This window comes from Pelorhabdus sp. sgz311001 (genome assembly GCF_055901755.1).
On sequence record NZ_JBVXUT010000002.1, the window covers coordinates 576715 to 634385 of the forward strand.

The following is a 57671-nucleotide window of genomic DNA, read 5'->3' on the forward strand; positions in this document are numbered from 1 at the left end:
AAGCATGACAGCGCTATCAGCAGCCATCAGCGTGCGATACGTATCTTCACTGAAATCCTGATGGCCCGGTGTATCCAAAATATTAATACGGTAGCCTTGATAGTCAAATTGCAATACACTCGATGTAACCGAGATACCTCTTTGTTTCTCTATTTCCATCCAGTCCGATACAGCATGCTTCTGCGCTTTACGGGCCTTTACAGAACCAGCTAAGCGAATTGCACCACCATAGAGTAGCAGCTTTTCCGTCAAAGTTGTTTTCCCGGCATCTGGATGGGAAATGATGGCGAAGGTTCGCCGTTTATTCGTTTCTTCTACTAGGGACGACATGTACAGCCTCCTACATATTTACAGACTCAAATTACTCCCCATTAAGGGCAACTCTCTTTGTACTATAGAGATCTTCCCATGCTTTGTCAAGCGCCTTATAGTACATTTTTCAGTACTTCAATGACTTGATGGGGCACTGTCAAATTCGTTTGTAATTCCATCGCACCTGCCTGATTTTTCACTCCGGAGATCACTAAATAATCAAGCAGTCGATAGCCCATCACTTCGATATCAGCTAAAGGAGAATGTAAAATAGCCTGATGGAAATCCACCGTTATATCATTCCCGCGAAAGGTAATATTCATATCAGGGTTGACCGCGCTTACACCAGCTAGCTTTGCGACCATAGCCATACTCATGAAAGATGCCATGAAGGAAAGGATCGGCCGATCAGGCATGCTCTTGGAAAGTACCTCTATCTTGAGGATTGAATGGTCTTTATCATGTTCCAATTGATGAATTTTGCAAACTAACTCTACTGTGCCAGACTCTTCACTGACAAGGTGGAGTTTCATTTTATTATCGCCAAGCGAAGTCATTTGGAATTCTTTTATTTTAGGCGAGTCAGCAATCGCCTTACGTAAAATCTCATTGCTCCATTCATCGGCTACGACGATTTTCCCTGTTTCCAAGCCGTCCAAAGTCTGATGATCCCAAACTTCTCTGAGTTTCCCCATCATCTTTGCAATATCGGAAAATTTAGTACTCATATCCCAAGCCTTAGCCGGCTGAGCAACTTCTACCATCATCACAGGCATATCCATCGTAATTCCTCCTTTTCTGCTTAGCAATTCTGCCGCAGATAGGTTGTAAAAAACTCTATATTTTCTTTTGCCACTAAATGGCGGTCCGTATCAACTGTAATCATATGATAGGACTCTTCTAAAATCACTTTGCGAATTGATGTAGATCCAACATGCTGCTCGACATACTCGGCATTCTTTAGACTAGCCGTATCATCTTCACGAGCATGGAGCAGTAATATCGGGGCGGTAACAGCTTGCAAATGGCTTTTCACGTGGTTAATAAGTCGAAAATTTTGGTCCATTGCCAAACCAGGTACGCGATCATAAACCATTTCTGAAGCATTTTTCAGTACAATACTCCGCAGTCGATCATTTTTTATACCGTAAGGCGGCCGCTCTGTAAAAGAATAAAAATATTTTAAAGGCGTACAATAGACTAAAGGAATTAGAAAGGAATACCAAGGTATCGTCCAGCCATCATAAAAAAGCGTAGTCGACATCAACGAAACTGCTGGAATTTCGGGAAATTCCGCCGCAAGCTCCAAAGCTAGCACAGCTCCCATACAAAGGCCGGCAACGCCGACCTGTTCGTGCGTTTCTTTCAAATGCAAATAGGCTTCTCTCGCACCTCGGTACCACTCTTGCCAGGGAGTCTGTTTTAACACTTCAATCGTTTCATTATGACCAGGCAAACAAGGCGCATAAACAGAAAATCCCTTCTTGTGGAGTTTGTCTGCCAAAAATTTCATTTCAAACGGGTTACCCGTAAGCCCGTGAAGCAGCAATACCGCTTGATCGCCGCCAGTTAATTCAATTTCATATTTGCTCATGTTACTTCTTCCACCCTATTGATAAATTCCGTTTTTCCCTGTCCTTAAATATCAAGAAAACCGTTAGCTCCGAAGGTCGCTAACGGTATCCTGTGCCTCAGCCAAAAAGAGCACAAATTATAAATGCAAACGGTGCAAAATGGCTTCAAAGAGTTTAATAAAGAGATCAATTTCTTCAAAGGTAATCGTAAGCGACGGCGCCAGCGTGAATACATTCTTATAATGGCCGCCCACGTCAAGAACAAGACCATACTGCTTGCCGTCTACTTCAATATCGCCTTTCATTGCTTCGTCGACAATGCGATCTGCCAAAGCCTTGTCAGGCGTAAAGCCGTCAGATGTAGTCATTTCAATGCGCAATGCCAGTCCCAGACCGTCGACATCGCCAATAACACTATGACGCTCTTTCATTTTCTTCAGTTCTTTTAAGAGATAAGCGCCTTTTTCGGCCACTTGTTTTTCCATATCCTGATCTTTGCAGAATTGAAGCGTAGCTAAACCTGCCGCCGTTCCCAGTGGATTGCTGGCAAAAGTAGAATGCGTCGATCCAGGCGGGAAAAGCTGTGGTGAAATCAGTTCTTCTTTGGCCCACATACCGGAAATCGGATTTAAGCCATTAGTAAGTGCTTTCCCGAAAACAATGACATCAGGATCAACATTAAAGTGCTCTGTCGACCAGAGTTTTCCTGTACGATAGAAGCCCATTTGAATTTCATCACAAACAAGAAGAATGTTATGTTTCTTCAAGATTTTCTGTAGTTTATTAAAATAATCGCGCGGCGGAATAATATAGCCGCCTGTAGCTTGTACTGGTTCAATATAGAATGCAGCATATTCCGCTTCATTGACTTTCGGATCTAAAACACCATAATATTCTGTTTCAAAGAGTTTTTCAACCTGTTGAATACATTCATACCCGCAGCTTCCAGCCTGTTTGCCGTAGAAACAACGATAGCAGTAAGGATAGGGGATGAAGTTCGCTCTGTTACCAAAATGGCCATAGCGACGACGATAGCGGTAGCTGCTCGTAATCTCCGATACAGCCAGAGTCCGGCCATGATAACCGCCCATAAACGCAAACATCAAGGACTTGCCATGCTTATAATTGCGTACCAGCTTTAAGCTATCTTCTACAGCCTGAGCGCCGCCTACGTTGAAATGAACGCGGCCCTTGGAGCCGAAACGATCTTGCGTCGCTTTCGATAATTCATAAGAAAGCATAATCTTTTCTTTATGGAGATACTGGCAGGCTAACTGCGGCAATTTTTCCAACTGCGCCTGATGCTTTGCACCAATTTCTTCATTCTTATAGCCAAAGTTTACTGCCGAATACCACATTTGCATATCCAGATAGGGTTTGTCCTGTCTGTCAAACAGCCAGGAGCCTTCACAGTGATCGAAAATTTTGGCCGGATCAATATAGTGAACCGTATCGCCAAAGGAACAATACTCCGCTTCTACTGCGAGCAGTTCTTCATCCGTCATTTCTTCCCATTTCATACATATAGCCTCACTTTATATAAATTAAGCCTGGTTAGGCAATACCTGCCTGGCTCTTTTGCCGCACGCGTAAATCCTGCTGAATTTCCTGAAAAGATCGGTAAACGCAATAATCCAGGCCTTCTTCCTCACAAAAATCAACAAGCTTGGCCTTAGCATAGACAAAATCAGCTTGCTTAGCTAAACAAAAATCGCTGCGTCCATCGCCGATCAAATACACGGGCAATCCCCCGGAAATTACTTCGGCTGTCTGGCATTTACACGTCCCTGAGGGGCAGTGCGGACTGTTATGAGGATAGGACGTCATAAAAGCCCCCTCATGCTCTTTTAAAGTATTAGCATAAACAGCAAGACCTTGTAGCCCGTTCTGCTCTAAAATCCGCTGAATAAACACTTCAAAACCATCGCTAATAATAGCCATAGGAATTTTTTCTCTTTGGGCAAACTGAACAAACGCTCTAAAGGATGGGTCAATGGATATGGTAGAAACAAACTCTAAGAGTTCTGTAAGCGGTCGTTTCACTAAGGCCATCTGACGGCGCAAACATTCCTGCGAACCAAAGATGCCAGCTTCCCACTGCTTTTCGATAAACTCCCATTCCGGTTCGGCAAATTGCTCCAATACCGCATCTGTTACATCTCTATCGGCTATCGTACCATCAAAATCGATAGCTAAAAAATAATCCATAAGACAAAAACTCCATTCTTTCTCATCTATTGCGATCACCAAAGAGATAGTTCTTGCTTGGCTTACACGTTTATAACTATACCACAAAATGACCCAGCACGAAAGGAAATCATAGTCTTTTTACCTAAAAAAGCCCTTTTTTTGTCACAGTCTGGCGATTTTTTTCTTTTCCCATAGCCGCAACCACTGGGTTAAAATTTGGTAAGCAATCGCCGTATCAGTTATTTCTCGCAGAGCAGCTCGAAACGCTGGATTTTGTAAATCCGGCGAAAGCTTTAGTGCCTGTAGGGAAAGCTGCAACGCCTCACAGACTGCTACTGGTCCAATCGATAAAGCCGGACAATTCGCCCTGTCATTATCAAGAACCAGCAAAAGACGATTCTTGGCTGAATAAATCAGCGAACAATCTGCTTGTCCCACTTGGGCTGACTGCGCAAGAAAACCGGCAAATACAGTTTCCATAAATAGCTTCATTTCTCTAAGGCAAAGCGCGGCGTTGGCAGTCTCTACTGGCGGCAACTGCCAACGCCAGCCTAGACACAATATTTTTTCGCATAAGTGCAGCGGCGGCGCGAGAGCAATGACGCCAACTTCCCGCCCAGCTAAAGTCAAGCGACGGTAAGACTTTACCGTCGTAAGCTTCTCCCAAAGACCATAGACTAAATCCGCACTGCTTTGATCATATTGATAAGAGCTATCGATAGGATCCGCTAAGGGCCGTACAAACCGGACCTGACCATGGACAATGCCTGCCGTAATATAAGCGCGCTCAGCGAGCGGCGCTAGTAGCAACCGATCCACCAAAGCACTAGCGAAAGGATAACTGCCTGTTGCTCCTTCCGCCCTTTGCTGAAACGAAGCAGGCAGCACTTGCCAGAAATGACTGAGTTCATCAATATAGATAGCGCCAGCATGACCTCTGGCTAACAGACAATGCCGCGCCATGAAAGCAATTGGCTCTTTCGTGCCATTTGCAATCAATTCTACTTTACGCTCCTGTGGGCCGCGAAATCCATCGTATAACTGCCGACTCATCCTGGCAGCTTTTGCCTGGGCCTCACGTTCCGCAGGTTCGCAGCCATAAATTCTCTGACAAGCCGCCCGCCACCGCTGCGGCTTCACCCTAACAGTAAAAGCTGCACTTTGCAGGTCTTTTTCGCTACCAGCCAAAAGCAAGCTCCGCTCTTTTAAAGCAGGCAGCGCAAGCGGCAGAGGCAACGGCGTTTGCCGTGGTAAAAACAAAGCAGTGAGATGCTGTTTTAAAGCCGCTTCCCATGGCGAAACACCGAGACCTGCAATAACAAGCCCAGGCCGCGTCACAGCTCTTCCTACTCGCCCCAGCCGCTGCTGAAACGCCGCCTGGCCAAGTGTTAGATTAGGCAGCAAACAGATGTCAAGCCCGCCAATATCAACGCCCAGTTCCAGCGCATTTGTGGCAATAAGCAAAAGAGGCCGCTCTACGTGGTGACGGAAAGTCTGTTCTAACTCTCGTCGCTCCTCAGGCAACAGATCCGCGTCATAGAGTAAGACGGGCTGCGCCAAGTGCGGTTTTAGCAAAAACCGCAGCCGACGGCTCATGGCCTTGCTTTGACAAAAGTACAGTGCCCGGCTATGCCGAAGGGGTTTCGCTGTTAATAACGACGTCAATTCCGGTCGTCCTGGCTGCCGATCATAAAACAACACGATTCGTTTTAACGCGGCTTCACGTTGCTTCAAAAAGGATTTTGCCGCCGCCAGTGAAATAAACTCAACAGTTTCGGTGGCGCTCCCATCAATATGAAGGATCGCAGACTTCGGTACTGACAACAGACGAGAAGCAAAATCAATGGGCTGCGGCAGCGTCGCTGAAGCCAGAAAAAACCGTACTGGCGAAAGCGAAAAGACTTCCTTGAGCACAGCAATCCGTTTCATCAGATAGGCTGTTTGCGCCCCAAAAATCCCCTGATACTGGTGGGCCTCATCAAGCACCATCACAGCAAGCTGGCGAAAAAAAGCCCCTTCCCTGAGCAAGGAAAAATGGACTTTATCAATCGTAGCCAAACGCAGCCTGGCTCGGCCAAAGGCCGAAGTGCCTTGATGTCGCTGCATCTGGGCATCGTCTTGACTTCCCTTCCAAATGGTCCAGCAAATGGGCTGACCAGCAACGACAAGTTTTCCAGCCATAGCTTGCCCCGCGTGATTATAGGAACAGTCCGTTGAAAGTGCTGCCAGTCTTTCAGCCTGTCCCCACAACAGCGCCTGCGTCGGCAGGCAAATAAGCGCAGTTGTCTGAAGTGAGCGACTCAAAGCCTCCAGAACAAACGATAAAAAACACAGACTCTTGCCAGATCCAGTCCCGCTTGTCAAAATCAGATGAGCCGTCGTCTGGCAGGCAGCTACTAAAATCTGTGCCTGATGCTCATAAATTCCGCTTTTGGCTTTCGGTTCGTAGCGAAGAATGAAGTCGTTCATAGCTTGTGGCAAGGAAAGTTCCGTCAGGGGACGACTGTGCGGCAGCAAGGTCCGACAAGCGGCAGCTTGCGGCAGCCAAACTCCAGGAAACCGCTGCTCTAGATCCGCTAATATCCGCCAAGTCGACCAAATTTCGCTTTCGCTGTTTTCGTGCCGCTTTATCCAGGAAAACATGCTTGTCGCCTCTTTTTCTCTTTCTTAGTGTTTCGCGAAAAACAAGGCCCTTCCTGTCATAAAGTAAAAAAAAGCCCCCGACACAAGGCCGAAGGCAGATGGGGCAATTTATTGGGGATCGATGATGGCTGCGTCCCCTTCTTCGCCAGTTCGAATCCGAACGGCATTTTCTAAAGGATAGACGAAAATTTTCCCATCACCGACTTCACCGGTGTGACAAATCCGTTTCGCTGTTTCCACAACAAGCTCCACAGGCACTTCGCAAACAACTGTTTCCAGCTTTATTTTAGGAAGCAGACTAATATTATATTCTTTGCCGCGATAGACTTCTTTATGGCCTTTCGTCAGACCGCACCCAAATACTTGAGTAACAGTCATTCCGGCAACACCGATTTCATTTAAAGCATCTTTTAATTCTTCCAATTTAGCAGGACGAGTAATAATTTCCACTTTCGTAATCTTTCTCATAGGCAACCTCCTCAAATGATATAAACTGTCGGTCTTCTCTTATGAGTTTACGCTAAAGTTGTTTTGGTAACAACCTTTTCTGACGGGGACTCGCTTACCGCGAAGGAAATCTGTGAACCGATAGCAATATCCTGATGAGCATAGCCGCGTTCGCCATGTTCTGAAAGATCGAGACCTTGGCTTTCTTCGTCTTCACTAGAACGAAGGGTAAAGACTAACCCTACGGCTTTTAAGATAATGAAAGTCATTACAGCCGCAAAAGCCCAGCTTGTAGCTACGCCAATACATTGTGTTGTAAACTGCGCAGCATTGCCATAAAACAGGCCGTCAGCGCCAGCCGGATTCACTGAGGTTGTAGCAAAAAGGCCTGTAGCCAAGGCACCCCAGGTACCGCCTACGCCATGAACGCCAAAGGCGTCAAGCGAATCATCATAGCCTAATTTAGCTTTCGCTACACTAACCGAGAAGAAGCATATAACACCTGCCACTAAACCAATTACGATAGAGGCAAGAGGAGTTACAAAACCGGAAGCTGGTGTAATCGCTACAAGACCAGCCACGCAACCGCTTGCGGCGCCAAGAACAGTCGGTTTACCATGAACCAGCCATTCAGTAAATACCCAAGATAAAGCAGCAGCGCCAGCCGCTGTATTCGTAACAAGGAAAGCGAGACCAGCCAAACCGTTAGCGCTTAACGCGCTGCCAGCATTAAATCCAAACCAGCCAAACCAGAGAAGGGCTGCACCAAGTACTGTCATGGGTAGATGATGGGGCAACATAATTTCATGGCCATAGCCGCGCCGTTTGCCAAGTACGAGAGCAATGACTAACCCAGAGACACCAGACAAAATATGAACGACTGTACCACCAGCAAAATCAAGAACGCCTAGGTCCTTGAGCCAACCGCCAGTACCCCACACCCAATGAGCTACTGGATCATAAACAAAAGTGGCCCAAATCAAAGTAAAAGCTACAAAAGCCGGGAATTTCATCCGTTCCGCAAAAGAACCCGTAATAAGCGCCGGTGTAATGATCGCAAACATTGCTTGGAACATTACAAAAACATATTGGGGAATCGTTGCTGCATAATCGCTGTTGGGATCCATACCAACGCCATTTAAACCAAACCATTCCAAACTGCCGAATAAATGATTAATATCAGGTCCAAAGGCAATACTATAACCCCAAAGTACCCACTGTACCGAGATAAGCGCTACAATAAAAAAGCTCTGCATAATTGTGCTGAGTGCATTCTTAGTTCGCACCATACCGCCGTAGAAAAAGGCAAGACCTGGCGTCATAAGCATAACAAGCGCCGCGCTTACAAGCACAAAGGCTGTGTCGCCGCTATCAATTTTTGCCGCATCAGCCGCGTCAGCTGCCGCTGCCGTTGCTGTTCCATCATCGGCAAAAGCCACAGGTAAGATGACCATTGTAAAGAGTAAACATAAAAGTATAATAGCCCAACTTCTTTTCATCCCAAATCCCTTCCTTTGCCTAAAATTCCCTCAAAAAACTACAAAACGCCCAGGAAAATAAAATTCCTGAACGTCATTGTTCAAAAGAAACACAAAAAGCCTCCGCACGTATTGACTACGCTGCGAAGGCTTCATTGCCTGTAGGTTATGAGGTTATTTATAATAATAACAGCGAGCTTCTCGTCTGTCAAGAGGCTCCTTAAAACAATTTACAACTTTACATCTTTTTATTGTTTATTGCCTCAGTCAACTACAACAGTTACCTTATTCATTCTGTCGCCCTGTTCAATGAGATCGACAACATCCATATCGCTAATGACTTTACCGAAAACCGTATGCATGCCATCAAGATGGGGTTGCGGTTCATAGACGATAAAGAATTGGCTGCCACCTGTATTCGGCCCACGATGAGCCATCGATAACGAGCCGCGTTCATGTTTGTGAGGATTTCCTTTGGTTTCACAAGGAATCGTATAGCCAGGACCGCCAGTGCCGTCGCCGCGCGGGCAGCCGCCTTGTGCTACAAAGCCGGGAATCACGCGGTGGAAAGTCAATCCGTCATAAAAACCTTCCGTGATTAATTTTTCAAAATTAGCTACAGTGCCAGGTGCTTCCTGTTCGAAAAGTTCAATTTCAATAATACCTTTATCCATTTCAATTACAGCTTTTTTCATAGTGGAATTACCCCTCTTTTCTACTAGTACTTCTCTTATTATGCCATAATATTGCCATTTCTACTAGAGCTGCCTCTAAGCTTTACCTTGGCTTAAGAATTCACTCTTTCAGTCGATTCTCGACCTTGCTCATACTGATTCAGCAATTCATCGAGATATTGGCTCATATCCAGCACATCAGGGTGACGCAAGCCCTTTAGGCTGACTAGCTTATATAGGCCTGACCGCACTTCCTCTATACTTGCCACTACTTGCTCACCCCTCATCTTTAGTCATATTTTACATTATATGTTATTTATTACACAAATTTCAACTTATATTTTAAAAACAAATTTATGACTTTCTTGGTATACAAAAGGATATCTTCATTAAATAGCGAAAATTTACAATAGATTAAATCTTTCGCCATTACCAATTGTGTTTGAGCGATTTTAAAGGAGGATTTATATGACCACAGTTAAAATTCCTTATGCCAAAAAACATCTAGAGCTTTCAATTCCCGCTGATCGACTGCAGGGTATTCTTCAATCCAAAGCAGAAAGTTTTACCGCTGAAGCTGATGAAGCGACACTTGTAAAAACAGCTTTAGCCAATCCGATCGGTTCGCCGCGTCTCGCTGAACTGGCCAAAGGAAAAAAACACATTGTGATTATCACGAGCGATCACACCCGCCCCGTTCCCAGCCGCATTATTTCGCCGCTCTTAGTAGAAGAAATCCGCAGTACCAATCCTGACGGAAAAATTACATTCCTTGTTGCTACAGGCTTTCACAGAGCCACAACAGAAGCAGAACTAAATGCCAAGTTTGGCGAAGCCTTCCGTAAAACCATTGATATTGTAATTCATGACAGCCAAGATGACAGCGCCATGGTGAAAATTGGTGAACTTCCTTCCGGCGGCTCTACGATTGTTAATAAGCTCGCTATGGAAGCAGATTTACTCGTCGGCGAAGGCTTTATTGAACCGCATTTTTTTGCCGGTTTTTCTGGCGGTCGCAAGAGTGTTTTACCAGGAATCGCTAGCCAGGTCACCGTTCTTTACAATCACTGCTCACAGTTCATTGACAGTGAAAAAGCCCGCACTGGAAATTTAGCGGAAAACCCAATCCATAAAGATATGCTAGCCGCTGCCGAGCAGGCTAAGCTGGCCTTTATCCTCAATGTGGTCATTGATGCTGAGAAAAAAATCATTAAGGCTTTTGCCGGCCATTCGGTCAAAGCCCATGAAGAAGGCTGCCAATTTGTCGGCGAACTGGCTTCCGTCAAAGCTTGTCCTGCTGATATTGTCGTCACCTCCAACGGCGGCTATCCCCTTGATCAAAACCTCTATCAATCAGTAAAAGGCATGTCTGCAGCTGAAGCTACAGTGAAACCAGGCGGCGTTATTATCATCTGCAGCGCCTGCAACGACGGTCATGGCGGCAAAGCTTTTTACGATTGGTTTGCCAAAGCTCCCGGCGGTGCTTCGGAAGTCATGGAAAAAATCATGCAGATACCTGCTGAAAAAACGATTGCCGATCAGTGGGAGGCACAAATTTTAGCTCGTATCCAGCTAAAAGCCCATGTTATCGTAGTCACAGATTTGTGCGATCACCAAATGTTTAAAGATATGCAAGTTGCTGTGACTAGCACCCTCGAAGAAGCCATGGCCGAAGCAGAAAAGATTGTTGGCGCAAAGGCTTCCATAACCGTAATTCCTGATGGCGTCTCCGTCATTGTCCGTCCGTAAAGCGCAGTTGCTCTTACATAGAGAAAAACGATGCCAAGTGCCTCCGTGGCGCTTGCATCGTTTTTTTTGCCATTTTCCGCTGATAGACTCAGCTATTTTAAAAATTCCCCATATCAGTGATTCGCAGAAATATTTCAATGAAGTTTCTTGATTTCTTTGAGCTTGTTATAAAGTGTAGCTAGAGAAATTCCCATTTTGTCAGCAATTTGCCGCTTTGCCGCCAAACTCGTCCCATGAGTCGCTAGCAATCGTTGCAACGTACGCCGCTCAAAGTCTTTCACGAGTACAGCCAACGATTCGGTATAATTAAACTCGTCTAAATTTCCTGGCGCCAATCGCTTCGGCAGATGACTTAACGTTAGAGTCGTTTCATCGCACATATTGACAGCATATTCGGCCATATTTTTTAGTTCCCGCACATTGCCTGGCCAATCATAGTTGAGCAAGGCGCTGTACACGCTAGTATCAATCAGAACAGAGCGGCCTGCTTTTTTCATAGCAGCAGAAAAAAAGTATTTTGCTAATAAAGCAATATCTTCTTGCCGTTCTTTCAAGGACGGCACCGTAAAGTTCATAACATTTAACCGATAATACACATCAGAACGAAACTTATTTTCGGAAGTTAACTGATACAGATCTTGATGTGTCGCGGCAATAATCCGTAAATCCAGAGAGATTTCAGTCATTTCACCGATACGTCGAATCGTTCGTTCCTGAAGTACCCTTAGCAGCTTCGCCTGAGTTTCTAAAGGAAGTTCAGCAATCTCATCAAGAAATAAGGTACCGCCACTAGCCATTTCGAACAGGCCAATGCGTCCGCCCTTTTTTGCTCCCGTAAAAGAGCCCTCCTCATAGCCGAAGAGCTCGCTTTCTACTAAATTCGGCGCAATGGCGGCACAATTGATCGCCACAAAAGGACCGGACCGTCTAGCACTCGCATGATGAATCGCCTGTGCAAACAACTCTTTACCAGTACCGCTAGCGCCATAAATCAAGATATCGGCATCACACTGCGCCGCCTTTTGGGCAATGTGAATCGTTTCCTGTAACGCTTTACTCTGACCTAAAATATCGTCAAAAGTATACTTTACCTGATATAGTCGGTCCACTAAGTTTTTTAGCTGACGACTCCGCTTCGTTACTCGCTCCACTTCAGCAGTAAGACGCCGCACTTCCGTAATATCTTTAACAACTGACACCCCGCCGCAGATAGCGCCGTTTACACGAATCGGGGCCATATCAGCTACGTATTCGATGTCGCCTTCGCGACGATAGGCGCCATAAACAGCCTTACCTGTAGCAATCACTTTCGGCAACATCGCTCCTGGTCGAACATCCGATAAAATCCTGCCTAAAATCTGTTCCTTTTTTACACCAGTAATTCGCGTATATTCATCATTAATGTATTGGACAATCTGTTTATGATCAATAACTAAAATGCCGTTATTTAACGAATCAAGAATTTGACCGTACCACGTTTCCATAACGTCTCTCTGCCGCGGCTGCCCCATCGAAAAACCTCCTGCAACAGTGTCGCTTTAACTAGCTTCTGTCTTTGACGTATTATTTCCGCAAATTAAGCCCTTTTTCCTGTCACGTTGCATGAAAATTTGCAAAAAAACAACAGCTCTCATAAAATGAGCTGTTGTTTTTTATCAGTCGCTATCTTGTTCCTGAGTCGCTGTAATGTTGCTACGCTTCGGGAATCTCTAGATTCATCAGCGCTGAGCTAAGCGATTTTCCGTGAGCGTCAAGTGCTAAGGACCTTGTTACACCACCGCCAAGAGCATCATAGAGCACAAAATTCAAGGCGCCAATATTGGGCAAAGTATAACGGACTACTTTTCCTTTTACAATCTGAGAAAAATGCTTTTGAACCGCTTCTGCTGTAACATACTTTTCTAAACGAGAATAATCTTTTGAATCGTAGGCAATGAGCGATATGTTAGAAATATTGCCTTTATCGCCTGTTCTGGAATGAGCAATTTCTCTTAATTTCATCTTATATCACCTCATAATGCAAAGTAGCTTTCACAAGGTCCCGCGGCAATAGTACCGATAAAACAGCAACAACCTCTTTGGCGCTTTTTGTGGCACCGCCGCCGCCCGCCGGACCATTCGTGTACAAGCTTTCGACCTCATTGCCAATACGCGTCGCTTCCTTCAGCGTCTTTGTCCGTGCGGCAACGCGAAGGCGTACTTCATAGGGAGAATAAGAACCAGTGGAAAGAGCCTCGCCATGAAGCGAATTCATGCCAATAAGATCGAATTTAATCTCATCATAAGAAACGCCAGTCAGTATCAACCGTTCTTTAACAATTTCCAAGGCCAGTTGAGCCCGCTCAGCTGCCCCCGGTCCGGCATAGCTGATTTGCCCTTCCCCAATATAGCTATCGCGATACCCCACTGATACCTTGAAGGAATCCGTACGAGATCGTCCCGTCGCACCACTGACAGAAACTGCATCAGGTCGCTGCTCTTTAAACGAAACCGCGGAAAAATCAGCCACTACATCAGGCGTCAAGTAGGTTTTCGGGTCGTGAATTTCATAAATAAGCTGTTCCTGGCAGGTCGCTGGTGTGACTCTGCCGCCTGCTTCTGCGACTTTCGTGATAATAAAGGAACCGTCTTCTGCCGCTTCCGCAATCGGGAAACCAAGACGAGCTAAATCAGCTACATCTTTGTAACCGGGATCAGCAAAATAACCGCCAGTTACCTGCCCAGCGCATTCCATAAGGTGACCAAGAACTGTGCCCTTACCTAAAAGATCCCAATTGTCTAAAGACCAATTAAATTCATAGACAAGCGGTGCTAAAAACAATGCCGGGTCGGCTACACGGCCAGTAATAATTACATCAGCCCCTTCACGAAGTGCCGCCACCATAGGAGCGCAGCCAAGATAGGCATTGGCAGAAACAATCTTATCTTTGATCGTTGCCAATGGCTGACCTGTTTCTAAAATTTCATAATCATGAGCCAATACATGCTCAAGGACATCATCGCCTAGCACTGCCGCAATTTTCAAATCCTTAAGACCAAGCTCCTGTGCAATTTCCTTGATTTTTTTAGCGCCTGCCGCCGGATTTGCCGCCCCCATATTTGTGATAATTTTGATACCTTTTTCTTTGCAAATCGCCAAAACGGCATGCATCCGATCAGCCAAAAGCGCGTCATAGCCGGCATTCGGATCGGCTAATTTTGCCTTTTGGGCCAAAGCGATTGTTCTTTCTGCTAAGCATTCAAAAATTAAATATTGAATGTTTCCCTTTTGGGCCACTTCAACAGCTGGCTCAATTCTGTCACCGGCATAACCAGCGCCAGAACCAATGCGAATTTTTTTCATTGCTTATCACCTCATCCAGTTTTTACATTTATTATTAGAAGGGGAAAACGCCGATACAGGCCGCGGCAACCGTCATAACAATCGAAGCGCCCCATAAATAAGGAATTGCAAATTTTTGGTGTTCCCCGAGTTCTACACCAGTCAAGCCAACAATCAAGAAAGTAGCTGGCGTCAAGGGACTCACAGGAAAACCTGTCGTCATTTGTCCCATAAGCGACGCCTGAGCAACTTGAATCGGCGCTACGCCAAGCATTTCAGCGACCCCGGCCGCTACTGGCATTACACCGAAATAGAAGGAGTCAGGGTCAAACAACAAGCTCAGCGGCATGGCCACTAGGCCCATCGCAAACGGAATATGGGAAGCCAATGCCGGCGGAACAAAGGAAACTGTCACCTTCGCCATTTCCTTGATCATACCGGTTCCGCCCATAATTCCCGTAAAGGAACCAGCCGCCAATAAAATCCCAGCCATCATCAAGGCTGCTTTCGCATGAGCGTCAACGCGTTTTTTCTGCATATCCACATTCGGATAATTGATCATTAATGCGATTACCGTACCAATCATAAACATAACGGCTGGATCGACTTTACCGCTAATCATAGTTGCCATGACACCGAGAGTTAAAACTACATTAACCCAGAAAACCTTAGGCCGTCTAAGTTCAATTTCCTCTGCCTTAAGTTCTCGCTTCAGAACTACATCGACAGACTGACTGCCGTCAATACCGAGCCGACGAGCTTCCTTTTTGCCAAGGATATAGGCGATAGTAAATACAAAGACAAGTCCGATGATCTGAACCCACACAAGGGGAGTAAAAATCTCTGATACCGGAATATTCAACGCCGCTGATGAACGAAGCGTCGGTCCGGTCCAAGGAAGAAAGTTCACACCGGCTGCCAAAGAAACCATAAGGCATAAAATCCGTTTATCCATCTTAAGTCGTTCATAAATTGGGAGCATCGCCGGAATCGTAATGAGAAAACAAACTGCCCCTGATCCGTCTAAGTGAATCAATAGCGCTAGTAGCGCTGTTCCTACAGTAATGCGCGCCGGATTACTGCCTACGGCCTTTAACACCGCATTAATAATTGGATCAAACAAGCCTGCATCGCTCATCACGCCAAAAAATAAGATCGCGAAAACGAACATTGTTGCTACAGGCGCAATCCCCTGAATTCCTTTAATCATAAATTTACCTGTGGCTAGGCCAAAACCGCCGATTAGCGAAGCGGCAATCGGCACAGCAATGAGTGCTACAAGGGGCGACATCCGTTTTGTAATAATAACGCCAAGCAGAGTGACTATGGTAACCAAACCCAGAAGTGCCAGCATATTCTTTCCTCCCATACGATAATTGTTTGTTAAATATATCACAAATAACAATTGCAAGTTACATGCCAATTTGCAATATAGCCAATAAACTGAAAAATCAAGGTTTTCGTCATTGATAATTATTTACAATTCCAGAAAATTAGAGGTCAAATATTTACTATAGCGCTGCTTCGCGCGATAACTGCATTTCTTGTTTCTATTATTTTAGAAATACCTTATAAAACTTTAGAACACTGCGTCATCTCGCTTTCATGAATCGACAAAAAATATATTTTTAGCGTATAATTTAAGAGAATAAGAATTTTTCGCTAATATCAACAGCATAATCAGATCGAATTGGCTTTAGATAAGGAGAAAGTACGATGAATCAAAAATTCTCATGGTGTCTCTTATTCGTACTGCTGTTTTTTTTCGCACTCCCTACAGGTATGGTACGTTCAGAAAAGGCGGCAAAAAAAGTTTTGATTCTCTACTCTTATGGCGCTGATCTTCCCGTGCAAACTTTGTTTACCCAGGGACTGCGGGAAACGTTGAAAGAAACAGGCGGCAATACAGAATATATTTACGAATATCTCGATATGGCGCGCTATACCTCCCAGGAAAATTATGAAACGCTGCTAGCCGAATTTCTTCAACAAAAATACAGTCAAAATCAGCCAGATCTTATTGTCACCCATTTCGTCCCAGCCTGCAATTTTATGATTCATTACGGCCCCAAAATATTTCCTAAAGTCCCGGCTATCCTCAGCTTTTACGAAGGCGAAGGGGAGCAACATGGCGCTTTGCCGCCGAACTACTATGATGTCATCGGCACTTACGGGATTGATACAGCTGTAAATCTTATTTTGAAGACACGGCCGCAAACAAAAAACATTTACGTCATTGCTGGCGACTCGCCGCGAGAACGTCAAGCCATAGCGGTAGTAAAGCGAGAAGTGGAAGAGTTTACGAACCAAGTTACTTTTACCTATTTAAATAGGCAGCCTTTTGCTCAGATGACGGAAACAGTCGCTACGGCTGAGCCAAATTCAGCCGTATTGTTTCTCTTTCTCTTCAAAGATGCGGCAGGGCAAGCCTTTATTCCTGGTACAGCCTTACAAAAACTCCATGCGGTGTCGCCTGTGCCAATCTACGGGTCTGTATCCATTTATTTAGGCCAAGGCACCGTTGGCGGCTACATGGAAAGTCAAGAAGTGTTAGGAGCCCGTTCCGGCAAAATTGCCGCCCAGCTTCTCAGCAAAACGGCTCCTGTTCCCGAAACGCTGCAACGAGGCTCTGCCGCTGAATATCTCTTTGACGCGCGCGAACTAAAACGTTGGCAAATTTCTGAAGACACACTACCAGTTGGCAGCAAGATCTTATTTAAAACGCCATCATTTTGGGAAACTTACCGCTGGTACGTCCTAGCGGCCTTGTTATTACTGCTAGTTGAATCTATCCTTATCATTGCCTTGCTATTAAATCGCCATTATCGTAAAAAGGCGGAAGCCAGGGCCCATGATGAAGCAGAAAAACAAGCAAAACTACAAGAACAAATGGAAAAGCAACTAAAACTGGCAGAAGAAGTACAACGTTCCCTACTGCCGCAAGATTGTATTAACAGGAAATTTCTCCTGAAAACTCTATTTCGTCCACTTTCCATTGTCAGCGGTGATTTCTACGGCTATCGCTTAAGTAACGACGAGCAGCACCTGCATGGCTTTTTACTTGACGTGACGGGCCACGGCGTCTCTGCTAGTCTTCATACCGCCGCGATTAACAATATGATCGGCTTTTATTTAAATCAAACAAATCCTTGGACGTTGGAAAATCTCGCTAAATTGAACGAACAACTCCTCAACTATTTTCAAGACAGCAGCCTTGCGGCGCTTCTCGTCTTTACAGCTGACTTTAACCAACACACCCTTACTTGTGTTTCCTGCGGCATCAATACCTTCCTTGTTTCTACCCAAAATAAAACGGGCCTTATTTCGCTTCCCGGCATGTATCTGGGAATCAGTCAAAAAGCCCAGTTTAATACACTTCACCTTCCCTTGCAATATGGCGACACTTTCTATTTTATGACTGACGGGATTTATGATAATTTACCAAGCAACATGAGTGAACAAGCTGGTAATTTTGAAAAATCCTTTACGAATTTAGCACAAATGCCGCTTGGTCAATTAAATCCTGATGACCGAACCGCTTTATGTCTTAAGATTCTTAATGGTAAAAAGCGACCGCTCTATTTCGATTATTCAAATAAGGCCGAGCGGCGGAACGTTCTTTATCGCATGAATCAATTCCTTTGCGAATGTACCGGTACTGAGTCATCACAGCCCTCTATTCTGTTAGGCGAAGCTCTGACAAATGCAGTAAAACAGGGGAGCCGAGTTCGCGTAAAAATCAATGTAATCGGCGCCCGTCTAATATTACGCGTCAGCGACAACGGCCCCGGCTTTGCCGGTAATGCGGCAATCAAGGAACTACAAAAGCTCCCCGCCGAAAATATCTTTATTCACTTGCTTGAAGCTGAACAAGGCCGCGGCTTGGCCATTATGCTGCTTTGGAGTGAAAAATTCCTGTATAACCGACAAGGAAATGAATTGCTACTTGTATATGCCTTACCGCCAAAAAACAGTTAAAAAGTAAAGGGCCTGCCCTCGTTACGAGAGCAGGCCCTTACTGATTCGATTTACATTGCAATAAACTCATAGTCCCTGTGAATTGCTGTTGGCGTGTTTTTTCGCAAACAAACCTTTGATTTTATTCCAGTAAAAAGAAACTGGGTGATCTTCTACATAGAGGAAGATAATCGGAATAATAATCAAAGTAAACACCGTCGAGGAAAGGAGCCCGCCAATGACAACCCAGGCCATGCTGACTCTTGTTTCCGAGCCTGCTGTCATCGCTAAAGCAGTTGGCAGCATCCCCACAATCATCGTAAGAGTCGTCATAAAAATCGGTTTGAGTCTGGCTTTACCTGATGCAACAATCGCTTCACGAGCTGACATGCCTTCGCCCATGAGCGTCAGAGTATAGTCAAGGAGTAGTGTCCCATTTTTAGCGACAACACCGTCCATAACGAGAATTCCGATCAGCGAATACAAGTTAATCGTATTGCCAGTCACTGCTAAAAAGATTAGGGAACCGATCATCCCCAATGGTAGCGAAAACATACGAATCACTGGTGTTGCCACTGATTCATAGAGAATCGCCAGCAGCATATATACGAGGATGAGCGATAATACAAGAGCCTGCGCCATTTCGCTGAAGGTACTCATCATATTATCAGCTTGCCCGGTAAAGCGATAGGAAACATTATTTCCTAAAAGCTCCGGCGTCATTTGCGCACTAATATCTTTGAGTACATCCTGCAGCGATCGATCCGTAATATTCGCCGCAATATTAACGGATTCTTGCTTATCGACCCGTCGCAGCATGACTGGCCCGACACCATCTTCTACTCGAGCGACATCGCCAAGTCGAACAAGATTATTGCCAGCTTGCAGTGGAATCGACCGCACATCTGAGGCTTTAAAGCCATCACTGCCTTTTAAACGGACATAAATTTTTGTATCTTGTCCGTCATTATTCGGATCGTTGGCAAAATAACCCGCCTGGGAGCCAGCAATAGCGCCACTAAAGACATCATTAATTTCATTGGCTGTCGTATTATAAAACTTTAATTTTTCCCGATCTACATTGAGTCGTAGCTCTGGTGTTCCTTCCGTATAAGAACTGCGAACATCTTTTACTCCCTTGACTTGCCCCAAGGCTTCTTGGACCCGATAGGAAGCTTTGACAATTGCATCAAGATTGGTACCACGCAATTCAATTTGTACCGGCGAATTATTGGGACCGCCACCGCCAGTACCTGTGCCGCCCGATACGCCGGCAATAGAAGACTGCGTCTCGCTAACCTGAGCCGTAGCGCCAGGCACTTCCTGGCGTAGATATTGTCTGACTTCATCAGTTACTTGCCAAACGCTGCGGCTGCGCTCGCGCCGATCTACAAGTTGCACGCTGATGCCGCCATAATTTCCCGCTGGGGACCCGACACTAGACAAATAGTTTGTCACTTCTGGTATCGTCGCAATAAAATCTTCCACTTTGCGAATTTCTCGGTTTGTCTTATCAATATTCTGTCCTACAGGCCATTGCAGCATAACACGGAAGCTGCCTTCATCGGTCTTCGGCATATATTCCGAGCCAATAACTCCTAACGGAATCAATGCGGCGGCGCCAAAAAAGACGAGTAAAATCATGGCAATCAGTTTGCGTTTATGTCCGAAGCTCCAAGTCAGAGCTTGTTCATAGCGGCGAATGGCCCCTGTTTCTAGACGATTCATGAAATCCCATACTTTCCCTTTGGGCTCATGATCAGCACTTTTAAAAAAGCGCGAGGCCAGCATTGGCGTCAGTGTAAATGAAACAAAGAGTGAGCAAAGCGTAGCAAAGACGATTGTCAAACCAAACTGGCGGAAAAACTGGCCAGTCATTCCATTCATAAAGGCAATAGGCAGAAAAACAACCACGTCGCAGAGCGTAATCGCAATGGCCGCCATGCCAATTTCATTTCGCCCCTCTTCAGCGGCAATCTCGGGATCTTTGCCTAGTCGCAAATGGCGATGAATATTTTCCAGTACAACAATCGAGTCGTCAACAAGAATCCCTATACATAGCGACATCCCCATCAGCGACATCATATTGAAGGTAAATCCCGCTATATACATGACAAAGAACGTAGAAATCAATGAAGTAGGTATGGCAATTAAGACGGCTGCTGTAGAACGCCAACCCCGCAAAAAGAGGAACAGCACCAGACCAGTCGTAAAGAGGCCTTCAATCAAAGCCTCTAAGGTGTTATGCAGCGAGTCCTCAACATACTGCGAAGAGTCTGTAATCGTAATAAACTGGAAATCAGGATACTCAGCCTTTAAAGTAGCAAGCTGTTCTTTGACGGCTTTGGCTGTATCAACAATATTGGCATTACTGTTTTTGTAGACCGTCATGGAAATAACGTCCTGCCCATTCGTTCGGGCATAGCGAGTCACGCGGGCGTCCTGTTCCTTTACGGTAGCTAAGCTAGTTAAAGGAATATTAATCCCTTTATTGTTGGTTACATGGATAGATGCTAGTTCTTCCGGCGATGCGAACTGAGCCGTAAGCCGCACATTCGTTTCCTTATTATTGGTGTAGACAGAACCTGCGGGAGTCAGCACATTTTCTTGGGTAATCCTGTTTACAATCTGGCTTAAGGACATATTATAATAAGACAACTTATCCTTATCTACCTCAACAGCCACTTCTTTGTCACGACCGCCATAAAGCTGCACATCAGAAACGCCGCTGGCGCGCTGCAGCCGTTCAATAAAAATATCATTGGCCAGACTGTAGACATCACTTAAGGGCTTATCGGCAATGACGGAGATCTCCATAATTGGCGAAGCATTTACATCACGCTTAATGACGGAAGGCGTCTGCACTCCTGTCGGCAGTCGCTTAGTCACTGAGTTCACATATTGAGTCGCATCAATCGCTGATGTATCCACATTGGCCCAAAACTCAAACTCTAAAGTAATCTGGGCTTTTTCCGGTCTGGCTACTGAAGTCATGTGCTTTAAATTGGATAAAGATGATAAAGCATTTTCTAGTGGCTTAATAACATCTTCCTCAACCTGCGTGGTACCAGCACCAGGATAATTGACCGTAACTGTCACATAAGGCACATTGATAGCAGGCAAAAGCTCCACGCCGATCCGGTAAAAGCTAAACAAACCGAGAACGACGAAAAACAGTACAATCATAGAAATGCCTACAGGCTTTTTAATGGCATAACGAGTGATATTCATGGCTGATCACCTGATTTTGTCGTATCAACAAGTTGAGGATTGATAACAAGCCCCGCCCGCAAACGAGCCAAGTTCGTCAAAGCGATTTTTTCACCTTCATTAAGACCTGTAAGAATTTCGATAGCATCATCGCCGCGAGCGCCTAACTGCACAGTTCGTTGTTCCAGCGTATTATTCGCGCCGACAACAAACACATAGGCTGAGCCGTTTTTCTCCACTATAGCGTCTTTCGGTACAGTCACTGCCTGGGGCCGCAGCACGGAATTAATAATCGTCCGCGTAAACATGCCGCTTCGCACTGAACTATCAGGATTATCTAAGGCAATCCTGAGCATAAAGGTCAGCGTCGTCGCATCACTAGCAGGACTAATATAAGTAATTTTTCCCGGATAGGTTTTACCAAGTGACTCTACGCCTACACTGACAGGCATTCCGAGCGATAGCGCTGGTAAATCCTGTTCCGAGACTTGACAGTCCACATAAATATGGCTGTTATCAAAAATACTGAGAAGTTTTTGCCCTGCTTGCGCAATGTCGCCTGCTTCAATCTGGCGATAACCAATCACGCCGCCGCGTGGCGCAGTAAGGACAAGATCATTGCGCTGTTTTTCCGCCGCACTGATACTATGTTGCGCTTTGAGGGCTGCTGACTGAGAGGATTGAATTGCCGCAGCCATGCCCTGATTCATCTGATTCTCTAACGTATCGACTGATGCTTTGGCGTCAGCCACTTGCTGCAAACTGGTATCAAGGGCCTCTTTGGAAATAGCGCCTGCTGCATATAAGGCTTTATTGCGCTGATAGCTTGCTAGATTTTTTTCATAGTCCGCTCTGGCGCGATCATAATTGGCATTAAAAGTGGCCTCAGTCGTTACAGCATCAGCAGCAGCCTGACTGTAGGCCGCCCGGTTCTGCGATATGGAAATATCAGCATCACCCGTATCTTGAACAATAAGCACCTGCCCCGGCTGAACAGCTTGACCAAGACTTACATTCACTGCTGTAACGCGCCCTTGATATTTCGCAGCAATATCCACTTGGGCTTCCGGCACGGTCTGCCCAGTTAGCGAAATCCGTTTGACTAAATCACGATGCGTAACCGTACCGACATCTACTGTCGTAGCAAGGCGACCGCCGGCTTTGTCTGCACTCGCTTTATGGGTGCTCCAGTAGCGAAAAGCAAATAAAAGTCCGAAACCAATACAAATTACAAGTCCCATATACAGCAACCGCTGCTTGCGGCTTGCCCCCCGCCAAAATATCTTTGTCATTGTCGCTCCCCTTTTCCTCGCTAGTGAATATCGGCTCATTCCGTTGCCTTGCAGCCAAGATTTTCTCTTACTGTACCATGAACCTATGACAATCCGATGACAAATGTCTTAAAAAGAACGGCTCGCGGCAAAGTCAATAAAAGCTTTTGCCGCTTTTGATAAATAGCGTCCTTCATACCAAGCTACGCCGGCCTCTATATAGAGAGGTTCAGACAACTTTCTCGTAACGATATTACCATGTTTAGCTGCGATGGCGTCAAGCACAAAAGAAATACCAACTCCCTGCTCCACCAGTCCTAACACCGTCTCAATCTGCCGCGACGCAAAAACGATTCTCGGTGTAAAATGATGTTTTGCCGCCTCTTCCATAATGACTTTACGAAAATAAGTATCTTCACGAAACAAGATAAAAGGATATTTCGCGAGTTCGCTAAAGGGAACCTGCTTGGCCTGAGATAAAGGATGATCGAGGGGCAGACAAAGCAGAATTTCGCCTGATGCGACAGGCACCGAGCTAAGCTCTGGCGGCGCATTTGATAGAATCATAATCCCAATATCCAGTTCCCCCTGCTCCAAGCGACGACGAATCGACAATGATCCCTCTTCCACAAAGTGCAATTCAAACTGCGGAAATTCCCTGGCAAATTCAGCAAATAATAACGGAAAAAAGAAGGCGCCCACAATGGGCGTTACGCCGATTTTAATCGAGCCTTTCTGCAATAAGCGATAGTCATGCATTTCCTTAATAGATTCAGCCAGCTTTCCTAAAATCTCATCGACTCGCCCCAGAAAAATCTTACCCTCCACCGTCAAATCAATCTGGCGCTGCCCCCGGTCAAGGAGCTGCACGCCTAGCTCCTCTTCCAGTTTTTGAATAGCCACAGAAACAGACGGTTGGGCGATATGAAATTGCTGCGCCGCCTTCGTAATGCTTTTGACCTTTCCCACAACCTGAAAATATTCTAACTGGCGTAAATCCATAGGCGCCTCCCTAGTTAAAACATAGTTTATAACTATTCTAACATAGTTAGTTAATATTTTTCATGTATAAAAAACGTGACTATACTTAGAGTATAGAACTCATTACGGTACTATATAAAGGAGGATTTCCCCATGCTTATTTTGTCTTATCTGGCTTTAGGCCTCTTTATTGGCGCATTCGGCACTTTAGTTGGCGTTGGCGGCGGCTTTCTGCTTGTCCCGCTGTTTATCATGGTTTTTCACTGGTCACCAGCCCATGCGGTCGGCACCTCTCTGGCCATCGTCTTTTTGAATGCCTTATCAGGTTCTATTGCCTATGTAAAGCAAAAAAAGGTTTACTATGATGCAGCCATCCGCTTTAGTCTTGCCACTTTACCTGGCGCCTTCCTTGGCAGCTATCTTGTTCAGTACTTTACCGGCGCAACTTTCCGCACCGCTTTTGGCGTACTCTTACTTATCATTGCCGTGCTTATGTTTTTCCGGCCATCAGCCAAGGGCCAGCAACCCGCTTTTGATGCGAAAACCTTTACCTACAACCGAGTTTTCGGTGTTTTGCTAAGCCTCGTAGTCGGCTTTCTTTCCAGTATTCTTGGCATTGGCGGCGGCGTTATTCATGTACCGGCCATGGTATATCTCTTGTCTTTCCCGCCCCATATTGCTACAGCCACATCGCACTTTGTCTTATGCATTTCTAGTTTTGTCGGCGTTATTTCCCACTTCCTGCTTGGCAATATCTTGCTCATGCCAGCTGCTACCATCGGCATCGGCGCCGTCATCGGCGCTCAGGCTGGCGCCAAACTCTCGACCAAAACAAAATCGCGGGTCATCATGATTTTATTGGCAGTGGCGCTCTTCAGTCTCGGTCTCAGGCTGATTTTTACAGCCCACGCGTTTGCTTAAGAAGTTTCCCTATTTCAAACCATCAAACACAGACTGATTCTGTTCTTGCTAGCACAAGGGGCTGCCGCATACTGCGTCAGCCCCTTTAACCTACTTATTGAACTGGATTTTTGAGCAAAGTCAATACTTCAGTTACAGCCGTTCCCACCATGCTCGATAAAGCCTCTACGGTAGATAAAGCGCCGTCCGTATCGGAGCGGGAAATGCTTTTATCAATCATAAACGCGCCAGAGGACGCCGAATACACTTTTAAATCCACAGCCGCATCAAGCGGATGCACCGCAAAAAGCACGACATAATTCACATGGCGTTGCGCACTATAGGCGGCAAGCGAATCAGGTGTAGCTTCTGTTACACTATGAATATTATAATCGGTCAAATCACGCAATACCTCGCTGCCTGACTGTACTTCACTGCCAAGCATTAGCAAATTGACTTTCAAGCGAATGACTTCATTCAGCGCCTTGTTCATCAAATCGGTTCCTGGCACATAATGACCTGATGTATCGATATACAAAGCAACAGCAGCCAAAGAATTATCACTCGCTGCCGCAAAAGCCCTAGATCCTAAAGTAGGCTGCAAAACAAGCAGTCCCAAACACAAAACAATCATAATTTTTAATCGCAAAAAGCTCACTCCTCTTTAAGAAAACTTAAAAAATCTTACCTTAGTATTATAACGCGTCCTTCTCGGAGCGGCAATTACAGTAAAAAAGAAAGTATCTAGCGCAGGAATTCTCCCGTCCCAAGCGAAAACATTGGTAACATTGTCTTGCGAAAGGGGTTTTGGTTATGTCTCTGTCTTACTCAAAAAAAACGATCCAATGGCACCTTCTGTTATTTCTTCTATTCTTTGGGCTGCTGACGGTTCTGTATCCGACGATCTCGCAAGCAGCTGAACTGGAAACAGATCTTGTCAAAATCCCGTTGAAATTGCCTGATGCCAATTACGATCTAGATGGGAAAATCTACAAACCAGAAGGAGATGGGCCTTTCCCCCTTATTGTTTTAACCCATGGCACGCCGCGTACCGCCACCGATCGATTACTTACTAATGTCAATACTTACTTTAGACATCAAGCAGCGTATTTTGTCAAACAAGGCTACGTCGTTTTATTTGTTGTAAGGCGCGGGTTTGGCGAATCAAGTGCGCCTTATGCCGAAGCAACGACTTTAACAGCAGGTAGGCGAAACTATACCCATGCAGGCCTCGAAGCGGCAAAAGACCTCTCGGCGGCCATTAGCTTCGGCAAAACGCTTCCTTATGTCAATCCCAGCAAGATTATTCTAGTAGGTCAATCGACTGGCGGACATTCTGTGATTGCTACTGGCTCGCTACAAATCCCCGGCGTGATTGGTATCGTTAATTTCGCTGGCGGTCGCGGCTCTTACGCTCCTGACCAAGTCTATAATAAAGATGATTTGATCGCCTCGATGGGGTTCTTCGGCAAAACCTCGCGAATCCCCACACTCTGGCTTTACGCTACGAATGACCATTACTTTAATCCTGATTTAGCGCAAGCCATGGTAAAAGCCTATCAAAGCGCCGGCGGCAACGCTGCTTTTGTCACCCTACCGGATTTTAGCGACGATGGTCATCGGTCTTTCGTGGGAAACCAAAAGGCCTGGTCCCCGGCCGTAACGGCTTTTCTCGCAACACTTTTACAACAAAAATAGAAGTAGCTACATTATAAGACAAAAGCTTCGGCGATGTAACGCCGAAGCTTTTGTCTTATTTTTCGTCTTCCTTTTCCTTCATACGGCATCCCTGACAACCTTTAGAGCAAGCGCAAGCGTCACTGCCCTTGACCTGCCGATAAGCAAGACGGCCAAGATAGAAGACCGCGCCCAAACCAATCAATCCTAAAAGAATATTTTCCATATTCCCTCCTCCTAACGCACTCCGAATAGCAGCCCGCCATGATATACGAGAAAAGCCATCACCCAGGCGACAGCCGTCGTATAGATCGAGGCAAACAGGGCCCATTTCGTCGAGTTTGTTTCGCGCCGGATGGCGGCGATTGTCGCCACACAGGGCGAATAAATTAAAATAAAGACCATCATAGTATAAGCGACTAGAGGATTCATCGCCGGATCAGCCGCTAAGGCTTTAGCCAGCTCACTACCTGTTTTCCCGCTATCACCTACGCTGTAAATTGTTGCCATAGTACTTACAATCACTTCTTTTGCTGAAAAACCAGCAAATAAGCTAACAGCTTGTTTCCAAGTAAACCCAAGCGGCGCCACAAACGGCTCTAAGGTCTTACCGATTTGCCCAGCGTAGCTTTGCGCCAGTTTTTCGCTGGCCTGCGCCTGCTTTAACTCTGCCATCTGGTCGTCCAGCTCTTGGGACAGTTCCTCAAGTTCGTCTGAATTATAAGAATGGCTGTTAACCTGCTTCTCATAAGTTTGCGCAAGCTGAGCTTGCAGGACATCATAGTCGGCACTATAAGAAACTTCCGTCGGATAATTCGTTAAGAACCAGATCAGAATGGATACTGCCAAAATAATCGTGCCAGCTTTGCGGACATAAAGAATCGTTCTTTCCCACATATGCAGCAAAATGCTTTTCAGCGAAGGGCAGCGATAAGGTGGCATTTCCATTACAAAAGGTTCGGTATCACCCTTTAATAAAAAAGTTCGCAGTAAGCGGGCCATAAACACAGCTAGGAAAATGCCTAAAATATAAATTGAAAACAGAACGGTTCCCGCCATATTCTCGGGAAAAAAGGCGGCGCAAAGCAGCGTATATACAGGCAACCTGGCACTGCAGCTCATAAAGGGCGTAACCAAGATCGTCACAAGACGGTCGCGGGGGTTTTCCAAGGTCCGCGTTCCCATAATTGCCGGAACACTGCAGCCAAATCCCAGTAATAATGGAATAAAGGATTTGCCATGAAGCCCCACTTTATGCATGATCCGGTCCATAATAAAAGCGGCTCGCGCCATATAACCGGAGTCTTCCAACACAGCAATCGCCGCAAAGAGGAGCAGAATAATCGGGACAAAAGACAAGACGCTGCCAACGCCGCCAATCACACCATCAATCAGCAGATCTTTCAGCCCGCTCTCTGGTAACATCTCACCAGCATATTGGGCCAACAACGAAAGACCTGCTTGAATCGCCTTCTGCGGACCCGATCCAATCGTAAAAACGAGATTAAAAACCAACCACATCATAGCTAAAAAAAGCGGTATCCCTAGCAGCCGATTCGTTAGCACCGAGTCAATCCGATCTGATAAAGTCTTTGCTGACGGCGCCTCGCATAAAACAATGCGGCGATACAATTCGCCAACATACTGATAACGTTTATCAGCTACAATGCTGGCCACATCATCATCAAATTGAGCAGCAAGATCTTTGCTTAAGACCGCAGCTCGCGCTAACAGTCGTTCACTGCCAGGTAAGTCTTTTATCTGACGAATCACATCGCGATCCTCTTCCAGCAACTTTAGCAAAAGCCAACGTTGCGGGTACTTCAGGGCTACCACGTTTTCCGGCATTAAGGAACTTAGCGCTTGAATCGCTGCCTCGATTTCCCGGCCATAATCTAGTAAAAAGCCGCTTTGCGGCTCCTTTGCAGCCGCTACAGCCCGTTGCAGCAGATCTTCCAACCCACGTTTTTTATTTCCCACAGTAGTCACAACAGGCACGGAAAGGATTTCGCCTAGCTTCTCCAGACTAAACTGGAGTCCTCTAGCTGCCGCCACATCAACCATATTTACCGCTAACACCAGTGGTCGATTGAGTTCCAATAACTGCACAGCTAAATAGAGATTCCGCTCCAAATTGGAACCGTCTAAAACATCAATAACAACATGAGGCTGTTCTAACACAATAAAATCTCTCGTAACAACTTCTTCAATAGAATAAGCAGTCAAACTATAGGTCCCTGGCAAATCAACAATTGTCAGTTCTGTGTCCTGAAACAGCTTGCGTCCGGCCTTTTTTTCCACCGTAACGCCTGAATAATTACCGACATGCTGATTCGAGCCTGTCAAATGGTTAAAAATCGTTGTTTTGCCGCAATTCGGATTCCCGGCAAGAGCAATCGTAAGGGATGACCTAGACATTCTATTCTCCTTAACTAAGCCTTGCTGTTAGGCAAGACAACATACTTCATCTGTTACAATTTCTACTTCAATATATTCAGCTTCCTGCTTACGCAGCGACAAATTAAAAGCTTTCACTTTAATTTCCATAGGATCGCCAAGGGGAGCAAATTTCTGCACTTCAATCAAGGCGCCCGGCACAATCCCAATATCAAAAATCCGCCGTTTAATCGGCCCCTTACCAACAATGCGCACTACGCGGGCTTTTTGTCCAGCTGTAAGTTCGCTAAGCGCTTGCGCCATGCCATCGCCTCCACTCACCATACCATAAAGGTATTGATTATCATTTTCATTGTAACGAAATTAGCGCTGCCTTGTCAATACCATCAGAACGTCCAAGGGTTCGCCGCAGTGTAATCTTTCTAACTATTTTTAAAGTGCAGCCATTTTTCACCTTGACAAAAAAAATGTTACCTTGTATACTTAATTTAAGTTTTACAAGATTACACTATTTAAAACAACTTCATTATGCTCCATAAAAGTAATGACGGAGACACCCCTTTATGATTCTTTTGTTTCAGAGAGCCGATGGTTGGTGCGAATCGGTAACAAGCTCTTAAAGGACATCACTCCTGAACTGCAACGCTGAATAATAGTAAGCCGCGCCGGAATCAACTCTATTATAGAGTGCAACCGTTACCTTGCTAGGGTTGTTAGACCTAATGAGAGGCAGTTCTTTTTTTATGATAAAAAGAACTGTGAAAAAGGGTGGTACCGCGAGATAGCCTCTTGCCCCTTGAATGACGATTCAAGGAGTCAAGCGGTTTTTTTATTTTCAGCGTTCGGTTCGATGTCGACGCGAAACGCCGCTGTTACTCAACAAATTTATCTATCAGGAGGATCGTGTTATGAATCTCTTAGAAAAAATAGCTACGTTTATCTGTAAAAAGTTCACCTTATGGGTCATTCTGTTTTCCTGCATCGCCTTTTGGCAGCCAACGCCATTCAAACCGATTGTTCCGGCCATTTCTTATCTGCTTGGCTTTATTATGCTCGGCATGGGCCTTACCATGTCGCTCGATGATTTCAAGCTTGTTTTAAAACATCCCCGCGAAGTCTTCTATGGCGTATCCTTCCGGTATCTGCTCATGCCCCTCATTGGCTATGGCGTTGCCAAAGTACTGGGATTGCCACCGGCCCTAGCTGCTGGCGTTGTGCTCATCGGCGCTTGCCCCAGCGGTACCGCTTCCAATGTTATGTCCTTTATCGCCAAAGGTGATACGGCGCTTTCCGTTACCGTATCCAGCGTAAATACCATTTTAGCGCCGCTGCTTACTCCCTATATTTTCTTAGTCTTAGCCGGATCGTTTATCCCCATCGATGTAACTGCACTCTTTATTGAAATCGTAAAAATTGTCCTACTACCTGTAGCGACAGGCGTAGCCTGCCGGATGGTCTTTAAAGAAAAATTAGATCAAATCGTTCACATTGTGCCTGCCTTTTCTGTCATCTGCATTATTACGATTCTGTCCTGCGTCGTTGCCGTAAACGCTGCTAAACTAGCTACAGTCGGCCTGATTATTGTGGCCGCCGTTTTTCTCCACAACAGTCTTGGTCTCCTGCTTGGCTATGGTTCCGCTCATGCTGTTAAAATGGGTGAAAAGAAAGCGCGGGCCATTACCTTTGAAATTGGCATGGAGAATTCTGGACTTGCTGTAGCCCTCGCCATGGCCCATCTTGATCCCATGGCCGCCCTCCCCGCCGCCGTATGCAGTATCTGGCAGAATATCAGTGGCAGTATTCTGGCCAGCTATTGGGGCTCCAAAACAGAAAAATCGGCGATGGTCTCTGACCTTGTGGATTCCAAAGCCTAACTTTCCCTAAGAACTCGCCCCACCAAAAAACAGCTTCTTGCAATCAATAAAAAAAGACTGCCTCCCAGCTCATATGCGAGCTTATGGGAGGCAGTCTTCTTTATATCATGCAGTAAAACTTACCGAATCACATCTGTCTTCATGTAAGGCCGCAAGACTTCCGGTACAATAACCGAACCATCTTCCTGCTGATAATTTTCTAAAATCGCCGCAACCGTACGGCCAATCGCTACGCCGGATCCATTCAAAGTATGAACGAATTCTGGTTTTGCTTTAGGCTGGCGTCTAAATTTGATATCAGCCCGTCTAGCTTGGAAATCTTCAAAGTTTGAACAAGAGGAAATTTCACGATATTTATTAAAGCTTGGCAGCCAGACTTCCAAATCGTAGGTCTTAGCTGACGAGAAGCCCACATCGCCAGTACACAATAGAATTACACGGTAAGGCAAACCTAAAAGCTGCAGCACTTTTTCCGCATCGAGCGTCAGTTTTTCTAATTCATCATAAGAATCTTCGGGGCGACAGAATTTTACCATTTCTACTTTATTAAACTGATGCTGACGAATGAGGCCTCGCGTATCACGGCCAGCGGCGCCAGCTTCCGCCCGGAAACAAGCGCTATAAGCGGTATACTTGAGTGGTAAGTCAGCGTCATCAAGAATCTCGCTGCGATGATAGTTGGTAATTGGCACTTCCGCTGTAGGAATTAAATAATAATCAAGACCTTCCAGCTTAAACATATCTTCAGCAAACTTGGGCAATTGGCCCGTACCCATCATACTATCTTTATTGACAATAAAGGGCGGGAAAAATTCGGTATAGCCATGGTCGCCAGTATGCAGATCAAGCATGAAATTAATCAACGCCCGTTCTAAACGAGAACCAAGACCTTTACAGAAGGTAAAGCGAGCTCCAGTAACCTTGCCGCCACGTTCAAAATCGAGAATTCCGAGTTTTTCGCCGACTTCCCAATGGGGCTTTGGCTCAAAAGAAAATTCGCGGGGCGCGCCCCATTTGCGGATTTCCGGATTATCATTCTCATCTTTCCCCACTGGAACCGATGCATGCGGCACATTGGGAATGCTTTTAATAATGTCGTCAAGTTTTGCTTCCACTTCTTTGACTTGGCTGTCAAGCGAACTAATGGCTTCACCAACACCGCGCATCTCGACGATGAGCGACTCAGCGTCTTCGCCGCTTTTCTTACGGCGACTGACTTCTGCTGATACGCTGTTACGTTTACTTTTCAAAGCTTCTACTTCAGCCAGCAGCGCACGGCGCTGCTTTTCGAGCGCTAAAAAATCTTCTAGACTCATTGCTGCGCCGCGATTTTTTAAAGCTTGTTCCACTACCTCAGGATTTTCCCGTACAAATTTAATATCTAACACGAAGAATACCTCCTTCATAAAATAAAAAACATACAAAAAACTCTCGCCCAAAAAACAGGGACGAGAGTTTTCCCGCGTTGCCACCCTTATTGACTCTATGAGTCCACTTTCATCAACGGATAACGGCCGCAAGCCGTGCAGTTTCCCACAAGCTCCAGGGGGGATAGATATGGACTGCTGCTGGCTCGCACCTACCGCCAGTTCTCTGAAAACTGCCTCATAATCGTAGTCCTGTCATCGCCAAATTCATCTATATTATAAGAGAAATTTTCTAGTATGTTCCTATTTTACTATATCTTACGCCTTGGCGCAAAGTTTTTTACCTATTTCCGTTCTTGCTTTTGTCCATCCAGGTAAGAAACCGCACTCAAGGCCGCGACTAACCCTTCCCCCACAGCTTTAGCAATTTGCCAAGGTTTACCCGTGCAATCACCGGCGGCAAAAACGCCAGGCACATTTGTAGCCATTTGCCTGTCCACAAGAACAACTTTATCGTCTAATTCTAATTCCGGTAACAGTGATTCCACCGGATCCGATTCACGCATAATAAATAAGCCGTCAATCGGCAAAGCAGCCTGATCGGTCATGAGCTCAGAGACTTGTTCTTCGCCGCAGACCTTTTGCGGCTTCGCGGCAAAAACCGCAATGGCCTTATCGAGTCTCTCGTAATTCCCTTTGTATTGCGGCAAATAAGTAACGCTTTGGCAAATTTCAGCTAAGAAGTTGCTCTCCTCTTCCGCTTCGGCGGTGTAAGATACTACCGCTACATTTTTCCCGCGATAAAACATGCCGTCGCAAGTGACGCAATAGCTTACGCCGCGCCCTAACAGCTCTTTCTCTCCATCAAAGAGGTTTGCCATCATCAGGCCTGTTGCTAAAATTACACTTTTAGCCTGATAAGTTTCTTTCCCTGTGACTAACATAAAATTAGGATTTGTTGCAAAAATATTAACAACCTTCTCTTTGACGAGAACAGGCTCGCGACTTAGGGCATGCTGCGAAAAAACATCCATCATCGCCGCCCCTGTAACATTAGGAAGACCTAGGTAGTTATCAATCTGATGGGCCTTCTGCAACTTGGGGCTAAAGGCCAAATGCTCAAATAGTAACACACTCTTATTACGATTTTTTGCTGTTAAAACAGCTGATAATCCGGCAGGACCGCCGCCAATCACGGCAATATCAAAGACATCGGCCATAATACGACCTCCTTTTCTTAAGGGTTTCCTCTTTTTTAAGAATTAACCGCTTAAGCAAAAAAGTCCTGCAAGATAATTTTTAAAGAAGTGGACTTATAATCCCTTTTGTTCAATCCCGCTAAACAAAAAGCCTAAGTGAGCTGTCGAATTCATCAATACCAACCGCCACTTGCCTTCGCTATATTCTACCACATTAATACAGGTATTATCCTGTTTCACCTGCCAAAAATGATCGAGGCCAATATCGAGCATATCGCACAAAACGGCTTTGTTTACAGCATCATGGGCCACAACTAAAATCGTCTTGCCGTCATGCTTTGCTGCATAATCACGGAAGGCGGCCATGGCTCGGTCACGAACCGTGGTAATGCTCTCGCCTTCTGGCATCGTTACACCGACGACTTTGGTGCGCCACTCTTGCAGCATTTCAGGGTACTCAGCACCGATTTCTACGGCCAGCTTTCCTTCCCATAGACCGTGATTAATCTCTAGCAACCGTTCGTCTTCATAAACAGGCCCGTCATGATAGGCCATACAGAAACCCGCCGTATCTTTGGCCCGTGATAAAGTGCTGACATAGCACAAATCAATGGGAATCTCTTTCAGCGCTTCAGCCACAGCCTTGCCTTGCGCCAAGCCGCGCTCACTGAGTGGCGTATCAATCTGCCCTTGATAGCGCCCTTCCTTATTCCAAGTCGTTTCGCCGTGACGCACTAAAATAATCCGTACCAAAATAATTCCTCCCTTAATCGTGGTGACAGTTAATGATCCATTACTAACAAGCCATCAGCAAGCAGCGACAGTTGCGCAGCCTTTACTCCTTCGCCAAGGCTGCAAGGTACTTTGAGCGCTGTCAGCGTCATCTCTAGTGCGGCGATTACAAGCAATACGTCCGTCGGCGCCACATAGCCTAAATGACCGATACGAAAAATTTTATTTTCCAACTGTTTTTGACCGCCAGCTAAGGTAATTCCGAAAAATTCGCGCATATGGCTTTGAATCGCCTTGCCGCCAATTCCCTCTGGCGCTTTTACTGCCGTAACTACATTAGATGCTCCGGCTCCTTGCGCAAACAGCTCTAATCCTAAGGCTGTGACGCCAGCGCGAACGGCCCGTGCGAGAATTTCATGACGCCGAAAAATAGCGTAAAGGCCTTCTTCCGCAATCATGGTAAGAGATTCTTGCAAGCCAAAGAGCAGGCTTACAGGCGGTGTATAAGGATTCTGCCATTTCGCTAAAGATTTTTTAAGCAAAGCCACATCCCAATAGTATTTTGGCAAAGTGCTCGTTTCATAAGCGGCCATAGCCTTACTACTTAGCGCCATAAAACCAAGCCCAGGCGGCAACATAAGCGCCTTCTGGGCGCCTGTAAATACAACATCAAGTCCCCATTCATCCATTTTTAGCTCAATAGCGCCCAGGGAGCTTACAGCATCAACAATCACCAGCGCTGGATGAAAAGCCGCCGCTGCCGCTGCCGCTAATTGCTGCAAAGGATTCGTTATCCCTGTAGATGTTTCATTATGGGTAATAAACACGGCTTTAATTTCGCGGTTCACATCTTGCTCTAACCGTTCTTTCAAGACCTGCGGCTCAGCGGCGCAGCCCCATTCTACGGCAAGCTTTTCCACCTTTAAGCCAAAGCGCGTAGCAATATCGGCAATGCGGTCGCCAAAAACGCCGATCGATACAACAAGCACCATATCGCCAGGCGATAAGACGTTGACGATCGCTGCTTCCATCATGCCAGTACCAGCCGCTGGATAAATCAATACAGGCTCTTGCGTTTGAAAGATCCCCTGCATCTCAGTACTGACTTTCCGAAACATCCCTTCATAAGCTGGGCCCCGATGATTAATTACAGGCCTATCCATAGCTTGCAGCACTCGTTCAGGCACATTCGTCGGGCCAGGCATAAATAAAGTGGGTTTTTTTAACATTTTGATCGTCTCCTTATCGCTAAATTCACCAAAAAGCTGCTCATAAAAAAATAAAAAGCCCTCATCCCTGATAGGGACGAGAGCTTTTCCCGCGTTGCCACCCTTGTTGCTATTACGCCAACTCACTTCGCGATAACGGGCGACTCCGTCTTGCTTTATCACTAGAAGCTCCCAGGCGGAACATCGGCACTATCCAACCGGCTTGCACCAACCGCCGGCTCTCTGTATGTCTACTGTCCAATGGGTCCTGCTCATTGCTAAGTCTTTATACTTTTATTATAACAATTCCGATTATAATGGATCTCTGTTATAGAGTCAAGTGTCTTTTCTATAAACGCAGCCTTTGCAATAAAGCGCTATTTTGCCAGACAAGCCCCTTTTGTTCCAGCGTGAACGGCCACGATTCCGCCTGTTAGTTCGTAACAACAGGCGTCAGCAAGCCCTGCAGCGATGAAGCTTTCCTTTACAATCTGCTGATGCGGATACAGTTTCAGCGACTCCGGTAACCAGCGATAAGGCCCTTCTTGACCGATGCCCAGTTTCCCCAGGAAAGGCAAAACCTGTTCAAAATAGAAATAGTAAAGCTGCTTAAAACCGGGCATACTTGGCTTAGCGAGCTCTAACGAAACGACTCTCCCGCCAGGCTTCACTACTCGAACCATTTCGGCAATCACCTGCTTATAATCAGGCATATTGCGTAAGCCAAAACCAATCGTAACTGCTTTAAAGGTATTGTCAGGAAACGGAAGTTCCATGGCGTTGCCCTGTAGCAACTTAATCATCGGGGCATAATCGGTTGCAGCAATATTTTCTGCTGCTTTGTCCAACATGTTCTGACAAAAATCAAAGCCAACAATCTGACCTGTCCCCATAGTCTTTGCCTGTTCTAGCGCCAACATTCCCGTACCGCAGGCCACATCCAAAGTCAAATCGCCTGGACAAAGATTAGCCTTTTCTACAGCAAAACGGCGCCAATACTTATCCTGATTAAAACTTAACGCCGAATTTAACAAATCATACTTTGATGCAATCGTTGTAAAAACTTCATGCACATATTCTTGTTTACTGACACCGTCAAACTGCTCCAAGGCAACTCGCTCCTTTTATTTAGACTGCATCGACAGCTTTCTTTATAATAAATAAAACTCTTTATTCTTATTTATTATACTCTCTTTGGAAAAGCTTTTTCAATCTTTCCTGGTGCAGACGACAGGGAAAATTTATCCGGTGGAGAATTTTATAGATGAACTTTCGTATAAAAGGAGTGTCGTAACATGTGCGATAAAGGTTATCAGCAAGAAACAGGCAAAGTACTTAAGCAATTAGAGAAAGGCGCTTTTCTAACGACAAGCGACGGCTCAAAGGTTAATACTATGACAATTGCCTGGGGTAATATTGGCTTTCTGTGGGGAAAACCGGTGTTTACCATTCTTGTCCGCCAGTCCCGCTATAGTAAAGAGCTACTCGATCAGCACGGCGAATTTACTGTAAGCTTTCCCTATGGCGATCTCAAAGAAGCGCTGGCGCTGTGCGGCAGTAAATCAGGCCGCGATCTTGATAAGATTGCTGCTGCTAAACTCACAGCTGTGCCAGGAAAAAAAGTTGCCGTCCCAGTAATTGGTGAATGTGACCGTTTTTATGAATGCAAAGTCTTATATAAACAAACCATGGACAGCGCCGCACTGGATGGCGCTGAGCAGGACCGCTGGTACAAAAATGGTGATTATCATACCATGTATTACGGTGAAATTGTAGCAAGCTACGATAAATAAGTCCGATTATGAATCGGCTAAAAAAACAGGCTGGCAAGCCGCAGCAAAAGCTGCGCTTGCCAGCCTGTTTTTATTAACTTCCCGAACGGGCTTTGAGCCAAGGTTCGCTCCAATGCCGTAAAAAAGTCTTAGCCGCTGCTTTTTCTAAATCAAAGCTTGCTGATTTAACAGCAGCTGTCAGTTGACCTGTTAGCTTTAGGAGTTGTTCATTTTCTTCTTTTCGTTCTTTTTCGAAGTCCGCCGCTTCGGCATGCTTTAAGTACAGCTGTAGCCGGAATTCTGTATAAAACCGTCGCACCTGCGCCGCATATTGACTCAGCTTTTGCCCTAAAAATACAGCCGTCGAATCAGGAATAATCTCATCTTCGACTGCACGGAAAAGCGATAAAAAGCGGCTGTCAATCATTTCTATCTCTTGGCGCCACCGCTCGCCCCACTGCTCAGCTAAAGCCACAGGCAACTCTTGTTCTTCGCACTGCGCCGTCAACAATGCCTGGTCTTGAGGCATCGTAACTGTATAGTATTCATGAAGCCGTATCTGGGCCTCAAACAGCGCTTCCATTAAAGAAAAATGAGTAATGCGCCAGCGTATTGTCTTAAGACCTTTTTCTAGGCGATCGCAAATAAAATCAAGCAAAAATATCAGGCTGGGACGATCCTGTTTCTCTAACGCCGCCAATCGCTCTAGCACGCCCTTTGACGCTAAAACACTTTGCAGCGACTCGCCAAGCTGCGCTACATCTTGTTGCAACAAAGCGACATCACTAAGCAAATCTTGCAATGTCACACTGCACAATTCATTCAGGCAAGCCTGACGCGCTAACGCCTGTTCTTTGCCAGAAGGGGGATACACGGAAAAGTCAAAAGTCTGCGTTTTCTGAAATAACTTATGTAAGACCTGCAGCAAAGGGCCATGCTCTGCTGCATAGGCGTCAATACCATCATGGAGCTTATCCAACCAAGTTTGCGCTAATTGATAAAATTGTAGAACTGACGTTTTTTCCGGCAACTCTACAAGATCTTGCCGACACAATCGAATCAAGTCGGGTAAAGCGTAGTCCTTTTCTAAGGGAGAACTCTCCTCTAAGAGTTTAGAATATTGTTTCATCAACTCGCGGCGCCGAACAAATTTATTAAAAATCTCTTGCTGGGCTTCGTTGTCAAAAAAAGGAAATAGACGTTGTTCCAGAAAAAAGCGTAGCAGACGTCGTTCACTCTCGAAACCATCGGGATAAAGTCGGTTATGACGGTCCACCTGGAACTCATCAGTCTCAAAATTGCGATTACAAGGATACAAGGCGCAATTAGGGTAGTCCCCCGTGTTATAACTAAAATCGACCGAGGAAATAAATCCTTCTTCCGTTTGAAACCGTGTCTCTTCCTGCCATTTTTTGCGGCACAGCACCTGAAAATTAGCCGTAAAGAAAGGAAAGGAGCGATCTTCCCAGGCTAGTTTAAAATCGCGGTAAGAAGGAACAGACCAGTCGCCAAGCTCATGCAGCGTAATCTGACTGACAACTTCATTTCTTTTGCCTGAAAACAGTTCAACATAATCAAGATTCGGCCATAACAGTCCTGTATGCCTGTCAAAGACCCAAAATGGATTATTTTTAAAAAAGTACCAACGCTTTTGCTTCATAACCGCGAAAAGCTCTTCTTTTTTCCCTTTTGAACGTTCCTTTAATACAGTCCTTAGTTCATCAAGCTGACTGTCAATAATTGCTACAGTCAGCCCCGCTTGCTGTCGTTCTAGCTCTTTCTTCTCGCGTTGCACAAGCAGCGTCCGTTCCTGTTCATATAAAGTACGCAAATTCTCCACTACATCCTGCTGTGACGCCCCATCGAGAAACTCGTTAAGCTGATAAAGCGCTTGTTCTAAGACACTTTTTCTGCCGATTAAATCGCCTGAAACCACAGGTTTCCCCTCCTTCCAGCCCGCTAGCCGCTATTTTGAAGCAGTTTCTTGTTCTTTTTTTTCTTCTTTGGCTTTATGCCAGCCTTCTCGCGCCATCTTAAGAATCCGCGGCTCCATTTTCGCCTGTCGGTCAGAAACAATCTTGCCGAAATAAGACAAAGCTTCATCCAAATGACCGGTACGCCGATAAAGCTCCCCAATTAAATATTCCACGGTAATACCGCTCATATTGCCAATGGGCGGTCGCTCTTTCAGTAAAGCTTGTTCATAAGAAAGTCGCGCCTGTTCTAATGCTGCCAGTTCATTCTCTTTTTCCTCTAACTCGCGGTACAGCCAAGCTAAACGCAAGTATAAAGCAGCCATCCGACTGGCGGAAAACATAGCTATTTTACCGAAAAACAAAGCCAATTTAAATGTCTCTATGGCACTTTCACAGGTTCTTTCCCCACTATAGTCCACATGTACTTCCCGCGTCTTCAAAAAAGCCGCAACTTTATCTTTGGAAGCCTGAGTCAGTTCAGAAAAGTGACTGTCATATGCAGCATAACCGCAATGAGGGCAAACCCAGATGCTGTAATAGTTAGGGTTTACTTCTTTATAGTACGTACAAAAATCACCATCTTGATGTGTCATCGTTAAACGAGAACGTGTCTTCGTTACCTGAAAGGACTTTTCGCAGATTGCACATTCCTTATCCGTCTCATAAATTGGAGCTACCATAATTCATCATCCCTACCTCTTTGAGCAAAGTGCCTCTTATTGTGACATGTATTCGACAGCGTTGAGAAAATTCCTGTCACAAAACGACTCTTGCTGTAGGCAGTAGAGCTGATAAAAGAGGCCACGCTTTGCTAAAAGTTCCGTTTGTGTTCCCTGCTCCGCAATATGATGTTGCTCAAGCAGATAAATCTGATCCATTTGCGATAGCTTAGTGAGATTATGCGTAATGGTCAGCACGGTTTTGTCGCGAAAGAGAACCGCCATTTCCTGTAAAATAGCATTTTCGGATAAAGCGTCAAGGTTACTTGTCGCCTCATCACAAATCACGAAAGCAGCATTTTTAAGTAGCGCCCGGGCAATGGCGACGCGTTGCCGTTCCCCGCCAGACAAGAGACACCGCTTTGCCTCACTGTCTCCTAGGGCAGCGTCTTGCTTGTCTTGCCAAAGCTCTGTCAGCTTGGCTGCTGCAATCGCTTCAGCGAGTTCTTTCTCTGTCGCCGCTGGCCTCGCCAGCAAAATATTATCTCGCAGACTCGTATTAAAAATATGGGTCTTTTGACTAATAACAGCGATCTTCTGCCGCCAATGCTCTGGCGCTATTGAACTTACGTCCTGTTCGCCATAAAGAATCCTGCCATTTTGCCACGGAAAAAATCCTAACAAGAGATTGGCGAGTGTCGTTTTGCCAGAACCACTGGCGCCAATCAGCGCCACCTTCTGCCCTGGCTTAATGGCTAGAGTAATATTTTCTAGTAAAGGCTTTGTCTGCCCCTCATAGAAAAAAGTAAGATTTTCTATTTTGATCGTGTCAAGTTTAGCCAAGCTTGAAGCTTTCGCTTCGTTCACTTGCCCTGGCAGCTCGCGCCTCGGCTCGCCCTGAACACCAGCACCGTCTATCGGCATTAGAGTGATCAAACGTTTGGCCGCAGCCTTACTTTCGAGAAAATGGAAGGGAAAGTGGGGTAAAACCGCTACTGCTTCAAAAGAACTTTGCAGTGTTAAAGCGATTACAGCAAGACTTACGCCAGACAAAGCTCCTGAAGTAACAAGCGGCGCAGCTACCATGACTCCCAAGAGCATTGTCAACTGGGTAACAAGATGTAGTAAGGCATCACCACTGCCTTTCGCCACAGCCGTTTTGACATGACTTTTGCTATAGGCATCACTCCATGCTCTCAACTGTCCTTCATAACGTTCTTGTTGGTCATACGCGGCAATCTCAGTGATTCCTTGCAGCGAATCAGCGAGCGCCGCTTCTAAGGCAGCTCGTTGCAAAGCTTCCTGCTGACGCTGCGCTTTGCTCAGCCAATACAGTAAAACCGGCACAAGCAGACCAGCTGCACTAAAACCAAAAAGGAGCACAAAAGACAGGGTAATATCATACGTTCCTAGCCACGCAGCCGTACTAACTGCCACAATAAAAGCTACGCAGGGCGGCGCTAACACTTTTAGATAAAAAAACTTTAGCGTCTCCACATCAAAAACAAGACGGCTTAATAGATCGCCACTACGCAACTGTAGCCACTTCGTCTCAGGCAACGCTTCAATGGCCTGATAAGCTAAAACACGCAAGTCCCCTAGCAGTTGAAAGGTCACATCATGAGACACATAGCGCTCGGCATAACGAAACAAGGCTCGGGAGATGCCAAAAAACCGTACACCAACAATGGCAATATTAAGTGTATACAGCTCAGGATGAAGCGCCGCCTGAGAAATCAAATAAGCGGAAGTAGCAATCAATCCAATATTGCTGCCCACAGTCACGGCCCCCAGCAGCACTGTCAAACAAACCAGTTTATAATGGGAGCGCAGCAGTCGCACAAGATAGACGAGTTCGCTCATAAAGACCTCCTATAGGCATGAAACAAATGAGCATAGAGCCCACCTTGCGCCACAAGTTCATCGTGCTTGCCTTGTTCGACAATTTGCCCTGCCTGCAATACCACAATTTGGTCAGCTGTCATGACGCTTGATAGGCGATGGGCAATAAACAAGACAGTACGATCAGCCATTAAATTCTGCAATACCTGCTGCAAATCAGCAGCAGCCTGTATGTCAAGACTGGCGGTAGCTTCGTCAAGAATCAAGCAAGGCGCATCTTTCAAAAACGCCCGAGCTATAGCCAGTCTTTGCGCCTGCCCGCCTGATAGAACGCGACCGCCTTCACCAATGACCGTCGCATAACCGTCAGGCAAGTCAGCAATGAAATCCGCAATTTGAGCCTGACGGCAAGCCGCTTCCACTTCATTACGACTTTTATTTAGACCAAAGCAAATATTTTCTTCAATCGTCCCATAGAAAATATGAGGGTTTTGCGGCACATAGGCAACATGAGCCAACCAATCAGAGCTTTTTAGTTCGGAAAGCGATTTCTCATTTACATATACAGAGCCAGAATCAGGTGCCAAAAAGCCTAAAAAGAGACGACTTAAGGTCGTTTTACCAGAACCGCTGGGCCCCACAAGAGCAACAGTCTGACCCCTGGCAATCGACAGCGAAATATTATGTAAGACCGTTGTAGTACCGTACTTTACTGTAACATGATCCAGTTTTAAAGCAACGGAGCGAGAAAAGGGCAGCGGCTCTCGTCCCGAAAAAGTGTGGGGCGGCGTCAGCGCTAAAAAATCAAAAACCTGATGGGCCGCTGTTGTACCCGCCATGGCAGCGTGAAAATACGCGCCAAGCTGACGTAACGGTAAGTAAAATTCCGGTGTTAACAATAACACAAAAAAGGCTTGTTCAAATTCCATGTGGCCATAGAGAAGCTTTAGACCGACAGAGACAGCGATGAGTGCCGTACTAATTGTCGCCACAAGTTCTAAGACGAAAGCCGACAAAAAAGCAATTCGCAATACTCTCAGTGTTTTATCGCGAAATTCGCTGCTTAGCCGCCTAATGACGGTAAACTGGTCTTTACTGCGACCAAAGAGTTTCAGCGTATCAAGCCCCTGCAGTACATCAAGCAAATGAGCGTTAAGACGGCTCAATACTTCCCATTGCGCTTCATTGAGTTTGCCAGCCTGTTTACCAATGAGAATCATAAATAAAGGAATCAAAGGGGCAGTTAGCGCCATAAGCACAAAGCTAGAAAAGTCCAGCGAAACCGTTAATGCCAACAAACTGACAGGAATCAAGCCCGCTAAACATAGACCTGGCAAAAACCGAGAAAAGTACTCTTCCATACCATCAATTGCTGCAGTAACCTGATGAATCACTTGTCCCGACGGCAGCGGTGCCAAGCCGACAGGGCCAAGGTGAAACATATGAGAAATCACTTTATGCCGCAATGTCTGTTGCACACGACTGGCAAATAAATGGGCTGCCGTTTCCTGTCCGCGCATCACTGCCGCTCTAAGCAGCGCTAGAACGACTAGCCCTGCAATTAACTCTTTGCTAGCGGCCAGCGGCTTTCCCGCTAAAAAACAGTTTTGCATAAGCAGCGTCAGTAAATAGGCTTGCCCCACGGCGCCGCAAGCACTAGCTAAACCAAGGGCAATGAGTCGCCAAAAGGTATTTTTTTCATTTTTTCCTGCCTGCAGCAACGTTCGGTCAATCAAAGAAATCCCTACTTTCTCTCCATCCTAAGCCAGTTTTACTGTTTGTAACGAAACTTCAAAGAAAAGCCGGCTCTAAGAGCCGGCTTAAATTATTGCTTGTTGTCTGTCACGAACTAGGAAGACTTAATATTCCAGATCGTGGGGATCTACCCGTTTGGCAAAACGATAATAGACCCAACTCTGATAAATGAGAATAATCGGCACAAAAACCAGAGCTACATAGGTCATGAGTGTTAAAGTCATCGGCGAAGCTGCCGCATTCGTAATCGTCAAACTCCAGCTTGGATTGAGGCTTGATACCATAATCCGCGGGAAAAGTCCGGCAAAGTAAGCGATCGTCGTAAAGGCAATCGCCAACCCGCTAAACAGAAAGGCCAACCCGCCTTTTTTACTGTAAAAAAAGAAGTAAGATGCTAAGAAGGCTACAATCGCTAAAACAAAAGCGACGAGCGATAGTGTGCTTTGAAACATATCGGTGCTTGTAAAGCTGAGACCGAAGAGGGCCAGACAGGCTAATGCCGTGCCAAGACCGATTTGCAGTGCTGCCGCTCTAGCTCGGTCAGCAAGTTCCTGACCGACCTTTAAATAGAGATAGGCCGCACCATGATAGAGAAAGACCAGCAGAAAAGCAATCCCACCTACAAGCGTATAAGGAGTCAAGAGATCAAAGAAAGTACCTACATACTGCATTTTAGCATCAATTGGCGTTCCGGCAATTAAATTACATACAGCAACGCCCCAGAGAAGTGCCGGAATAAAACTGCCAATGGCGAGAAGCCAGTCCCAAGCATTACGCCAGGCCGGACTGTCTTCTTTGCTGCGAAACTCAAAAGCGACGCCGCGAACAATCAAGCCAAAGAGCATAAGAAACAGCGCCAAGTAAAAGCCACTGAATAAAGTAGCATATACATGGGGAAAAGCTGCGAAAGTTGCACCGCCTGCCGTAATCAACCAAACCTGATTTCCTTCCCATACCGGTCCAATCGAATTAATAATCTGACGCCGTTCACTATCACTACGTCCCAAAAAGGGCGTCAGCATGCCTACGCCCCAATCAAAGCCCTCTAAGAAAAAGAGCCCGATAAAGAGTACTGCTACAAGGACAAACCACACTAGATTCAGTTCCATAATGTCGCCCCCTTGTTCGTCTTAACTGTAACAGCGGGTTTACTGTCAGGCCCAAGTTTAATAAACTTGATAAACAAGCGAAGTGCTACTGCAGCTAAGAGACCATAAATCAATGTAAAGCCAACAAGCGAAATCATAATACTACCTGCCGGAACTGCCGTAGAAACACCTTCAGCCGTTTTCTGCAGTCCTACTACAATCCAAGGCTGCCGTCCAGCTTCCGCTACAAACCAGCCTGTAGCATTCGCAATATAGGTAAGCGGCAACGTCCAAAAGAGAATTTTCAGTGCGGTTGTCGCTTCAGCAATTTTTTGTGTATAGACGAGATAAGCGCCCCAAGCAGCCAAAAGAATCATAAGCGAACCAACGCCGACCATAGCTCTAAAGGCCCAGAAAGTAGGAACAACAGCGGGAATATAGTCGCCAGGACCATATTTTGCCGTATATTCTGCTTGCAAGTCTTTCAAGCCTTTAACTTCACCCTGCGTCGAGTTATAAACAAGGAAGGAAAGCATGCCTGGAACAGACACTTCCATATCATTTTGCTGTTTTTCTTCATTAATCGAAGAAACCAGCGAGAACGGCGCCGATTGCTCGGTATGCCACAAGGCTTCCAAAGCGGCCAGCTTCATGGGCTGCGCCTCAGCCAAATACTGCCCTGATGCATGACCGGCCCCTGCTGTAAGCACCATACCTAACAGCGCTGCCGTAACACCGACTTTCATCGACTTGGTGAAAAATTCGACTTGATTTTTCCGCAGCAAATGCCAGGCACTAATCGCCATAACGAGGCTGCCTGCCGTAGCAATCCCGGCCAAAACGACATGAGGAAATTGATGTACTACATAGGGATTTGTTACTACAGCACCAAAATCGTTCAATTCGGCCCGGCCATTACGAACCACATAGCCAACAGGATGCTGCATAAAGGAGTTAGCTACGAGAATCCAAAAGGCTGATAAATTACTGCCAATCGCTACACACCAAGCTGTAGCGGCATGAGCTTTGGGCGAAAACCGCTCCCAGCCGAAAATCCAAACACCCACAAAGACAGATTCGAGAAAAAAGGCTGTTAAAGCTTCCAAGGCTAGAGGCGCCCCAAAAATATCACCCATAAATCTTGAATACTCTGACCAATTCATACCAAAGTGAAATTCCTGTACAATCCCGGTGACAACACCCATTGCAAAATTAATTAAGAATAATTTCCCCCAAAACTTGGTCATCTTCTTGTACATTTCATTTCCTGTGCGAACATACATGGTTTCCATAATGGCAATTAAAATCGTCATCCCCAGTGTAACGGGCACAAACAACCAATGATAGGTCGACGTAATCGCAAACTGCCATCGTGCTAAAATGAGCTCCATACTTTACCCTCCCATCTTTTATTCCTCTCGTGCTAACATCTCGAAAGAAATCTTACGTAAATCCTCAACTAGCGAATTCTGCACTCCTGCAAGTGCGTAGTGGACGCGGCACTGCCCGCCATTCAAGCGATTGCACCTTTCCGGACCGGCTAGACAACGATGAATATTAATGGGTCCTTCCAGCGCTTCAATAACATCATAAAGCGAAATGTCCGCTGGCAGCTTTGCTAAGGCGTAGCCGCCAACAACGCCGCGGTAAGAACGAATAATACCTCCCTGTGTGAGAGAACGCATAATTTTGAGCAGAAAGCGGGCGGGAATATTCTCCTTTTCAGCCAAAGTCTGACCTCTCACTACCGTATCCGCCGCAAGTTTTGAAAAATGCAAAACGACCCGGAAGGCATAATCAGTTGCTTGATTCAACTGCATCTGCAATCGCCTCCATTCAATACATTACCACTTTGGTATTAATTACATTTTAGCACTTTATTTTTTCTTTTGTCAACCTTTTCTCACAAAAAGATTCCTTGTAAACAAAAGCAATTCTCTCTTATTTCAATAGGATATTTCGCTTGTAGCGAGAAGTGAGCTTTGCCAGCTTTTGCTGCAATTCTTTGGTTAGATCGCCTTGTGTCAGTCTATATTTCCAGTTACCGCCCACAGTGCCCGGCTGATTCATGCGAAATTGACTGTCTAAATTGAGCAAATCCTGTGCTGGAATGACGGCACAGACCGCTTTACTGGCATAGGCAAATTCGATCAGCTTCATCGCCGCAGTTTCTTCGTTGACACTACCAAAGGGGCCTTGTAAACAGCTTTGTTCGTGCGAGGCTGCAAGCATTTCCTGAATCCAGCCGCGCGTCGTATTGTTATCATGCGTTCCCGTATAGACGAAAGAATGACGCGGAATCGCAATCGGTGCACAGCCCGCTTCGGTTTTATAAAAGGAAAAATGCAATACCTTCATGCCTGGCAGCTGGAAAGTCTGTTTCAGTTCCTCCACTGCTTCGGTAATATAACCGAGATCCTCAGCCACAAGCGGTAATATATCACGCCCCTGCTGCAACGCTTGCAGTAGCTTAGCATCAGGCCCCTTGCGCCACTGCCCCGCCTCAGCCGTAAGCGCTCCCGCGGGAATTGAGTAATAGGCTTCAATGCCTCTAAAATGATCAAGCCGCACTAAGTCTACACAGTCTAGCAGTACGCCAAGGCGGCGACGCCACCAGGCAAACCCCTCTGCTTCATGCTTTTCCCAACGATAAAGCGGATTCCCCCAAAGTTGTCCCGTCGCACTGAAATAATCAGGCGGCACGCCGGCCACAGCTACAGGTGTTAACGCTTCGTCAAGTTCAAATAAGTCGGGACGACTCCAGACATCGGCACTGTCGTAAGCCACATATAAGGGCATATCGCCGACAATCACAACGCCTTGCTGCTTGGCATAACGGCGTAAAGCCTGCCACTGCCGAAAAAAGTGATATTGTAGAAAACGTTCAAAACTAATCTCTTCCGCAAGTTCTGCTTTCGCTTTTGCTAAAGCAACTTTCTCGCGATACTTTAATTCTTGCGGCCAAAGACTCCAGGGAGACCCATACCGACGTGACAAGGCGGTAAATAAAACGTAATCTTCAAGCCACTCCCGATTGGTTTCGCTAAAACTAGCTACATCGCTGGAAAAAGCAGCCTTTTGTTTATCATAAATCTTTCGCAACGCCGAAAGCTTCCAAACTTTTGCCGCTTCTAATTCTTGCGGCTGCTGGCTATAGTCCCAAGGCTCACCAGCAAGCTCGCTTAAATCAAGTAATAGCGGATTTCCCGCAAAAGCGGAGGGACATTGATAGGGCGAGTCGCCAAACCCGACGGGATTTAAAGGAAGGATCTGCCACAGCGACTGATTGGCTCCTTGCAAAAAGTCAATAAAGTCATAGGCTTCTTTTCCCAAGGAACCGCAAAGATCTTCTGTTGGCAGCGATGTGGGATGCAATAAAACGCCAGCACGGCGCACGCCTTGTTCACCCTTTTGCTCCTTTGCTTGACTTTCGTCATAAAAAAGTACCTTGCCGCTATACGGGCGAAGCGTCAAAATCACTTGATCGGAATCACTGCGCAGAATCGGTTCTTCAAAGAGAATATCTTCAAAATCAGCTAGCTGCGTCCACTCGATCGGTAAAAGAACCGTTTCCCACTGACTACTGCGATTTAAGACAATAATGGCTTGCTGCACTCCGTCGCTGCGCCGATAGGCATAAACCTGCTCGCCTAAAGCTTTCGCTGTAAGATCTCCCTGACAAAATACCGGGTAGTTCTGACGCAAAGCAGTCAGTTTTTTATACCAAGAAAGCAGTTCCTCATCGGCTTGGCCCCACGGATAGGTCCGTCTGTTTAAGGGATCTTTATAGCCTTCTACGCCAGCCTCATCACCGTAATAAATACAAGGCACGCCGGGAAACGTCATCTGCCACAAAACCAGCAGCTTTAATCGGTTTTTGGCAAGACGGCGTTCTTCTGGCTCCAAAGCACGACGACTCAACTTAGCAATCGGCTCCTCGCCCGTATAAGAAGAGTCACCGAGTAAGGAAAGCGCTCGTGGTACATCATGACTATCAATGAGATTCATGGCGCTGTAAAAGTGTTCCTTGGGATAATTTTCATAAAGGCTCATAAGACGGCGATGCGCGGCGTCAGCGCTAATATGGCCTAACAGAAAGTCCAGCGTAATCCGGCGGAAGGGATAATTCATCGTAGAATCGAGTTCTTTCCCTAACAAATATTCGCGTTTTTCACCATAGCTTTCTTTGCGACTAGCATCTTCCCACACTTCCCCCAGAACAATCGCCTCTGGATCCGTTTCTTTGACGGCCTGACGCAGCTCCTGTAAAAATACCGGCGGCAATTCATCAACCACATCAAGACGCCAGCCTTTAGCTCCGGCCTTCAGCCAACTGCGAATGACACTATTTTGATCACGAATAATGAAGTCTCGGTAACTTTCATTCATTTCTTCTACATTGGGAAGCGTATCAATGCCCCACCAACTTTCATAGTCAGCAGGATACCCCTTAAACCGAAACCAGGAATAAAAAGGCGACGACGGCGACTGGTAGGCGCCAATACTATCATAACGGCCATAGCGATTAAAATAGCGGCTGTCACTGCCAGTATGGCTAAATACGCCATCTAAAATGATATGAATCCCCAGTTTTTCGGCTTCGCGGCAAAGCTGTGTAAACTCTTCCTTCGTACCAAACTGGGGATCCACTTGATGATAATCGCCTGTATCATATTTGTGATTGCTAATGGATTCAAAAATAGGATTGAGATAAAGAATGGTAATCCCGAGATCATAAAGATAAGTCAATTTTTCGCGGATACCGGCTAAGTTACCGCCAAAAAAATCATAAGCCATAATTTCCGTCGTCTGAACATCTTTCGTATACATAGGCGTATCATCCCAGTGGGCATGAACGAGCGCCCCCGGCGGATAGGGTCCCTCTTGTTTGCCGCCGCGGCAAAAACGATCCACAAAAATCTGGTACATAATACCTTGCTTATACCAGTCCGGCACAGTCTGCTGTTCATAGACGGTCAATTGGTATGCTGGCGGCGGCTCTGTCAACAGTTGGCCCTTACCGCCCAAAACTTCCCAATTATTCCCATAGTAATAACGGCAGTTATCAGCTTCCAAGATAAAATAGTACCAAATCAGCCCTGGTCGTTCTACCGTAAAAGAGACCTCATAAAAACCACTGGCATCCAAGGTAAGGGGGAGAATTGTCTCCCCCGTGCCATCTTGCCACAATCGAAGTTGTACCGATTGCCAAAGCGCCTTTTGATCCGTTTCAAGGCGCAAACATACGCGCGTCATAACAGCAACAGCGCCAAAGGGACTGCGATACTGAAGATCCTGTGAGTCGTGAACAACGATCCAACTGTCCATCTGCTTCACCTGCCTGTTTCCTAGCAATTAGTAAACGGGTTGTACTCGCCAAATGCCGATTGCATATTCATTAATCGTCCGATCACTGCTAAACTTACCAGAAAAAGCAATATTATTAATGCCCATCCGCGCCCACAGCGCCTTGTCACGGAAACGGTCAGAAATTTTCTGCTGCGCCTCACGATAGGCCGCAAAATCGCGCAACACAAAATATTCATCACCATGCATAATACCGTCTTGAATCGCTCTAAATTCATCGGGCCCAACTGGTAGGAAACCATTGGTCAATTGATCTAAAACAAGTTTAATCCCGCTGTCGTTTTCATAAATTTCCAGAGGTCGGTAGGAGCCATTCGCGTAGTAGGCTAAAACCTCATCGGCTGTTAAGCCAAAAATGACAATATTATCCTCGCCAACTTCTTCGTAAATCTCAATATTTGCTCCGTCTAAAGTTCCGCAGGTCACAGCTCCGTTCATCATAAACTTCATGTTCCCCGTACCTGACGCTTCTTTGCTTGCTGTGGAAATCTGCTCGCTCACATCGGCGGCGGCAAAAATCATTTCGCCAAGTGACACGCTGTAGTTGCCAATAAAAACAACCTTCAACTTATCATTCACTCGCGGATCATTATTAATTACCTGGGCCACTGTATTAATCAGCTTAATCGTCTGCTTTGCCAAATAATACCCGGGCGCCGCCTTACCAGCAAAGATATAGGTATGAGGCGTTATATCCATGTCAGGATTGGCTAATAAGCGATTATAAAGATCCATGACATGAAGGATATTGAGGCTTTGCCGTTTATAGGCATGAATCCGTTTCACCTGAATATCAAAAATAGAATCTACATCAAGGGTAATTCCATTGACTTTTTCAATATAGTTAGCTAGCCGAATTTTATTTTGTCGCTTAATCTCTCTAAATTTTTCCTGAAAAAGCGGGACCTCGGCAAACTGTGCTAAGCGGCGTAAGTCCGTAGGATGGTGAATCCAACTATCGCCAATGGTTTCAGAAATCAGTTTCGACAGCTTCGGATTGCTCTTAATAAGCCAGCGACGATGAGTAATCCCATTTGTTTTATTATTAAACTTATAGGGATAATGCAGATAAAAATCACGCATAACGTCTTTTTTCAAAATTTCTGTATGAATTTCGGCTACGCCATTGACACTATAGCTGCCAACAACAGACAAATTGGCCATCCGCACAAAACCATCGGCGATAACAGCCATATAATGAATCTTATCCCAATCACCAGGATAATGGTTCCAAAGCTCCCGACAGAACCGTTCATTAATCTCATTGACAATCATATACATCCGCGGCAGCAGCCCTTGGAAAATCTCGATGGGCCATTTTTCCAAAGCTTCTGGCATAATAGTATGATTGGTATAAGAAATTGTATTTGTCGTAATATGCCAAGCCTCATCCCAGTTCAAACCCTCTTCATCCATGAGAATACGCATAAGCTCAGGTACACAGAGCGCGGGATGAGTATCATTAATATGAATCGCAACATGATCCGCTAAATTCATGATGGTCCGATGATGCTTTTTAAAGCGACGAACAATACTTTGAAGTCCTGCAGATACAAAGAAATACTGCTGTTTTAGTCGCAGCACTCGACCTTCGTAAGAAGAATCTTCAGGGTAAAGAATTTCTGAAATGGCCTCGACGGCGTAACGGTATTCCATCGCTTTTTTGTAATCGCCTTTATTGAAAGCCGTATCAGCTGTTTCGGCGCTCCATAATCTAAGCGTATTGACTGTATCGTTTTTATAGCCGATCACGGGAATATCATAGGGCACAGCTAAGACCGTATCATAATCTTTATGGCTAAATTTCGGTTCGTCCGCTGATTCATCCACTTCAATCCGTCCATTAAAATGAACTTCCACTGCTTTATCGGCTTTTCTCAGTTCCCACATATAACCGTTCTTCAACCAGTTATCAGGACTCTCTACCTGAGCGCCATTGACCATTTTTTGTTCAAAAAGACCATACTTATAGCGAATTCCATTGCCGTGACCAGGTAGTTTCAAGGAAGCGAGTGAATCAAGAAAGCAGGCGGCAAGACGGCCTAGACCGCCATTGCCAAGGCCGGCGTCAGCTTCCTGTTCTTCTAGCTTCGTTAAATCGACACCTAACTCATCAAGCCCTTCCTGCCAGGCATCTAAGATTCCCAAATTGAGCATGTTAGAGCCTAAAAGACGGCCGATTAAAAATTCAATCGAAAAATAGTAGACCTGCTTTTCATCGTCGACTTTATAAACAGAGTTCGTATCGACCCATTTCTTTAAAATGAGATCTCGCACTAAAGCGCTCAGAGCTTGATATTCATCAAGCGGCGTCGCCTCTTCTAAGGTTTTTCCCTGAAGCGTCTTCAGCTTGTCCACAAACTGTATTTTAAATTCTTCTTTATCGGCCAACATCATCGTTTTCGCCCTCCCCGCTCATTCGGTTAACTGTTCATACAGGCTAATATACTGACGGGCTGACTGTTCCCAGCTAGAATCATACTTCATAGCGGCGCGAGCCAGTTTATACCAGGTTTTTGAATCCTCACGATACAAATTTAAGGCGCGATTCACTGTATAGAGAAAATCATGGGAACTATAGGGTCCAAAAGTAAAACCATTGCCTTCGCCTGTGGCTTCATTGTAAGAAAGAACCGTATCCTTGAGGCCGCCAGTTTCTCTGACAATAGGTAAACAACCATAGCGCATAGCAATCAGTTGTCCAATACCGCAAGGCTCATACAGCGATGGCATCAAAAAGATATCAGAACCAGCATAAATTTGCCGAGCCAAATGTTCGTCAAAAAAGATCTGCGCTGAGATTTTCTGGGGGTGACGATGATTGGCTATACGGAACATACTCTGATAGGCCTCATCGCCACTGCCCAGTACAATAAGCTGCACATCCTGCGTTAAAAGTTCATCAAGAATCTGAGCCACTAAATCAAGACCTTTAGAAAGATCCATTCTTGTTACCATGGCTAATACAGGGGTCTGCTCATTCACAGGCAGCCCGAGTTTTTCTTGCAGTTGCACCTTATTTTGCAGCTTACGCTTGACTGATTGGCGCGTATAATTCACAAAAAGCGCTGAATCCGTATGAGGATCAAACTCTTCCTGATCAATGCCATTGACAATGCCATAAAGCTCACGGTTTCTCGCTTGCAGTAAGCCATCAAGTTGTTCGCCCCGGCTTCGATGCTGAATTTCTTTCGAATAAGTCGGACTTACCGTTGTTAATAGATCAGAATAGACAAGCCCCGTCTTTAAATAATTTACGTTACCGAAAAACTCCATCTTATCGTCGGTAAGATATTCAGGCCCTAATTCCAAAAACTCCATAATTTCCGGCGGGAAAACCCCTTGGAATCGCAAGTTATGTATCGTAAATACGCTCTTCATATCTTTATAAAGCGGCTCTTGGCTATAGCGTTCCTTCAAATATAAGCTGACAAGACCTGTATGCCAGTCATGGCAATGAAGGATATCTGGCGTAAAATCAAGCAATGGAATACTTTCAAGCGCAGCACGGCAGAAAAAGGCAAACCGTTCCGCATCGTCAAAATAGCCATAGAGGTTTTTCCGTTTAAAATAATACTCATTGTCGACAAAGTAGTAGGTAATACCATGGTAAGTGACTTTTTCAATACCGAGATACTGTTGGCGCCAATTAAGATTCACTGTCGTTTCTGCGACTTTTTCCATAGAATCTTTAAACTGGGCGCCAATACAACCGTATTTGGGCATCATAACTCGTACGTCCAACCCATGTTTGACTAGTTCAACCGGCAAGGACCCCGCGACATCGGCTAATCCGCCGGTTTTCGCAAAAGGAGTTGCCTCCGAAGTTACAAACAGGATTTTTTTCATACTATATCACCGTCCCTTTTTTTATAACCAAAGGATATCGTTTTTCGCCAATTAAGCGTTTGCCCTTGGTAATCTTTACTTCCTTATCGCAAATGACATTTTCTAAAATAGCCCCTTCGCCGATCTCGCAGTTCTGCATGATCAGACTATCGCGAACAGATGCTTCTTTTTGCACTTTCACCCCCCGGAATAAAATCGAATCAGCCACCTGTCCGCCAATTTGGCAGCCATTGGCCACAAGCGATCCTGTTACTTGTGCTGCAGCACGATAAGCAGCAGGCGCTTCATCTTTCACTTTTGTATAAATCAAACCCTTATTGAAAAAGATTTCTTGCCATACATCGGGCCGTAGTAACGCCATATTATGATAATAGTAGCTAACAATGGAATGAATTCTACCAACATAACCGCTATGAGCAAAGCCATAAATATTCAGCTTTTCTAAATTTTTAATGATAAGACCTCTGACAAACTCTCTTTCGCCGCGAGCGATTGATCGGTCTACCAGATCAATCAGCAGTTCCCGGCTCATAAGATACATTCCCATTGCTACTTTGTTCGTCTTCACTTTCGAAGCATTCACTTCCATATCAATCACGCGATGCTCGGCATCAGTCGACAAGGTTGTGCAGTTTATAAAATCGTCATAACCGACAGGCGTCTGATGATAAATCACCGTAATGTCAGCGCCAACAGCTTCATGAAAATCACAGGCTTCGCGAAAATCAATATTGCAGATGCAGCCGCTGCCAGAAAGCAATACGTATTGATCGCGGCTGCGCTGTAAATAGTCAAGATGTTCATAAATACTATGTAAGTCACCAGTATTGCAGACATTTTCCGAGTAAACCGGCGGCAAAATAAACAGGCCGTCGCGTTTTCTAGCCAGATCCCATTCCTTGCCGGAACGCAAGTGATCCATAAGCGAACGATATTTGTCACGCAGCAAAATTCCTACATTGCTGATATCAGAATTGACCATATTCGATAAGGCAAAGTCAATGAGTCGATAGCGGCCACCAAAAGGCAAGGCCGCCAAAGGGCGGTCAATGGTAACCTCCTTGATAAATTCTTCGCTTTCTGTCAAATTAATTAATCCCATTATGCTCCGCATGGCAAACTCCTCTCCGCTATCAGCCAACCTGCTTATTTTTCCCGGCGCCTTTTTTATCGCGCACACGGGCATTTTCTACAACAACCGTTACATTCCGCTTATCATTTTCCACTTCCGTATCGCCCACTTGGCAACCCTCTTCAATCGTCGCTTTGCGGCAAACAATCGCCTTAGTTACTACTGCACCTGGTTCAATGACGGCATAAGGCATAATCACCGAATCAATAATCTTCGCGCCCTCGCCAACGACAACACCAGGAAAAATGACCGAATGCTCTACTTCGCCAAAAATTTGCGACCCTTCACTAATGAGCGCGTCTTTCACTTTGGCTGTTGGTGCAATATAATGCGGCGGTCGTGTTGGATTGACTGAATAAATCCGCCAATTGCGATCATACAAATCAAGCTGCGAATCCCCGCTAAGCAAGTCCATATTCGCTTCCCAAAAACTGTCTACCGTGCCTACATCTTTCCAATAGCCAGAAAACTTGTAGGCAAAGAGTTTATGTTTTTCTTTCAGCAGTTTGGGGATCACATTTTTGCCAAAGTCATGACTTGACTTCGCATCTTTAGCATCTTCCTGCAAGGCCTTTAATAGCGGTTTAACCGTGAAAATATAGACGCCCATGGAAGCGAGATTATTTTTGGGATGTTTCGGTTTTTCTTCAAATTCCTCAATGCGGCCATTATCGGCCGTGTTCATAATACCAAAGCGCGGGGCTTCTTCCCAGGGAACTTCAAACACGGCAATTGTCGCATCAGCCTTCTTCTGACGATGAAAATCCAGCATTTTGCTATAGTCCATTTTATAAATATGATCGCCTGATAAAACCAGGACGTACTCCGCTCCAAATAGTTCAATAAAGTTGATATTTTGATAAATGGCATCAGCTGTTCCTTTATACCATTCACCGCCCTCTTCACTAGCATAAGGTGGGAGTACATAAACACCGCCGTTCTGTCTATCTAAATCCCAAGCACTGCCAATGCCAATATAATTATGGAGAGCTAACGGACGATATTGCGTCAAAACGCCCACTGTATCAATGCCGGAATTATGGCAATTACTTAAAGGGAAATCAATAATTCTGTATTTACCGCCAAATGGTACGGCAGGCTTTGCAAGTTTTTTCGTTAAACTCCCGAGTCTGCTGCCCTGGCCGCCAGCCAAGATCATAGCAATGCATTCTTTTGCTTTCATAAACATCCTCCTTTGGATACTTTCGCCTCTGGCGTAAGCTTTACGGTAAAGTATACAGTAGCAAGGGGAGGCAAAGTAGCCACAATGGAATAAGGCTTGCCATGCCATGACACCTTCTCCGCCTGCAAGGGCTGATTTCTTTGACCTGATCCCCCAAATTCAGGCCAGTCACTATTGAGAGTTTCTTCATATAGACCATCAAAAGGTACGCCAAACCGATAGGCAGCTCTGACCACAGGGGTAAAATTACATGCTACAATGATAAGTTCGCTAGGTTTTGCTGTTTTTCGCATGAAGATAATAATGCTCTTATTAAAATCCGTGTGATCAACCCACTCTAAGCCCTGCCAATTGTCATCAAACAGCCATAAAGCGCGCTGCTCGCGATAGCAATGGTTGAGTTTTGCCACAAAAGTCTGCAGCCTGCTATGCATATCATATTCAAGCAGATGCCAGTCTAGACTCTTGCCTTCATCCCATTCAATAAACTGACCAAATTCACCGCCCATGAAGAGCAGCTTTTTCCCGGGATGAGCCATCATATAACCGTAAAAAGCCCTGAGATTGGCAAACTTCTGCCAGTAATCACCGGGCATTTTACTCAAAAGAGATTTCTTGCCATGAACCACTTCGTCATGTGATAACGGCAACACATAGTTTTCTGAAAAAGCGTACATAAAGGAAAAGGTCAGATGATGATGCAGCCATTTACGAAAAATCGAATCAGCTTCCATATACTTGAGTATGTCATTCATCCAACCCATATTCCATTTATAAGTAAAGCCAAGACCGCCCACATACGTCGGTTTTGTAACAAGCGGCCATGCTGTCGATTCCTCAGCCATTAACAAAGGATCCGCTACATGTTCATAAACAGTACTATTAATTTTCTGGATTAAGCCAATCGCTTCTAAGTTCTCGCGACCGCCATACTTATTGGGCGTCCAACTTGTTTTATTGCCATAATCCAGATAGAGCATACTGGCTACCGCATCAATGCGCAAACCATCTATATGATAGGTTTCAAACCAAAAGAGAGCATTTGAAGTTAGAAAGCTTTGTACTTCCGTTCGCCCATAGTCAAAATTTGCTGTTCCCCATTGAGGATTTTCCGCTAAAAATGCATTACCTGATTCAAACAGCGGTTCACCGTCAAAGCAACGCAAACCATGGTCATCACGACAAAAATGCGCCGGAACCCAATCTAAAATTACACCAAGCTTAGCTTTATGACACTCATTGACAAAATGCATAAAGTCATGAGGTGAGCCATAACGGCTGGTCAGTGAAAAATAACCGGTGCTTTGATATCCCCAGGAAGCGTCTAAAGGATGCTCCGTAAGGGGCATAAGTTCAATATGGGTATAGCCCATTTCCTGTACATAAGGAATTAGTTCTTTCGCTAAATCACGATAGGTCAAAAAACCGCCATCATCATGGCGGCGCCATGAACCGGCATGAACCTCATAAATAACCATAGGCTTGCTGCGCGACTCGCCTGTTTTCTTCTGCGCCTGATATGCCTGATCCGTCCAAGAAAACCCAGATAAGTCAACCACGACAGAAGCGGTTAGCGGCCTTATTTCGCTAGCAAAAGCAAAAGGGTCCGCTTTTGTTAAAACAGCTCCATTCGGAGCGGTAATTTCATATTTATAAAGAGCTCCGACAGAAACCTCAGGAATCCATAAGGACCAAAGCTGATCAGAAATTTTAACTAGTGGGTGCGCCAAGGAGGACCAGCCATTAAAGTCGCCGATTACACTTACCGCTCTAGCATGAGGCGCCCACACAGTAAAACGAACACCTGCTACACCGTTTTCCGCCATAATATGGGCGCCAAAAAAATTCTGACAGCGCACATGATTGCCTTCATGAAACAGATGAAT

General features: G+C 45.6%; 45 protein-coding genes and 1 other annotated feature (2 of these 46 only partly in view). Of the genes, 6 read left to right on the forward strand and 39 right to left on the reverse strand.

Going from position 1 to position 57671, the window contains the following annotated elements:
- The 10 genes from AC0MXB_RS08595 to AC0MXB_RS08640 form a co-directional block, all read right to left on the reverse strand.
- A protein-coding gene (locus AC0MXB_RS08595; RefSeq protein ID WP_474039245.1) for a peptide chain release factor 3 crosses the window boundary here: on the reverse strand, nucleotides 1-330 show its beginning. The gene continues 1284 nt to the left of window position 1, outside the view; the window shows 330 of its 1614 coding nt (coding positions 1-330); its start codon is at nucleotides 328-330; its stop codon lies beyond the left edge, outside the window.
- A 95-nt stretch (nucleotides 331-425) separates the two neighbouring features.
- On the reverse strand, nucleotides 426-1094 hold the full coding sequence (locus AC0MXB_RS08600) for a hypothetical protein (protein ID WP_474039246.1): 669 nt from the start codon (nucleotides 1092-1094) through the stop codon (nucleotides 426-428).
- 20 nt (nucleotides 1095-1114) lie between these two features.
- Nucleotides 1115-1906 carry an alpha/beta hydrolase gene (locus tag AC0MXB_RS08605; RefSeq protein WP_474039247.1) on the reverse strand — a complete coding sequence of 264 codons (792 nt, stop codon included), beginning with the start codon at nucleotides 1904-1906 and terminating at the stop codon, nucleotides 1115-1117.
- Nucleotides 1907-2023: 117 nt separating this feature from the next.
- Nucleotides 2024-3406 (reverse strand): aspartate aminotransferase family protein, encoded by a 1383-nt coding sequence (locus AC0MXB_RS08610; protein ID WP_474039248.1) that lies wholly within the window; start codon nucleotides 3404-3406, stop codon nucleotides 2024-2026.
- Nucleotides 3407-3440: 34 nt separating this feature from the next.
- Nucleotides 3441-4094 (reverse strand): MtnX-like HAD-IB family phosphatase, encoded by a 654-nt coding sequence (locus AC0MXB_RS08615; protein WP_474039249.1) that lies wholly within the window; start codon nucleotides 4092-4094, stop codon nucleotides 3441-3443.
- 144 nt (nucleotides 4095-4238) lie between these two features.
- Nucleotides 4239-6719: a DEAD/DEAH box helicase gene (locus AC0MXB_RS08620; RefSeq protein WP_474039250.1), complete on the reverse strand. Its 2481-nt coding sequence runs from the start codon at nucleotides 6717-6719 to the stop codon at nucleotides 4239-4241.
- A 108-nt stretch (nucleotides 6720-6827) separates the two neighbouring features.
- Complete coding sequence (locus AC0MXB_RS08625; RefSeq protein WP_474039251.1) at nucleotides 6828-7187, reverse strand: P-II family nitrogen regulator; 360 nt, start codon at nucleotides 7185-7187, stop codon at nucleotides 6828-6830.
- A gap of 47 nt (nucleotides 7188-7234) precedes the next feature.
- A complete protein-coding gene (locus AC0MXB_RS08630; RefSeq protein WP_474039252.1) occupies nucleotides 7235-8665 on the reverse strand; it encodes an ammonium transporter in 1431 nt (476 codons plus the stop codon).
- Between the two features lie 242 nt (nucleotides 8666-8907).
- Nucleotides 8908-9339 carry a peptidylprolyl isomerase gene (locus AC0MXB_RS08635; RefSeq protein ID WP_474039253.1) on the reverse strand — a complete coding sequence of 144 codons (432 nt, stop codon included), beginning with the start codon at nucleotides 9337-9339 and terminating at the stop codon, nucleotides 8908-8910.
- Nucleotides 9340-9431: 92 nt separating this feature from the next.
- The gene (locus tag AC0MXB_RS08640; RefSeq protein WP_474039254.1) at nucleotides 9432-9587 is read right to left on the reverse strand and encodes an aspartyl-phosphate phosphatase Spo0E family protein; all 156 of its coding nucleotides are present in this window, start codon (nucleotides 9585-9587) and stop codon (nucleotides 9432-9434) included.
- Nucleotides 9588-9786: 199 nt separating this feature from the next.
- Here AC0MXB_RS08640 and larA point away from each other — a divergent pair, with 199 nt between their 5' ends.
- Entirely contained in the window at nucleotides 9787-11067 is a 1281-nt protein-coding gene (gene larA / locus AC0MXB_RS08645) for a nickel-dependent lactate racemase (RefSeq protein ID WP_474039255.1), read from the forward strand.
- A 134-nt stretch (nucleotides 11068-11201) separates the two neighbouring features.
- Here the strand turns inward: larA and AC0MXB_RS08650 are convergent, their stop codons facing one another.
- From AC0MXB_RS08650 to AC0MXB_RS08665, 4 genes are all read right to left on the reverse strand, one after another.
- Nucleotides 11202-12578, reverse strand: a complete 1377-nt coding sequence (locus tag AC0MXB_RS08650) for a sigma-54 interaction domain-containing protein (RefSeq protein ID WP_474039256.1) — start codon at nucleotides 12576-12578, stop codon at nucleotides 11202-11204.
- A gap of 181 nt (nucleotides 12579-12759) precedes the next feature.
- Nucleotides 12760-13068 carry an AtuA-related protein gene (locus AC0MXB_RS08655; protein WP_474039257.1) on the reverse strand — a complete coding sequence of 103 codons (309 nt, stop codon included), beginning with the start codon at nucleotides 13066-13068 and terminating at the stop codon, nucleotides 12760-12762.
- Between the two features lies 1 nt (nucleotide 13069).
- Entirely contained in the window at nucleotides 13070-14410 is a 1341-nt protein-coding gene (locus AC0MXB_RS08660) for an acyclic terpene utilization AtuA family protein (protein WP_474039258.1), read from the reverse strand.
- Between the two features lie 34 nt (nucleotides 14411-14444).
- Nucleotides 14445-15743, reverse strand: a complete 1299-nt coding sequence (locus AC0MXB_RS08665) for a CitMHS family transporter (protein ID WP_474039259.1) — start codon at nucleotides 15741-15743, stop codon at nucleotides 14445-14447.
- Between the two features lie 362 nt (nucleotides 15744-16105).
- Between AC0MXB_RS08665 and AC0MXB_RS08670 the strand changes: the two genes are divergently transcribed.
- Complete coding sequence (locus tag AC0MXB_RS08670; protein WP_474039260.1) at nucleotides 16106-18367, forward strand: SpoIIE family protein phosphatase; 2262 nt, start codon at nucleotides 16106-16108, stop codon at nucleotides 18365-18367.
- A gap of 66 nt (nucleotides 18368-18433) precedes the next feature.
- Here AC0MXB_RS08670 and AC0MXB_RS08675 read toward each other — a convergent pair whose 3' ends face one another.
- The 3 genes from AC0MXB_RS08675 to AC0MXB_RS08685 all read right to left on the reverse strand — a co-directional run bounded on the left by AC0MXB_RS08675 (nucleotide 18434) and on the right by AC0MXB_RS08685 (nucleotide 23829).
- Nucleotides 18434-21577: an efflux RND transporter permease subunit gene (locus tag AC0MXB_RS08675; RefSeq protein WP_474039261.1), complete on the reverse strand. Its 3144-nt coding sequence runs from the start codon at nucleotides 21575-21577 to the stop codon at nucleotides 18434-18436.
- Nucleotides 21574-22848: an efflux RND transporter periplasmic adaptor subunit gene (locus AC0MXB_RS08680; RefSeq protein WP_474039262.1), complete on the reverse strand. Its 1275-nt coding sequence runs from the start codon at nucleotides 22846-22848 to the stop codon at nucleotides 21574-21576. The genes AC0MXB_RS08675 and AC0MXB_RS08680 overlap by 4 nt, the downstream gene beginning before the upstream one ends.
- A 108-nt stretch (nucleotides 22849-22956) precedes the next feature.
- Nucleotides 22957-23829 carry a LysR family transcriptional regulator gene (locus AC0MXB_RS08685; protein ID WP_474039263.1) on the reverse strand — a complete coding sequence of 291 codons (873 nt, stop codon included), beginning with the start codon at nucleotides 23827-23829 and terminating at the stop codon, nucleotides 22957-22959.
- A 132-nt stretch (nucleotides 23830-23961) separates the two neighbouring features.
- On the opposite strand from AC0MXB_RS08685, the gene AC0MXB_RS08690 reads away from it, so the two are divergent.
- Nucleotides 23962-24729: a sulfite exporter TauE/SafE family protein gene (locus AC0MXB_RS08690; RefSeq protein ID WP_474039264.1), complete on the forward strand. Its 768-nt coding sequence runs from the start codon at nucleotides 23962-23964 to the stop codon at nucleotides 24727-24729.
- A 94-nt stretch (nucleotides 24730-24823) separates the two neighbouring features.
- On the opposite strand, the gene AC0MXB_RS08695 is transcribed toward AC0MXB_RS08690, so the two are convergent.
- Complete coding sequence (locus tag AC0MXB_RS08695) at nucleotides 24824-25357, reverse strand: hypothetical protein (protein WP_474039265.1); 534 nt, start codon at nucleotides 25355-25357, stop codon at nucleotides 24824-24826.
- Between the two features lie 164 nt (nucleotides 25358-25521).
- On the opposite strand from AC0MXB_RS08695, the gene AC0MXB_RS08700 reads away from it, so the two are divergent.
- Complete coding sequence (locus AC0MXB_RS08700; RefSeq protein ID WP_474039266.1) at nucleotides 25522-26406, forward strand: dienelactone hydrolase family protein; 885 nt, start codon at nucleotides 25522-25524, stop codon at nucleotides 26404-26406.
- A 55-nt stretch (nucleotides 26407-26461) separates the two neighbouring features.
- On the opposite strand, the gene AC0MXB_RS08705 is transcribed toward AC0MXB_RS08700, so the two are convergent.
- The 3 genes from AC0MXB_RS08705 to AC0MXB_RS08715 are packed head-to-tail and all read right to left on the reverse strand — an operon-like array spanning nucleotide 26462 to nucleotide 29085.
- The gene (locus AC0MXB_RS08705) at nucleotides 26462-26611 is read right to left on the reverse strand and encodes a FeoB-associated Cys-rich membrane protein (protein WP_474039267.1); all 150 of its coding nucleotides are present in this window, start codon (nucleotides 26609-26611) and stop codon (nucleotides 26462-26464) included.
- Between the two features lie 11 nt (nucleotides 26612-26622).
- Nucleotides 26623-28803: a ferrous iron transport protein B gene (feoB, locus tag AC0MXB_RS08710; protein WP_474039268.1), complete on the reverse strand. Its 2181-nt coding sequence runs from the start codon at nucleotides 28801-28803 to the stop codon at nucleotides 26623-26625.
- A gap of 27 nt (nucleotides 28804-28830) precedes the next feature.
- Complete coding sequence (locus AC0MXB_RS08715) at nucleotides 28831-29085, reverse strand: FeoA family protein (protein WP_474039269.1); 255 nt, start codon at nucleotides 29083-29085, stop codon at nucleotides 28831-28833.
- A gap of 232 nt (nucleotides 29086-29317) precedes the next feature.
- Nucleotides 29318-29582: a binding site (T-box leader), on the forward strand.
- Between the two features lie 108 nt (nucleotides 29583-29690).
- Between AC0MXB_RS08715 and AC0MXB_RS08720 the strand changes: the two genes are divergently transcribed.
- A complete protein-coding gene (locus tag AC0MXB_RS08720; RefSeq protein WP_474039270.1) occupies nucleotides 29691-30656 on the forward strand; it encodes a bile acid:sodium symporter family protein in 966 nt (321 codons plus the stop codon).
- 119 nt (nucleotides 30657-30775) lie between these two features.
- On the opposite strand, the gene serS is transcribed toward AC0MXB_RS08720, so the two are convergent.
- The 5 genes from serS to AC0MXB_RS08745 form a co-directional block, all read right to left on the reverse strand.
- The gene (serS, locus tag AC0MXB_RS08725) at nucleotides 30776-32044 is read right to left on the reverse strand and encodes a serine--tRNA ligase (RefSeq protein ID WP_474039271.1); all 1269 of its coding nucleotides are present in this window, start codon (nucleotides 32042-32044) and stop codon (nucleotides 30776-30778) included.
- A gap of 323 nt (nucleotides 32045-32367) precedes the next feature.
- A complete protein-coding gene (locus AC0MXB_RS08730) occupies nucleotides 32368-33243 on the reverse strand; it encodes an NAD(P)/FAD-dependent oxidoreductase (RefSeq protein ID WP_474039272.1) in 876 nt (291 codons plus the stop codon).
- A 93-nt stretch (nucleotides 33244-33336) separates the two neighbouring features.
- On the reverse strand, nucleotides 33337-33975 hold the full coding sequence (locus AC0MXB_RS08735) for a histidine phosphatase family protein (RefSeq protein WP_474039273.1): 639 nt from the start codon (nucleotides 33973-33975) through the stop codon (nucleotides 33337-33339).
- A gap of 29 nt (nucleotides 33976-34004) precedes the next feature.
- Nucleotides 34005-35345: a pyridoxal-phosphate-dependent aminotransferase family protein gene (locus tag AC0MXB_RS08740; RefSeq protein ID WP_474039274.1), complete on the reverse strand. Its 1341-nt coding sequence runs from the start codon at nucleotides 35343-35345 to the stop codon at nucleotides 34005-34007.
- Nucleotides 35346-35539: 194 nt separating this feature from the next.
- On the reverse strand, nucleotides 35540-36271 hold the full coding sequence (locus AC0MXB_RS08745; RefSeq protein WP_474039275.1) for a demethylmenaquinone methyltransferase: 732 nt from the start codon (nucleotides 36269-36271) through the stop codon (nucleotides 35540-35542).
- Nucleotides 36272-36457: 186 nt separating this feature from the next.
- Here AC0MXB_RS08745 and AC0MXB_RS08750 point away from each other — a divergent pair, with 186 nt between their 5' ends.
- Nucleotides 36458-36955 (forward strand): flavin reductase family protein, encoded by a 498-nt coding sequence (locus AC0MXB_RS08750; RefSeq protein ID WP_474039276.1) that lies wholly within the window; start codon nucleotides 36458-36460, stop codon nucleotides 36953-36955.
- A 73-nt stretch (nucleotides 36956-37028) separates the two neighbouring features.
- Here the strand turns inward: AC0MXB_RS08750 and AC0MXB_RS08755 are convergent, their stop codons facing one another.
- The 13 genes from AC0MXB_RS08755 to glgB all read right to left on the reverse strand — a co-directional run.
- Nucleotides 37029-38870, reverse strand: coding sequence for a hypothetical protein (locus AC0MXB_RS08755; RefSeq protein ID WP_474039277.1), 1842 nt, complete (start codon nucleotides 38868-38870; stop codon nucleotides 37029-37031).
- Nucleotides 38871-38900: 30 nt separating this feature from the next.
- Nucleotides 38901-39590 carry a DUF2225 domain-containing protein gene (locus tag AC0MXB_RS08760; RefSeq protein ID WP_474039278.1) on the reverse strand — a complete coding sequence of 230 codons (690 nt, stop codon included), beginning with the start codon at nucleotides 39588-39590 and terminating at the stop codon, nucleotides 38901-38903.
- Between the two features lie 36 nt (nucleotides 39591-39626).
- Nucleotides 39627-41432 (reverse strand): thiol reductant ABC exporter subunit CydC, encoded by a 1806-nt coding sequence (gene cydC / locus AC0MXB_RS08765; RefSeq protein WP_474039279.1) that lies wholly within the window; start codon nucleotides 41430-41432, stop codon nucleotides 39627-39629.
- Nucleotides 41429-43147: a thiol reductant ABC exporter subunit CydD gene (cydD, locus tag AC0MXB_RS08770; RefSeq protein WP_474039280.1), complete on the reverse strand. Its 1719-nt coding sequence runs from the start codon at nucleotides 43145-43147 to the stop codon at nucleotides 41429-41431. The genes cydC and cydD overlap by 4 nt, the downstream gene beginning before the upstream one ends.
- Nucleotides 43148-43270: 123 nt before the next feature.
- Nucleotides 43271-44275, reverse strand: a complete 1005-nt coding sequence (gene cydB, locus AC0MXB_RS08775; protein WP_474039281.1) for a cytochrome d ubiquinol oxidase subunit II — start codon at nucleotides 44273-44275, stop codon at nucleotides 43271-43273.
- Nucleotides 44266-45645, reverse strand: a complete 1380-nt coding sequence (locus AC0MXB_RS08780) for a cytochrome ubiquinol oxidase subunit I (RefSeq protein WP_474039282.1) — start codon at nucleotides 45643-45645, stop codon at nucleotides 44266-44268. The genes cydB and AC0MXB_RS08780 overlap by 10 nt, the downstream gene beginning before the upstream one ends.
- An 18-nt stretch (nucleotides 45646-45663) precedes the next feature.
- Nucleotides 45664-46074, reverse strand: coding sequence for an RrF2 family transcriptional regulator (locus AC0MXB_RS08785; protein WP_474039283.1), 411 nt, complete (start codon nucleotides 46072-46074; stop codon nucleotides 45664-45666).
- 121 nt (nucleotides 46075-46195) lie between these two features.
- Nucleotides 46196-49582, reverse strand: coding sequence for a 4-alpha-glucanotransferase (malQ, locus tag AC0MXB_RS08790; protein WP_474039284.1), 3387 nt, complete (start codon nucleotides 49580-49582; stop codon nucleotides 46196-46198).
- 27 nt (nucleotides 49583-49609) lie between these two features.
- Nucleotides 49610-52015 (reverse strand): glycogen/starch/alpha-glucan phosphorylase, encoded by a 2406-nt coding sequence (locus AC0MXB_RS08795; protein ID WP_474039308.1) that lies wholly within the window; start codon nucleotides 52013-52015, stop codon nucleotides 49610-49612.
- Nucleotides 52016-52036: 21 nt separating this feature from the next.
- Complete coding sequence (gene glgA / locus AC0MXB_RS08800; RefSeq protein ID WP_474039285.1) at nucleotides 52037-53470, reverse strand: glycogen synthase GlgA; 1434 nt, start codon at nucleotides 53468-53470, stop codon at nucleotides 52037-52039.
- Between the two features lies 1 nt (nucleotide 53471).
- The gene (gene glgD / locus AC0MXB_RS08805) at nucleotides 53472-54584 is read right to left on the reverse strand and encodes a glucose-1-phosphate adenylyltransferase subunit GlgD (protein WP_474039286.1); all 1113 of its coding nucleotides are present in this window, start codon (nucleotides 54582-54584) and stop codon (nucleotides 53472-53474) included.
- A 19-nt stretch (nucleotides 54585-54603) separates the two neighbouring features.
- Entirely contained in the window at nucleotides 54604-55785 is a 1182-nt protein-coding gene (locus tag AC0MXB_RS08810) for a glucose-1-phosphate adenylyltransferase (protein ID WP_474039287.1), read from the reverse strand.
- Nucleotides 55782-57671: the 3' portion of a 1,4-alpha-glucan branching protein GlgB gene (gene glgB / locus AC0MXB_RS08815; RefSeq protein ID WP_474039288.1), read on the reverse strand. Its footprint extends 30 nt past the window's final position; 1890 of the gene's 1920 nt are visible here — the last part of the coding sequence; its start codon lies off the right edge, out of view; the stop codon is at nucleotides 55782-55784. Before glgB ends, AC0MXB_RS08810 begins: the two co-directional genes overlap by 4 nt.

Excerpts from the sequence above, each read along its gene's own strand:
- AC0MXB_RS08600 (WP_474039246.1), bottom strand. The coding sequence starts at position 1,094 with ATGGATATGCCTGTGATGATGGTAGAAGTTGCTCAGCCGGCTAAGGCT.
- AC0MXB_RS08605 (WP_474039247.1), bottom strand. The coding sequence starts at position 1,906 with ATGAGCAAATATGAAATTGAATTAACTGGCGGCGATCAAGCGGTATTG.
- AC0MXB_RS08610 (WP_474039248.1), bottom strand. The coding sequence starts at position 3,406 with ATGAAATGGGAAGAAATGACGGATGAAGAACTGCTCGCAGTAGAAGCG.
- AC0MXB_RS08615 (WP_474039249.1), bottom strand. The coding sequence starts at position 4,094 with ATGGATTATTTTTTAGCTATCGATTTTGATGGTACGATAGCCGATAGA.
- AC0MXB_RS08620 (WP_474039250.1), bottom strand. The coding sequence starts at position 6,719 with ATGTTTTCCTGGATAAAGCGGCACGAAAACAGCGAAAGCGAAATTTGG.
- AC0MXB_RS08625 (WP_474039251.1), bottom strand. The coding sequence starts at position 7,187 with ATGAGAAAGATTACGAAAGTGGAAATTATTACTCGTCCTGCTAAATTG.
- AC0MXB_RS08630 (WP_474039252.1), bottom strand. The coding sequence starts at position 8,665 with ATGAAAAGAAGTTGGGCTATTATACTTTTATGTTTACTCTTTACAATG.
- AC0MXB_RS08635 (WP_474039253.1), bottom strand. The coding sequence starts at position 9,339 with ATGAAAAAAGCTGTAATTGAAATGGATAAAGGTATTATTGAAATTGAA.
- larA (WP_474039255.1), top strand. The coding sequence starts at position 9,787 with ATGACCACAGTTAAAATTCCTTATGCCAAAAAACATCTAGAGCTTTCA.
- AC0MXB_RS08650 (WP_474039256.1), bottom strand. The coding sequence starts at position 12,578 with ATGGGGCAGCCGCGGCAGAGAGACGTTATGGAAACGTGGTACGGTCAA.
- AC0MXB_RS08655 (WP_474039257.1), bottom strand. The coding sequence starts at position 13,068 with ATGAAATTAAGAGAAATTGCTCATTCCAGAACAGGCGATAAAGGCAAT.
- AC0MXB_RS08660 (WP_474039258.1), bottom strand. The coding sequence starts at position 14,410 with ATGAAAAAAATTCGCATTGGTTCTGGCGCTGGTTATGCCGGTGACAGA.
- AC0MXB_RS08665 (WP_474039259.1), bottom strand. The coding sequence starts at position 15,743 with ATGCTGGCACTTCTGGGTTTGGTTACCATAGTCACTCTGCTTGGCGTT.
- AC0MXB_RS08670 (WP_474039260.1), top strand. The coding sequence starts at position 16,106 with ATGAATCAAAAATTCTCATGGTGTCTCTTATTCGTACTGCTGTTTTTT.
- AC0MXB_RS08675 (WP_474039261.1), bottom strand. The coding sequence starts at position 21,577 with ATGAATATCACTCGTTATGCCATTAAAAAGCCTGTAGGCATTTCTATG.
- AC0MXB_RS08680 (WP_474039262.1), bottom strand. The coding sequence starts at position 22,848 with ATGACAAAGATATTTTGGCGGGGGGCAAGCCGCAAGCAGCGGTTGCTG.
- AC0MXB_RS08685 (WP_474039263.1), bottom strand. The coding sequence starts at position 23,829 with ATGGATTTACGCCAGTTAGAATATTTTCAGGTTGTGGGAAAGGTCAAA.
- AC0MXB_RS08690 (WP_474039264.1), top strand. The coding sequence starts at position 23,962 with ATGCTTATTTTGTCTTATCTGGCTTTAGGCCTCTTTATTGGCGCATTC.
- AC0MXB_RS08700 (WP_474039266.1), top strand. The coding sequence starts at position 25,522 with ATGTCTCTGTCTTACTCAAAAAAAACGATCCAATGGCACCTTCTGTTA.
- AC0MXB_RS08705 (WP_474039267.1), bottom strand. The coding sequence starts at position 26,611 with ATGGAAAATATTCTTTTAGGATTGATTGGTTTGGGCGCGGTCTTCTAT.
- feoB (WP_474039268.1), bottom strand. The coding sequence starts at position 28,803 with ATGTCTAGGTCATCCCTTACGATTGCTCTTGCCGGGAATCCGAATTGC.
- AC0MXB_RS08715 (WP_474039269.1), bottom strand. The coding sequence starts at position 29,085 with ATGGCGCAAGCGCTTAGCGAACTTACAGCTGGACAAAAAGCCCGCGTA.
- AC0MXB_RS08720 (WP_474039270.1), top strand. The coding sequence starts at position 29,691 with ATGAATCTCTTAGAAAAAATAGCTACGTTTATCTGTAAAAAGTTCACC.
- AC0MXB_RS08730 (WP_474039272.1), bottom strand. The coding sequence starts at position 33,243 with ATGGCCGATGTCTTTGATATTGCCGTGATTGGCGGCGGTCCTGCCGGA.
- AC0MXB_RS08750 (WP_474039276.1), top strand. The coding sequence starts at position 36,458 with ATGTGCGATAAAGGTTATCAGCAAGAAACAGGCAAAGTACTTAAGCAA.
- AC0MXB_RS08760 (WP_474039278.1), bottom strand. The coding sequence starts at position 39,590 with ATGGTAGCTCCAATTTATGAGACGGATAAGGAATGTGCAATCTGCGAA.
- cydC (WP_474039279.1), bottom strand. The coding sequence starts at position 41,432 with ATGAGCGAACTCGTCTATCTTGTGCGACTGCTGCGCTCCCATTATAAA.
- cydB (WP_474039281.1), bottom strand. The coding sequence starts at position 44,275 with ATGGAACTGAATCTAGTGTGGTTTGTCCTTGTAGCAGTACTCTTTATC.
- AC0MXB_RS08780 (WP_474039282.1), bottom strand. The coding sequence starts at position 45,645 with ATGGAGCTCATTTTAGCACGATGGCAGTTTGCGATTACGTCGACCTAT.
- AC0MXB_RS08785 (WP_474039283.1), bottom strand. The coding sequence starts at position 46,074 with ATGCAGTTGAATCAAGCAACTGATTATGCCTTCCGGGTCGTTTTGCAT.
- malQ (WP_474039284.1), bottom strand. The coding sequence starts at position 49,582 with ATGGACAGTTGGATCGTTGTTCACGACTCACAGGATCTTCAGTATCGC.
- AC0MXB_RS08795 (WP_474039308.1), bottom strand. The coding sequence starts at position 52,015 with ATGTTGGCCGATAAAGAAGAATTTAAAATACAGTTTGTGGACAAGCTG.
- glgA (WP_474039285.1), bottom strand. The coding sequence starts at position 53,470 with ATGAAAAAAATCCTGTTTGTAACTTCGGAGGCAACTCCTTTTGCGAAA.
- glgD (WP_474039286.1), bottom strand. The coding sequence starts at position 54,584 with ATGCGGAGCATAATGGGATTAATTAATTTGACAGAAAGCGAAGAATTT.
- AC0MXB_RS08810 (WP_474039287.1), bottom strand. The coding sequence starts at position 55,785 with ATGAAAGCAAAAGAATGCATTGCTATGATCTTGGCTGGCGGCCAGGGC.